Source organism: Nonomuraea turkmeniaca, from assembly GCF_005889735.1.
Taxonomy (GTDB): domain Bacteria; phylum Actinomycetota; class Actinomycetes; order Streptosporangiales; family Streptosporangiaceae; genus Nonomuraea; species Nonomuraea turkmeniaca.
Window position 1 is genome coordinate 1 of the sequence record NZ_VCKY01000044.1, and the last position, 53,528, is coordinate 53,528.

The window sequence follows — 53,528 nt, forward strand, 5'->3', positions numbered from 1 at the left end:
GCAATGAGGTCATCGCTGCCTGCCGTGACAACGACACCCGCTTCTCGGTCACCGCCAAACTCGACCCCAAGGTCAAAGCCGCTATCGCCACCATCAGCGAGGACACCTGGAATTCGATCAAGTACCCCCGTTGACGCCTGGCGCTGGGTGACAGTTGGTGATGCTGGAGTTACTCCAGTGACGGGAGTCTCCTCCGATGTCGTTCGATCCCTGTCTGCTCAACGGCCGTCCCGACCCTGCCCATCCCGGTGTGGTGCGCCTGGGGCATCCGGCGCTGGATGACCATCTAGAGTTGGTGGCGGCCCGGGCCCGGCCCAACACGTTGATCGCGACCGCGTATGACCTGAAGGTGTTCTTCAGCCAGATCCGCAAGGACCCGGCCGAGGTCACCACCGTGGATGTGCTGGCCTTCATCAAGATGCAGCGTTCGCCGCGCATCGATGCCAAAGTGGTCCGCCTGGAGGACGGGGAGGCCGGGCTGTCGGCCCGGACGATCAAACGTCGGCTGGCGAGCATCTCTGGGCTGTTCAACTTCCTGGTGGTGCGCGGCGACGTGCCGGCTAACCCGGTGCCTCAGGGACTGGCCGCCCGCCGCCCGGGCCAACGCGTGATCCGGCAGGTCCCGCTGATTCGTACGCCCCGGACACTTCCCCGGGTACTCGAGCCCGGCGAGGTGTCGGCTTTCGTGGCCGCGCTGCGTACTCGTCGCGACCGAGCGATGGCCGAGGCCATGCTGCTGGGCGGGCTGCGCCGCTGCGAGGTGCTGGGCGTGCCTCTTGGCGATCTACGACCCGGAGAGCATCGCGTATTCATCGCCGAAGGCAAGGGCGGACACCAGCGGATCGTCCCGATCTCGGCCCGGTTTTTCGCCACCGTGGCCGACTATCTGGCCACCGAACGGCCGCAGACCAGCACCACCGATCGGCTGTTCGTCGTCCTCAAGGGACCACGTCGCGGCCGGCCACTGTCGGCATCCGGCCTGGATGAGATTGTCACCGGTGCCCGTGACCGGGCCGGAATCATCCGCTTGACCTGCCATCAACTACGTCACACGTGTCTGACCCGGCTGCGCGAGGCGGGCATGGCGTTGGAAGCGTTGCAGGCCCAAGCCGGTCACCGCTCCATCGAATCCACCCGGATCTACCTCCACCTGGCAGGAAGCTGGCTCGCGGAGGAGTACCGGCGCGCCATGGAGGCGATCGACGCCCAGACCATCCAGGAGCGGTGATGGAGGCGAGGGCATCGCTGGCGGCCGAGCCTGACCTGGTCGAGCACTACTGCCATGACGCTCAACAGGCGGGGGCGAAGATCTGGCCGTCGCACCGACTCGCGGCCGAGACGTTCCTGCACCGCGTCGCTGCCTGCGGAGAATGGGCGGGCATGGACCTGACCGAGCGGCTGGCCGCCACCCGAGAGCAGATGCGGACCGGGCCGTTCGTCAGCTGGCTGATCGTCACCGGCCGGTGCGTCGTGGACGCCGCCTTCCTGGTCACGGCCGGGCTGCGGCTCGGGGAGGCTGCTTCCCGCTATCAGCCCCTGGCCCGGCTCCGGTTCGAGCAGGCCACGGACCGCCTGTCGATCGCTCTGGCCGACACTCGGTTGCAGTGGCACATGCTCGCCTTGCTGGCCGCGGCCACCGCCACCACCGTCGACCGCATCGACACCCAGATCTTCTTCGCCGGCCGTGAGCTGCTGCTGGCCGCCTATCGCCGGCGCGGACACCCTGACTCAGACCGCAACCCCGCCGCCATCCTTCATCGCCTGCAGGCGACGCTGTTCCATGACCAAGTGATCGACACCCTGGAGCGGCCCGGCCGCATCCCGGTCAGCATTGCCGGCTGGAACGGCGTCACCACCTCATACGCCCTGGCCGCCCGCCGCTACGTCGAGCAGGTCGCCCTCAGCCTTCGCCCTTCCACCGTCAAGGCCATCGAGCGCGATCTGCGCCAGTTCGGCCACTACCTGGCCGACCGACACCCCGACGTCACCACCTTGGCCCAGCTCAACCGCAGCCACATCGAGGACTACAAGCGTCACCTCGCCTGCGACCCGCGGCCCTCCGGAGCGCCGCTGGCCAAGCCCAGCATCAAGAACACGCTGATCAACCTGCGCTGCTTCTTCACCCGGATCACCGAATGGGACTACCCCGACGTCCCACCCCGGCCGCTGATCTTCGACGCAGATCTGCCCATCATCGACCGGCCACTACCCCGTTTCCTCGACGACGCCGCAGCCACCAAACTGCTGCGCACCGCCCGCGCCGAACCTGATGCCTTCACCCGACTGGTCGTCGAGCTTCTCGCCCGAACCGGTATGCGCAAAGGCGAACTGCTCGCTCTGACCGTTGACGCCGTCGTCCAGATCGGCTCGGCCTACTGGCTGCGCATCCCGATCGGGAAACTGCACAACGACCGCTACATCCCGCTCCACCCGGAACTGAAGAGCCTGCTGGACGCCTGGCTCCATGACCGGCCCACCGACCTGCGCTCGGACAAGATGTTCCTGCGCCGCGGCGGGCGCCCCATCCTCCCCCGCCACATCGACCAGGCCCTGGCAAAGGTCGCCGACACGGCTGGCATCGGCCACATCACCGCACACCAACTCCGCCATACCCTGGCCACCCAGGCCATCAACCGCGGCATGTCCCTGGAGGCCATTGCCGCCCTGCTCGGCCACAAGACCCTCGCCATGACCATGGTCTACGCACGCATCGCTGACCGCACCGTTGCCGAGGAGTACTTCTCGGTGACCGAGAAGGTCGAGGCGCTCCACACCCAGCCCGCCCAACTCCCCGCCACCGACGAAGGGCACCAGATGCGCCGCCTACGGGCCGAGATGCACCGCCGCATGCTCGGCAACGGCCACTGCGCCCGACCGGTCGAGATGGACTGCCACTTCGAGTCGATCTGTGAATCCTGCCAGTTCTTCGTCACCACGATCGAGTTCCGCCCTCGCCTGCAGGCCCAACGCGACGACGCCAAGGAGAAAGGACAGATCGGACGTCAGAAGATCTTCGACGGCCTGCTCGACAGACTCGACTCAACAGGCACTTGACTCGATCATCTGCATAACTACAACCACCGGCGCCTGCACTCCGCGCTCGGCTACCGGCCACCCCTGGAAGTACTCAACGAATCCCTTTCAACCCAAACAGCCGCATAGGCTACGCCCATAAGACGGCTGTCCGGAATCTCCGTGGCGCCTCACTCGTAATCAGGGCCACATGGTGATGCCTTATTCGAAGATCAAGCTGACCTCAATGGCGACTGGTCCAACCCGCCATTGAGCAGCACATCCCGGACGAACTCAGCCGCGTTACGCGCAGCGATCTCGTGCCAATCGTCGTTCTTGCTCATCCCCCAATCGCAGATGGATTTCACCACGATCCAGTCCACCTTCTCCTTGGCCGCGGCAGCGTAGACGCCGATTCCCTCCATCTCGCCACCGATCGCATCCGGATTCGCGTCGATGAGCTTTTGACGTGCTGTCGGCAAGTTGCGCAACAGGCTCCGGGAAAGCATGACGCCGGAATGAACTTTCGGGCCGTCCCTCGCCAACCTGGCGCTCTGGCACCGGTCGAGCAGCGTCACCGACGGGACAGCACGCTCACCCCTGCAGATCTCGATCTCTGTCCCGACGTGGGCTCGATGATCTTTTGTGATCGATGCCTCGCAGTCGGGTACACACCAGGATGTCTCCGAGCCGTTGCTCGCCTTCGCGCAGGCCATAGCAGATTCCGATGAGCAGGAGATGGTCAGGCCCCAACTGATCGATCAGCGACTTGGCGGTCAGCTGGGCGCCTCCCGGATCCACGGCCGCCGGCCGCGTCTGCGCCAGCAGGACCCGGGAACGGCGGTTATCGGGTCTTCACATTCGGCCGGGACGCTGACGCGGTCCTGCGCCAGAAGCGGCACACCAGGGGTTTCAATGGTGCCGAGCGCCGGGCGGTGGTCCCTCGGCGATCCGGCAGCTGTTCGATCGGGCGCATCGCAGGCGCTGCGAGTCCGGCACGTTTCCGCGGGCCGCGCTCCCGCGGCCGTGGTCACACCGAACCCTTTTCTCTGAAAGATTCAGGAGAGAAGGGCGAAAGTTTCTCTGCGTTTCCTCACTCCCTTCGCTGACCTGGCCGAAAATGTTGGGCGGTCTGTCCGATCCCGGGAATCTCAGGCTGAGCCGGCCTACGTGGTTGGCGGTGATTCTCTCCGTCACTACATTATGTTTCGCGTCAATCGATAGAAAATTTCACTGGCCCCGTCCGATGTTCAGGATCGGGCCGCAGGCCGCGCCTCGGCGATGGGAGAGCAGATGGTCATGTCGGTGCCGCCACGTGCGAGCGGCGAGAACGGCATCACGATATGGCTCCTGCTCGTAAGGTCTCGCCTCAGGCCCCGTGACCAGAGCCTCTGCCGGCCGAATCGGGCCTGAGCGCTGCGTCGGCACCTGCCACGCACATTCCCTCATCCATAGGTTCGTCCAACGTCGTTTTCCAACGGCAGCCGATCGGCGCGGTCGAAAGGGCGACGCGCCCAAGGGAGTGAGAAATGCACAGCTTACGTAAGGCCCGCCAACGGATCGGCGCGATCGCGGGCATCGTCATCGCGTTACTGACAGCGGGAACGATGACGGCCGTGAACGCGCAGGCGGTGGCCGGCTGCGGTGTCGTCTACACCGTCTCCACGCAGTGGCCGGGCGGCTTCACCGCCAACCTCAATGTCACCAACCTCGGTGACCCGATCAACGGCTGGAGGCTCGCCTGGGCCTTCCCCTCGGGTCAGCAGGTCACCCAAGCGTGGAACAGCACGGTCACCTCCTCCGGCGCGCAGGTCACCGCGGCGAACACGAACTGGAACGCGGCCATCGCCACAGACGCGACGGTCTCCTTGGGTTTCAACGGATCGTGGACGGGCGTCAACACCGCGCCCGCGTCCTTCACGCTCAACGGTGTCACGTGCACGGGAAAGGTGGTCGGCCCTTCGCCTTCGCCCAGCCCCTCGCCGTCGCCGACGACCGCGATGGACACCGTGGCCGCCATGCAGCCGGGCTGGAATCTCGGCAACACCTTCGACGCCATCCCCGACGAGACGGCATGGGGCAACCCACTCACCACGCAGGCGCTGCTCCACCAGGTACGGTCCCAGGGGTACAAGAGCATCCGAATTCCGATCACCTGGAGCAACCACCACGGTCCGGCCCCCGACTACGCCATCGACGCCGCGTGGCTGAACCGCGTCCGCCAGGTCGTCGAATGGTCCCTGGCCGAGGACTTCTACGTGCTGATCAACCTTCACCACGACTCCTGGCAGTGGATCAATACCTACCCGTCGGACTCGGCAACGGTGATGAACCGCTATACCGCACTGTGGCGCCAGCTCGCCGGCTCCTTCCGCAACCACTCGCCGAAACTGCTGTTCGAGAGCATCAACGAGCCACAGTTCGCCGGCACCTCCAGCGACGAGCAGGGCGACCAGCTGCTGAACACGCTCAACACCAAGTTCGTCCATGTCGTCCGTCAGTCGGGCGGCGCCAACGCCACTCGCGTCCTGGTTCTGCCTACGCTGCACACCAGCAGCGAACAGGGTCGTGTGGACGCGCTGGCCGCCACCTTCACCGCGTTGCGCGACCCCAACCTCGCCGCGACGGTCCATTTCTACGGCTGGTGGCCGTTCAGCGTGAACATCGCGGGCGGCACCCGATACGACAGCAATGTCGAACAGGACCTCATCGCCGGGTTCGACCGGGTGCGTACCGCCTTCGTCTCCCACGGCATCCCGGTGATCATCGGGGAGTGGGCACTGCTCAGCTGGGACCACACCCGCCCGGGCATCATCGAGCGCGGGGAATTCCTGAAGTTCCTCGAGGCCGTGGGCTATCACGCCCGCATCCGCAACCTCACCACCATGCTCTGGGACGCCGGTCAGTTCCTGAACAGGAACGAACTGCAATGGCGTGACCAGGGCGTGTTCGACATGATGAAAGCGAGCTGGACCACTCGTTCCGGCACCGCCTCCACCGATCAGGTGTACGTTCCCTCCAGCGGCACGATCGCCGGCCAGACGCTCACGCTCAACCTCAACGGCACCACGTTCCAGGGCCTGTGCCAGGGCAGCACCCCATTGAGCCAGGGCAGCGACTACACCGTGTCGGGCACCACGCTGACCCTCACCTCGGCCGCCCTCACCCGCCTGGCCGGCAACCGGGCCTACGGGGTCAATGCCACCATCGAGGCACGGTTCTCCCAGGGCATGCCCTGGCGGATAAGCGTCATCTCCTCCAGCACGCCGACACAGGCCGCCGCGAGCGGAACAACGACATCGTTCGCCATTCCCACCCAGTTCCGCGGTGACCAGCTCGCCACCATGGAGGCCAAATACGCCGACGGCAGCCCGGCCGGACCGGCCAACTGGACCACCTACAAGGAGTTCTGGCAGAACTTCCAACCCGACTACAGCGCCGGCACCATCATCATGAAGCCCGAGTTCTTCGCCGAGGTCAACGATGACCGCATCACGCTCACCTTCCACTTCTGGAGTGGAAAGCAGATCACCTACTACGTCACCAAGTCCGGCACGACGGTGACCGGCGCCACCACCTGACCACCACCGTGACGGGTGCCGCGCTTCTTGGCGCGGCACCCGAACGGCAGACGGAGGCCAACTGGCCTCCAGGTGGCTCGTTCGAACCACGCAAGGATGCCGTCGATCTCACGCGGGTCGGCGTGGCTCCGTGGCACACCATGGAACTCGTCGGAGACGATTCGTCTTCCGCGCGATGGAAACCGCGGCCTTACGCAAGATCTCCTTCTCCTCGCGCAGCGGCTTGACCGCACGGCACGGCCGGGCCGTCTCGTCTTTCTCGCCGCTGGTCCAGACCGTCGGCGCGGCGGCCGTCGTCAAAATCGGCCTGGCGCACCCGGAGACAGATCGACCGCGCGGAGGGCTCGAATGCCTTGGCGAGTTCCTCCGGCGGCCGGCCCCGCGCGCATCGGCTCCACCATCTGCCGGCGAACTCCGGCGGATGGTGGTTCGGCACGGTGAACTCCTTCCTCCGGGAAACAGGGTCCCCAGAGATTCAGGTGTCCACCGAACCGGGTCGACTCGGGGCGGACGGTGTCAGGCTCGGGTCCACTGCTGGTTGGTGCCACCGTGGCAGGTCCAGATGTGCAGTTTGCTGCCGTTGGCGGTACCGTACCCGGACACGTCAAGACACTTGCCGCTTCCGACCGCGGTGATGGTGCCGTCGGCGTTGAGCCGCCACTTCTGGTTGTTCTGCCCGTTGCAGTCCCAGATGATCACGGCGGTGTCATCGGCGGTCCCGCCGCCGTTGACGTCCAGGCATTTGCCGCCGTACACCCGCAGTTCACCGGCGCCGGTGGAGGTCCACCGCTGGTTGGCCTGTCCGTTGCAGTCCCAGATCTGTGCTTGTGCGCCGTTGGCCTGCGAGGCGCCGCTCACGTCCAGGCAGCGTCCCGATCCGACGCCCTTCAGCGCGCTGCTCGTGCCGCCCGAGGGCGACGGAGAGGGTGACGGCGAGGGGGTGCCGCCGCTGTCGAGGCCGAGGAAGGTGATGGCATAGGCGAGTTGGCCGCTCATCGGCAACTGGTGGCCGACCCCGCTGATGCTGATCCCCTCCACCGTGGCCTGGGCCGAGGTGATGCCGTACCTGGTCCGGGTCCAGTTCCACTGCGGACGGTCGGTGAACGCCGGGGTCTGGCTCAGCCCGTGCAGGTTCGTCCACTGCTTGATCTCTTCGCCGAAGTTGTTGTAATGAAGCGTCGTGTCCGTGCTGCCGTGCCACAGTTGCATCCGAGGCTGACGGCCGGTGTATCCGGGATACATCGACCGGGCCAGATCACCCCACTGCTGCGCCGTCTTGATCACCTGCCCGCCCGAGCACTGGCTGTTCCACAGCGACCCGTTCGTAGTCGCGAAACACCCCGCGGGAACCCCGGAGAACGCCGAACCGGCGGCGAACACATCCGGATACTGTGCGGCCAGCACGTTGGTCATCATCGCCCCCGAGGAGAACCCGCTGACCACGATCCGCCCCGGATCCACGTTGTAGCGCTGTCGCACCCAGGCGACCATCGCCATGACACCGGTGGAGTCGCCGCCGCCGTCACGCCGCAGCGCGGCGGGGGTGGACACATCAAAGCATTTCTCGCTGCGGGTGACCTCCGGCACCACGATGACGTACCCGTACCTGTCGGCCGCGGTCACGTAGTCGTGGCCGTTGCCGTTGAAGATCCCGCCGGCCGACCCGCCGCAGTAGTGGGTTAGCACCAGCAGTGCGGGCTGTGCCGCGACCCTGTCCGGTACGTATACGTACATTTTGAGGTTCGTCGGGTTGGTTCCGAAATTCGTCACCTGGGTCAGGGTCGCAGCGGACGCCGACGGTAGCCCGATGAGGGCGCCGGCGGCGGCCAGGCACAGGACGACGGCCGCCAGCACCGCTCTGATCACGTGCTTCACCCATTTGCCTTTCGTTTCCGGTCTACCGCGGCGGGCGCGCACGCCGGTTGGACCCGCCGTTCGCGTCCCGCCTCCGTGGACGGCCGTTTTTCGCTGCCCTATCGCAGGGTCAGGTCCGGGTCCACTTCTGGTTGTTACCTCCGTGGCAGGTCCACAAGATGGCCCTGGTGCCGTTGGCGGTGCCGGCGGCGTTGGCGTCCAGGCACCTACCGGACTGCACGCCGGTGATGCTGCCGTCGGCGTTGAGGGTCCACTTCTGGTTGGCCCCGCCGTTGCAGTCCCAGATGACGACCTGGGTGCCGTTGGCGGTTCCCTGGTTGCTGGCGTCCAGGCACTTGTTGCCGTAGACCCTGAGCTCCTGGGCGGGGGTCAGTGTCCACTGCTGGTTGACCTGACCGGCGATGCAGTCCCACAGCTGCACCTGAGCGCCGTTGGCCTGGGAGACGTTGGCGACGTCCAGGCACTTGCCGGCGTTGACGTTGCGCCATGGGCCGCTCGTGACGGCAGGGGGCTTCATCGGCCCGTTGAAGGTCAGCTTCACGACGTAGGCCAGCGCCGAGTAGGGCTGGCTCGGCAGGCCGATGTGCAGACCGGTGGCGTCCTGCGTGCGAGTGGGCAGGTTGATGTAGGTGCCGGCGGTGTTGCCGATGAGCTCGGCCCTGCTCAGATTGGACAGGTCCATCCGGCCGCCGGCCAGCGAGGCGAGGTTGAGGGTGGAGCCCGGCCAGCCCAGCACGGTGGCGTACAGCACGGTGTTGTCCTTGCTCCGGGTGTAGCGGATGTCCTGTGCCGTACCGGCTCGCGGTTCCACGAAGCTGCCGCCGCCCATTTTGGTCGGCCCCTCGCCGTAGGTGGTCCAGGCCCTCGTGGAGTAGATCGACTCACCGTTGCGCCGCAGGTAAGTGCCGATGGCGTTCAGCAGGTCCTTCTGCGTCTGCGGGATCGACCCCTCGGCCCTGGGCGAGATGTTCAGCAGCATGTTGCCGTTCTTGCTCACCCGGTCGATCAGTGCGTGGACGAGCGCCGCCGAGCTGTAGTACGAAATCCCATTGGTGTAGGACCAGGACGGGTTGCTGACGGCGTCGTCGGTCAGCCAGTAGGGATTGCGGATGTCGGCGGGGCCGCCGCGTTCGTAGTCGAACACCTCGCCGTTGGTGTTGAAGCCGTCCTTGTAGGCGACGACGACCTCCTTGCCCCACGCGTTGGCCTGGTTGTAGTAGTAGGCCAGGAAATTGAGGCGCTTGGACTCCTCGACGAGGTAGAGGCCGCCGTCCTGCCAGATCATGTCCGGCTGGTACTTGTCGATGACCTCCTTCAACTTGTCGTACCAGAGCTGCTGCTCCGCGGCGGAGCCGAGCTGCCCGTACAACTTCTTCAGGGTTGTGGTCGGCTGGGAGGGCACCTGGTCGTAGTAGCCGGTGAAGTTGTACAGGTGGTGCAGCGTGACCAGGAACTTCAGGTTCTTGGCGCGGATCGCGTCGGCGAACAGCCGAACCAGGTCGAGCTTGGGCCCTTTGTCGACCGAGTTCCACTCGTTGACCTGGCTGTCCCACATGGAGAAGCCGTCGTGGTGCTCGGCGACCGGCCCGGCGAACCTGGCCCCGGAATCGGCCACCAGCTGCGCCCACTCGCCGGGATCGAACGCTCCGCCTTGGGACTTGAGCTTCGGCGCGAACTGCACCCAGTTGCCCGCCCTGTCGCGGGCACCGTCGATGAAGTTGTGATACGGCCACGCCGAGGGATCACCGTAGACGCTCTTGTGGTGGTTGTTCTCGTTCGAGCCGTTGAGGTACATGGTGCGCGGATACCACTCGGTGCCGTACTCGGGCGTCGCGAAGGCACCCCAGTGCCAGTAGATGCCGAACTTCGCGTCCTGAAACCATTCGGGAGAGGCCGGATGCTGATCCACCGACGCCCATGTGGGCTCGTAGACGGCGGGGGCGGCTTCGGCCGGCTCTGTCACCGGGGAGACGGTGAGGAGGGCCACAGCGAGCAGAGCGGTTCCGGCCAGAGCGGCCCGATTGCGTAACCGCGACAGTTTGGTGGGGGGCACGCTGGCTCCTGTCGGTGTGCGGTCGTATCGATTCGATCCCGTGAGGACCTCAGGGTAGGAGTCGGTCTTCCGCTGTCAAGGCGGCATGTTTCCGCCTCCGCCATGACTCGTGCCGGTGGCGATGATCACGCATGGTCGACAGCGGCGACAGGCTCGGCGTTTCGACAGGCAGACGGGAAAGCCTTTCCCGGCGCAGGTCTCGCGGGCAGGCACAGGGGCAGGCACAGCCCTCCCATGCGGGAGATGAAAGTTTCACATTTATTGTGCGTCAGCGCGACGAGGCTTGTCTGACTAAAACCTTCCGAACTAGAAGGAGTGAGCCGCCCATGATGCGGTTGTGACTCACGACAGCACGGTGCAGGAAAGGGAGCAAAAGATCAACGCAGTGTCGCGAAGGGCGTGTGCGTGTTCATGGATAAGCCTGCTTAGAAGGGCTCTTAGGTACGCCTATTTCGCCGCCGGAACGGATCCGCCCCTCTCGCTGGAGCCTTCCTGTCGCTCACGCCAGACGCCGTCCAGTAGCGACTTCTGCCAGGTTACGCTCCCCGGAACAAGCGGGTGGTGACGACCCTCGCGAGAGGGTTCTGACCTTGACAACACATCATACGTCATATGTGCTGTGCACACCGTAAGGCCGTGCCGGTCACGGATCTGGAGCACATCCTCCCTCGAGAGGTTCGGTCATGCCCTCGTCGTCATTCGCGATCAGAAGCCACCGGTTGCTCACCACAGTCCGGATCGCTCACGCACCGGCCGCGGCGCTCCGCAGGTTGGTGGGAGGAGCCGCTGCTGCGGCTCTGATCGTCGTGGCCGCGTTTGGCGGCTCGAAACCATGCGTTTACCTCCATTACACACATTATTGACATCACTGATAGCGAGATCTAGTCTGCAGTCGAATCGATTCGATTCGATGCAGGACATTCTGGTTTTCGCGCCACCTCCCCCACGAAGCCGTTCCACTCACATGTGCGCACAGCACCCACGAGTGAGGAGGGTCCACAATGAACGTTGGCGACCTCGTCCGCCGAGTCCGACCGTGGCGTCCCACAGCATCCCTCCCGGTCCATCCGCCGGGCCCCCGCGTGTCTGAGGAGTCAGGTGTGGGCATCGCACCCGGCAGGCGGCGCAGAAGCCGCCGCGCGATCATCGCCTTTCTCGCCGTCGGCGCACTCGTCGCGGGTCCCGTCGTGACGTCGGCCACGCCGGCCCAGGCCGCGGACCAGTCCATTGCCGTCGACTTCTCCGCCGGCGGAGGCACTCCGACCTACCGGGCCTCCGGTTGGATCTACGGCATGACCGAGAACGCGTCAGGCCCGCCGGATCAGTTCTTCACCGACGTGAAGTTCCGGTACATGCGGGCCGGTGGGGCACAGCTCGACAGCCCGGGCGGCTGGGTGTCGGGCAAGTACGACCGCCGGTGGAACGCCACCCGCGCCCAGCTGCTGCGCACCCGGTCACTGGGCGGGGAGTTCATCCTGCTCGTCCATGATCTCTGGGGCGCCGACGGCTACCCGATCTCGCGCTTTCCCGGCGACAACGGCAACTGGACGGACTACGACAACTTCCTCACCCGCCTGATCAACGACGTGCGGGCCACCGGCGCCCCGGTGCAGTGGGACCTGTGGAACGAGCCCAACATCACTTTGTTCTGGAACCGCCCCCAGTCCCAGTACTTCGAGCTGTGGCGACGCACCTACCAGCGCATCCGGGCCGCGTTCCCGGCGCAGCTCATCGTCGGACCGAGCTGCGCGTGCGTGCCGTCCACCGGCCACGCCTTCTGGAACCAGTACCTGGACTACGTCAAGGCCAACAACGTGGTGCCCGACATCATCAGCTGGCACTCCCTGCCCGGTGACCCGGTGGCCAACGTGGCGGCGGCCAACACCACGCTCAACTCACGGAGCATCCCGCATCCGCGTCCATACCAGATCAACGAGTACGGGGCGTCCAACGAGCAGAACCCCGCGGACGGCGCCTGGTACATCGCGCGCCTGGAGAGGGCCGGCGCCGACGGCCTGCGCGCCAACTGGGCGGGCGGAGGAAACCTGCACAACGACCTCGGCAACCTGCTCATCCGCAACTCTTCCGGCCAGTACCAGCCGAAGGGCGAATGGTGGGCCTACCGCTTCTACGGCTCGCAGACCGGCCAGATCGCGTCCGTCATCCCCAGCTCCTCATACGACGCGTTCGCCACCAAGACAGCGGGAACGGCCAAGATCCTGGTCGGCGGCGGCACCACGACCGGCAACATCGCCGTCGACCTGCGGCGCCTGGACACCACGAGCGGCATCGTGCAGAACAACCAGGTGAGAGTCGTCGCCGAGCGCATCCCCTACAACGGCGGCGGCGCCGTCACGGCTCCGGTCACCGTCCAGAACTCCGTGGTGACCCTGTCCGGCAACGGCGCAACGGTCAACCTGCCGCACACCGCCATCGACGACTCCTACACCATCACGCTGCTGCCCCCCTCCTCCGACCCCGGCAACGGGTCGACATCGGTGTTGCGCAACGTCAACGCCGGCCGGTGCCTGGACGTCCCCAACTCGACCACCGCCAACGGCACCCAGCTCCAGCTCTGGGACTGCGGCACCGGCAACAACCAGCATTGGACCCTGACCTCCTCCAAGCAACTGCAGGTGTACGGCAACAAATGCCTGGACGCCAACGGACAAGGCACCGCCAACGGCACCCAGGTGATCATCTGGGACTGCAACGGCCAGACCAACCAGCAGTGGAACGTCAACGCCGACGGCACCATCACCGGTGTGCAGTCCGGCCTGTGCATGGAGGCGAGCAACTTCGGGACCGGCAACGGAACCAAGGTGCAGCTGTGGTCCTGCACCGGCACGAGCAGCCAGAAATGGACCAGGAGCTGACCCGGTGACCGGCGGGGATCACCGGGGTTTGTAAGGAATCCGTTTCTTCGACGAGCCGCGCCTTCGGAAGTCACAAGACGACCCCGCACATCCGAAGGACGCGGTCTGGCAAGGAGGCATCATGCCCCTGGCAAGCTTGAGAAGGACGCTCGCGGCCGGTGCGAGCGCGTTGATCGCCACCGCCTGCCTGACCGGCGGCGGTACCGCCGAGGCCGCAGCGGCGCAGCCGTGTGATATCTACGCCTCGGGCGGTACGCCGTGCGTGGCGGCGCACAGCACCACCCGGGCGCTGTACGGCGCCTACAACGGCCCGCTGTACCAGGTCAGGCGCTCTTCGGACAACACCACCCGCGACATCGGCGTGCTGAGCGCGGGCGGAGTCGCCAACGCGGCCACGCAGGACTCGTTCTGCTCCGGCACGACCTGTCTCATCACCATCATCTATGACCAGTCCGGCCGCAACAACCGCCTCACCCAGGCGCCGCCCGGCTACTGGCCCGGCCCCGGTCCCGGTGGATGGGACAACCTCGCCGACGCGAAGGCGGCCCCGATCACCATCGGCGGCCAGAAGGCCTACGGCGTCTACATCGCTCCCGGCACCGGCTACCGCAACAACAACACCAACGGCGTGGCGACCGGCGACCAGCCGGAAGGCATCTACGCCGTCGTCGACGGTACCCACTACAACCAGTGGTGCTGCTTCGACTACGGCAACGCGCAGACGGATGGCCAGGCCGACGCCCCCGCCATCATGGAGACCGTCTACTTCGGCGCCAACAAACAGTGGGGCTACGGGGCCGGAGCCGGTCCCTGGATCATGGGCGACCTGGAGTGGGGACTCTTCTCCGGGGTGAACGCGGGCTACAACAACCTCCCGTCGATCAACCACCGTTTCGTCACGGCCATCGTCAAGGGCGAGCCGAACCACTGGGCGATCCGGGGTGGGAACGCGCAGTCGGGCGGCCTGACGACGTACTTCGACGGACGGCGCCCCAACGGCTACCACCCGATGAAGAAGGAAGGCGCCATCCTGCTCGGCATCGGCGGCGACAACAGCAACGGCGCCCGCGGCACCTTCTACGAGGGCGTGATGACCTCCGGCTACCCGTCGGAGGCCACCGAGAACGCCGTACAGGCCAACATCGCCGCCGCCGGCTACGCGCCGGCGGCTGGCAACCCACAGCAGAACGTCCAGATCGTCGGCGGCCAGTCCGGCCGCTGCCTCGACGTACCCAACAACAGCACCACCAACGGCACCCAGGCGCAGCTCTGGGACTGCGGCAGCGGCACCAACCAGCGCTTCACCTACACCTCCGGCAAGCAGCTGCAGGTGTACGGCAACAAGTGCCTGGACGCCTACGGACAAGGCACCGCCAACGGCACCCGGGTGATCATCTGGGACTGCAACGGCCAGACCAACCAGCAGTGGAACGTCAACGCCGACGGCACCATCACCGGTGTGCAGTCCGGCCTGTGCATGGAGGCGAGCAACTTCGGGACCGGCAACGGAACCAAGGTGCAGCTGTGGTCCTGCACCGGCACGAGCAGCCAGAAATGGAGCATGCGTAGCTGACCCGCCGCAACAACCGGCCGGTCGTGCCGCCCTTCGCGGTGATGACGGCGGCTGTGAGAGGCCCGGCGGCGACATCCTTCTCGCCGCCGGGTCCGTTGTTTGCGAATCGATTCGGCGAGCCGGAGAACGCGCATCTCCACCGACAGTGCGCCTGCCGATAATGTTATCCGCCCAGGTCATGGCCTTGCAGGGCTTGGCGCTGGGTGACGCGATTTCCGGCCACTGGGAGGGGGACCAAGTGCGGCATGATGATCGGCCGTGCTCCTTCGCCTGGCCTACCTGACCGTCACGAACGCCTTCGCCGCGCTGCGGTTGCTGCCCATGGGCGATCGGGACAAGCCGCCGTACCTGGCGGGCATCGAAGGCGCCGGTGAAGTCACCGCCGTCGGCGAGGGAGTGACCCACCTGGAACCCGGCGCCCACGTCATCGGCGTCAGCGTCAACGGCGGCGCCTTCGCCGAGTACATGGTGCTGCCCGCAAACGCCGCAATCCCGGTGCCGGCGGGCTGGGCCGACGAGCAGGCGCTGGGCCTGGTCGTGAACTGGCCGACCGCGCTTGCGGCGCTCAGGCCACTGGGCGGCCTCACCGCAGGTCAGATCGTGCTGATCCACGCCGCGGCCGGTGGAACCGGCCAGGCCGCGGTGAAGATGGCCAGACACTACGGCGCGACGGTGATCGCCACAGCCCCGCCGGGCAAGCACGAGCTGGTACGAAACTGGTTTACAAGCACCAGATCCACGTCATAGGCCTGAACATCGGCATCCTGATCCAAGCCGCACCGCAGATCTTCGGCGAGGTCATGGGCCAGTTGTCCGGACTCCTCGCGGCCGGGGTGCTCGGCCCTGGACAGCCCACCGTGTACGAGCCGGCCGAGGGGCCGAAAGCACTCGCGGAACTGGAGGCACGGACCACTGTGGGCAAGCTGGCTGTGCTGCCCTGAACAGATCACGACACCCGATGCGGATCGTTCACTCCTGCTCGTCCACCACGACCCGCCGTGAGGCTCGTTGGCCGGCGGTGTCACTGATTCCGAGAGCGGCCGGTGAGCGGGCCGGGGAAAGGATTATGATCACCGAATGCCTGCCTCCCGCTCACCACGAATCGCGCTGATCGCCGGCGTTGCCGTCCTGGCAGTCGCCGTTGTCGCCGCTTTGACCGTGTTGCTGCTGTCGAAGAACGAGGAGCAACGGGCGCCCGACACGAAGGGTGGCGGAGAGAACTCTCCCCAGCACTATGCCGCCATGGCCTCTCGGGAGGGCAACTTCTTCTTGATCCAATGGATGGTGCATCCCGACGGAGGGCAAGTCCAGGGACGGCAGACGCTGGTCTACTTCAGCGACAGCGGCCGCCTGGTCCGCGAGGACGGCTCGGACAAGAACTTCACCGGCACCGCCGGCAGCGACGGCTCGTTCCAGAGCCAGGATCTGGAGGGAAGCCCGAACACGGCTACCGTCAGCGGGGCCACGCTGACCTTTGCTGTGTCGGTCTTCAACGAGAAGGTATGGAAGATGATCCCCTCGGCCGCCGTCTTCGACCAGGCGTGGCGACAGTACGCCTGCGAGCACCAGTACCCGAGCTGCTCGTCCCCGGACTCCAACGGCACCTGAACCCCTGTTGTCGCAGCGGCTGTGGCCACCGCGCCCCATCTGAAGCGACCGCCTAGTTCGCAGGGCCGAACAGGTTACAGAATCGCCGTGCGAGGTCTTCCTCGGTGACCGCGCCCTCCACCCTGAGCCCCCTGCGGGCTCAGCTGCCGGGTCTGCTCGGCGAGCCGGTCGGTGAACAGCGCGTCACGCTGCAGCAGGTTGTGCAGGACCTGCCGCGGGTCACGGTCTTGGCGAGAAACCGCCATGCCGGTTCACCGCGGCCGTCGAACACCGCCTGGCGGAACCGGGAGTCGGCAGCAGCCATACGGCTTGGCCCACTGCGGCGAGCAGGGGACGGACAAGATCGGGCGCCAGCCGCACACCCTCCGCGACCACCGGCCGGTCGGCTGGCAGGGCGAGAAGGTCTTCAATGATCAGGGCGAATCCTTCGCCGCGGGATGGATGGAATTTTCGGCAGACGCACAGCGGCTAACGTCACGTTCGTCCAGGAACGGATGGGCGAGGGGTTGACCCAGAGGGCGATTGAAAATAGGTTGACCAGGAAAAAGTGATCGATCACTCTTTGGCCGTCCGAAGGAGTCACGCATGTCTGCGTCTTCGTCCCCGGTTCGTGTCGCCGTCGTCGGCGCCGGGGGCATCGCGAAAGCCTGTCACGTGCCCGCCCTGGCCGCGGCGGGCGACGCGGTACGGATCGTCGCCGTGTGCGACATCGACTCCGGCCGCGCGAACGAACTGGCCGACGCCTACGACATCCCCGCCCGCCACACCGATCCCGCCGAGATGCTGGCGACCGAGAGCCCCGGCCTGGTGATAGTCGCCACGCCGCCGGTCGCGCATCGCGCGGCGGTGAGCGCCGCTCTGGACGCCGGCGCGTGGGTGTGGTGCGAGAAACCGCCGACGCTGTCGCTGGCCGAGTACGACGAGATCGCCGCCCACGAAAAGGACGGCGGCCCGTACGCGAGCTATGTCTTCCAGCACCGCTTCGGCAGCGCGGCGCGGCGGCTGCGGCAGCACATCGTCGAGGGCGAGCTGGGCGCGCCGCTCGTCGCCGTGTGCAACACGCTGTGGTACCGCGGCCACGACTACTTCGAGGTGCCGTGGCGCGGCAAGTGGGAGACCGAGGGCGGCGGTCCAACCATGGGCCACGGCATCCATCAGATGGACCTCCTGCTCAGCCTGCTCGGCGACTGGAGCGAGGTGCACGCCGTGGCGGCCACGCTCGGCCGGCGGGTCGAGACCGAGGACGTGTCGTTCGCGATCGTCCGCTTCGCCTCGGGCGCCATCGCCTCGGTGGCCAACAGCGTCCTGTCCCCGCGCGAGACGAGCTACCTGCGCTTCGACTTCACCGACGCCACGGTGGAGGTCGAACACCTGTACGGCTACGAGAACTCCAACTGGCGCTGGACGCCCGCGCCGCACGTCACCGACGCCGGCAGGATCGCCGGCTGGGCCCCCGCCGACAACACGCCCAGCTCACACCGCGCCCAGCTCACCGCCCTGCTGGCCGCGATGAGGGCCGGCGAGCGGCCCGCCGCCAGCGGCGCGGACGGCAGGCGCGTCATGGAGCTGATCACGGCCATGTACCAGTCCGCCATCACGGGACGTCCCGTCTCCCGGACCGAGCTCGGCCCCGCCAACCCCTTCTACCACTCCCTCAACGGCGGCGACACGGCGACCGCCGTCGCCCGTCTCCAGCAGAAGGACCCCCACCATGCCTGACACCACGCTCACCGTCCGCGACGAGGACAAGTCCCTGGTCATCGCCGCCGGCGACGTGCGAATCGCCCAATACGTCTACCAGCCGGACGCTCCCGACGCCGAGTCCCCCAAGCCCTACATCCACCCCATCCGCAGCCTGTCGGGCGCGCCCATGTCGGTCTACCGGCCGCACGATCACCGCTGGCACAAGGGCCTGCAGATGACCTGGGCCCACCTGTCGGGGCAGAACTTTTGGGGCGGCCCGACGTTCTCGGTGGAGCGGGACTATCACTGGGAGGACAACCTCGGCCACATCAACCACATCGCCTTCACCGAAGTCTCCTCTGACGGCATGCGGGTCATGGCCGAGGAGAGCCTGCACTGGGTCTCCGCGCCGGGCGAGCACTGGATCACCGAGCAGCGCCGCCAGGTCTTCCACGGCGTGGACACCACGCGGGGCATCTGGGCCCTGGACTTCACCACGAAGCTGCGCAACGTCCGCGGTGCCCCGCTCAGCTTCGGCAGCCCCACCACGCACGGTCGGCCTATGGCCGGGTACGCGGGCTACTTCTGGCGCGGCCCCAGGTCCTGGACCGGCGGCACGATCATCGGCGCCGATGGCCTGGGCGGCGAGGAGATGATGGGCACCGAGGCACGATGGCTGGCCATGGTCGGCCAGCACGACGAGATCGACGGCGGCGGCACCGTGCTGGCCATCGCCGGGCACTCCAGCGCGTCCGTGCCGATCAAGTGGTTCGTCCGCAGGGAGGCGTTCGCCGTGATCAGCCCCTCCCCCTCCTTCGACGAGGAGATCGCGCTGGCCGACGGCGACACCCTCGAACTCGCGCACCGCTACGTCTTCATCGACCACATGTGCGACCGGGCCGAGCTGGACGAACTCGGGGCGGAGTTCGCCCTATGACCCCGCTGTTCCCCGGCGGCACCTCGATCAGTGATCTGGCGGTCTACGACTGGGAGTGCGCCGACGGGCTACGCGGCGGCACCCCGCACCTGCACACGGCCTCGACCGAGGCCTACGTCGTGACTGCGGGCCGCGGGGAGGTGCACACCCTCAGCGCCGCCGGCTTCGCCCGCGACCGGCTCGAAGCGGGCACGGTCCTGTGGTTCTCGCCCGGAACGATTCACCGCCTAGTCAACGAGGACGGGCTCCGGCTGGTGGTAATCATGCAGAACGCGGGCCTGCCCGAGGCCGGGGACGCCGTGCTCACCTTCCCCGCCGACGTCCTGCGCGATCGCGACGCCTACCTCGCCGCGGCGGCGCTGCCGGCGCAGGGCTCCGAGGATGAACGGGCAACGGCCGCGCGGGCCCGCCGGGACCTCGCGATCACCGGGTTCCGGCAGCTTGTGGAGGACGTCGAGGAGCGTGGCGGGCAGGCGCTGGCGGACTTCCATCGGCTGGCGGCGGCGATCGTCCGCCCCCGGGTCGCGTCCTGGAAGGAGTTGTGGAACGAGACCGTCGCCACCGAGACCGAGCGCACCAAGTCACAGCTCGACGCGATCGCGGGCGGCGATCCCGCCCACCTCGGGCAGGCCACCGTGGTGAGGACCACGCCCAGGCCGGGTCTCCGCGCCTTCGGCATGTGCGGCCGGCTGCGGACCTGGGCGCCGCTGCCCTGATGCGACGGCAGCACCGGGCCGGGCCGCGACTCAGCGCAGGACGATCGTTGTCAGGGCACGCGGCGGGAACGTCACCGCCCCGTCCCGGACGGGAACCGGATCGAGCGAGGCGTTCACGTCGGTGCGGTACACCTCGGCCTCCTCGCTCACGCCCGCCCAGGTGCGAGGGGCCACGCCGGTGTTGAGCACCACGATCACGCGCGAGCCGTCGGGGTTGTGGAACGCGCACACCTTCAGCGAAGGCACCGCGCCCGCGGCCCCGATCCTGACCGCGCCCGGCCTGACGAACCTGCTGAACGCGGCCAGCGCCCACAACCGCTTGGAGACCCGGTACGTCCCCGCCTCCTCGTCGATGCGCAGCAGCGCGCGGGTGTTGCCCTTCGAGGCGCCCAGCCAGTACAGGTAGCCGGAGACGCCGGCGAAGGCGAGCGCGTCGTGCACGGCCGAGGCGATCGTGTAGCCGTCGGACCCGCTGCCGTCGTACCAGCTCTCGTTCCAGGTGGTGCCGTTCGGGTTCCACTCCGACATCCAGGTGGGCCGCTTCGTCGGCAGCGGCGAGTCCACCGGGGTGCCGTAGCCGTGGCCGCTGTAGAGCTTCACCCAGCGGCGAGCCCCAGGCTCGGCCGTCGCCGCGATGTACGCCTTGGTCTCCTCCCACCCGAGCGACTCGCAGCACACCAGCCGCACGCCCGAGGCGAGGGGGCCGAGCACCTTGACGAACTCGGCCGCCTCCTTCGGAGTGAAGCGCATGGACGGGTGCGGGGCGGTCCAGTCAGGCTCGTTCGCGAAGGCGAGGTCAGTGATCCGGATGCCTTCCCGCTGGTAGAACCTCGTGTACTGCACCAGGTAGTCGGCGTAGGCGCGCCACCACTCGGGCTTCAGCCTGCCGCCGTTGTCCTCCTCGCCGTTGTCCTTCATGTACCCGGGTGCGCTCCAGGGAACGGCGAAGAACCGCCTCACCCCATATTCCTGCGCGGCCCTGGCCACCCAGACCTGGCTGTTGTCGTCGCCGTCCCAGATGTACTGCGGCGGGGCGTCCGGGCCGCCGGGATCCTGGGGCTGGATCGAGACCATGTCGTCGTACGGGCTGCCGGCCGGCGCCGAGCCGATGCCCAGTCGCAGGATGCTGAACCCGGCCCCCTTGCCGCAGTCGAACCACAGGTCCAGGACCTCGCGCCGCCTGTCCTCCGGAAGCGCCTTGAGCAGCTCACCTCGCCGGAACGCCGTGGAGATCCCGAACCCGTCGATCGTCTGGTGCCGGACCTTCTCGTCGATGGTGATCAGCGGTGGATCGGCGGACCGCAGTTGGCTCATGGCCGTAGCTCCAGGCGGGTAGGGCTCATGGCGTCAAAGTGTTAGCACGTGGATGCCGTCCGGCTCAAGACGTGCGGACCGTCCTCACACGGGTGGTGGGCCGACCGTCTCGCGGATGATGACCCGGTTGATCGACCGTTCGGAGGCCGGCGGCGGGGCCTCGCCGCGCACCGCCGCGATGAGCCTGGCCATCGCCTCCCGTCCCTGAACCTCACGGTCCACCGCCACGGTGGACAGCGCGGGGGTAGCGAAACGTCCCAGCTCCTCGTCGTCCCAGCCGAACACGCTGACATCACCGGGAACCCGCCAGCCCCGCGACAGCGCCGCGCGTACGGCCCCCATCGCCACGTGGTCGTTCACCGCGACGATGGCGGTCACGCCGCATTTGTCGGGCAGGCCGCGGACGGCGTCGTAGCCGGACTGCGGGCTCCAGTCACCGAGCGCGACACCGTACGAGGTGAGCCCGCGGCGCTCGATCGTCCGCTCGAAGACAAGTCTGCGGTTGCGGGCCGAGGCCCAGCTCTGCGCGCCCGCGATGTGGAAGAAAACCTGGTGGCCGAGCGAGGCGAGACAGTCGATGATCTCCTCGACCGGGGAGGCGTTCGCGAGTTCGTTCGCCCCGCGCAGCTCGTCGTCGTAGTCGCCACTGACGACAATGGGCACCGGCGAGGCTGCGGGGTCGATCTCCAGGGGTGTCAACGACAGAACGCCCTCGACCTGCCCCGAGCCGGCCAGCTCCAGCACCCGCTCCGTCCTGGCGCGCGGATCGCCCTCGACGCTGAGGACCTCCAGCTGGAAGCCTTCGGCGTGCGCCGCCGCCGCGGCGGCGCGTAGCAGGCGCGCCGGCCACAGGTAAGTGGATGCGGGCAGGGTGATCGCCAGCCGGTTCGTGTGCCGCGTGCGCATGGAGCGCGCGACGAGGTTCGGCCGATAGTTGAATTCCTGGACGACCAGGTCGATCTTGGCGCGGGTCGCCGGCTTCAAGGTCTCGTTCTTGCGGAAGTACCGGGAAACGGTCTGGTGCGACACGCCCGCGCGCCGGGCCACCTCGTGGATCGTGAGGCGCGGCGTCTCACCTTCGTCCACGGGACCCTCCTCGCTCTGCTCACCACAGCCTAGCCGCCCTCGTTTCACCAGGGCATTGACGTCGAAGTGATCGATCACTAACCTACCACGGGCAAGAGAAGTGATCGATCACTTCTATGGCGCCATCAATCGCCCGCCTTCACGCCGAACAACCGAGACTGCGCCTGCCGATAACTACATCCGCCCAGGTCATGGCTCTGCGAAGGCTTCGCTTGGTGCACGTGAAGATCCCAGCGCGGTCGCCTCGCGCGAATGCATTTGCCGAGCGATGGGTACGGACCGCACGCACGGAATGCACAGACCGACTGCTCATCTTCGGCGAGCGGCATCTTCGCACCGTGCTGGACGAATACGCCCATCATTACAATCGTCACCGGCCACACCGCTCTCTCGGCCTCCGAGTGCCCACCGATCACGACTCCAACGTAATCCCGCTGCCGACGGGTCGGATCGAGCGTCGCGTAGTTCTCGGTGGGCTGATCAACGAGTACCAGCGAACTGGCTGATCAACGAGGCACCGTCACGAATAAGCAGGTCAGCGCCATGGGCCTGGTTTTGACACCCTTCACGCTCCGGATGCTGGAACAACGCACAGCTCCTTCGTAATCGGGCTGAGTGGGAAAGGCCTTGCCGTGCCGGCGATGGGGTTGGTGGGCCGCCCATACATACGGCGGCCCACCAACCCTCATGCTTTGCCGCTATACGCCAGTTCCGTCGTTGTGGTTCCGGCGGTGGCTGGCGCCAGGAGCAATTGGCCGGAGGCGCTCCCGCCCGCAGGACTGAGCGACAGTGACGTTCTCGAACGAGCTCTCCGTGGATGCGTAAAGCCCGACGCCGCCGCTGCGGACAACGGTGTCGCGACCCTTCAGGACCTGAACGCCGTTCAACGTCACGGTGATGCGGTCGCCGTGAATCGCCGCACCCAGTCGCACGGGACCTGTCAACGGGTTGCTGATGGATGCCGTGGCCACTGTGACGGGACCCGACGCGTGAGCCTCGCGGATGATGCTCGCGTACTGGGTTCCGTTGCTCGTCTTGCCGACGTGGATCCGATACCCGTACGCGTCCGTGGTGTCTCGCAGCGAGATTCCCGCGTTACCGACGGATCCGTCGATCGTGACCGTGGTCTCCACGGCATAGTCGCACGCCTCGGAGAAGCGCGACGGCAACGTCGAGTCGGCCAGTACGTGCGCCCGGCCACCGGCAGGCGGCGTGAGGTGCAACTTGCCCGAGGCGACGGACACAGACCCTGTTATTCCTCGCCAACTGGCCCGATCGAGCCCTTCCCTGATCACGATGTTGTCGAAGGTCGCGGCCCGCCGATGCGTAAAGGCGGCGGCACCACCCGTCGGCAGCTGTCCGTCGTCCGCGGAGATCGACGTATCGCCGACTTTGGCGCTCAGATGCCTCCCGATCGCGGATACGACCAGCTTGTGCGGGACGTTGGCACCGATCGGCAGTGTGGTCTCCGCGAGAACCGTGGTCGTCGAGTTGTATATCTTCACGAGCTGCAGCGTCGCTCCCGACGTGGAGTTGAGCACTTCGGCCCGGTAGTAGTTGCGGGAATCGTGGTAGCGGAACGCGAGACCGGTACGGGCCGTCGTCTGGCCGCGTACCCCGGGAACGATGTCCGCGGCCATGACCACGTCATCGGGTACGTCCTGCAGCGCCGCGAACGACACCATGTCCGCAGTCGAGGTCTGTGCCAGCTGCGTGTCCGGCTGTGCGCCGGTGAGCGCCCAGGTCCCCTGGACCGGCGCCCAGCCGCCAAAGGATCCGTTGAAGTCATAGACGTCACGGTCCAGGCCGGCATCGTCGAACTCGTCGTTGAGCACGGGTGCCGGGGCAAAGTGTTCCTCGAGTGACACGGTAATGAGGTCGCCCGTGCGGGTGAACGCGATCGGGGTGTCGTTCACCGTCACCGCGTTCGCGTTCGGCGCGTGGATGGAGAGCGTGCCGGTGAACGGGTCTCCAAGCGAGATCCGGGCGGTCGAGCCGCGCAGTTCCACGCTGATATCGGACACCGGTGCGGATGCGCTGATAACGGTGTTACCTTGGTCGATCAGCGACGACCCTCGGGTCAGCGCGTACCTGGTAAGCCCGCCGCGCGAAGCACGCTCGAGGTACGCGGTCTCGGCGTTGGTCGTGGCGGCTCCGAACGCCCTCGACGAGGGAGTCGCCTCGCGCGAAAGGTAGAAGCGTCCGGTCGCGTCCGGCAGGGCGATCTCCATCGCCGTCGCCACGGAGTGACTCACCCCGGGCATGGCGATGCGCTTCGCCGTCACCGAGGGCGCCGCGCCGGCCTTGCCGGGAACCACGACCGTGTCCAGTCCCGTCGGTCCGGTGGAGGACCAGTCGTACGACAGGTAGTCGACGTTGGTGAGTACCTGCTCGCCGACGCGTACGGCGCCATCCTCGTGGACCCTGGGGGTTACCGCGGCGCCGGCCGTTGCCACCGGGATGAGCTGCACGCCGGCAACGGGTGCGGCTCCGGGCACGGTGTCGAACCCGACCGTGGCGACCTTCGTGGTCGGATTGACGGTCACCGGATCCCCGGGGAAGTGCCAGAGCTGCCGGTAGTTGTGCGCGGCGGTGTCACCGGTGAGGTCGTCGGAGACCACCCAGAAGCCGGGCTTGACGAAGTAGACCGCGCGATCGTGCGCGACCGGCCGGTAGCCCATCGCCGCACCGCGGTAGATGTCGAGGCCCGCGTTCGAGCGCCACAGCGACGTTGTGCGGGGGACGCCGGCGGTCTGCGGGAGTCCGTCGACCTCGATGGTGTTGTGCGCCTCGGTGGTACGGCGCATCCAGTCGTTCGTCGGAGTCGCGCTGTAGTCCCCCACCCCGGAGTCGACGATCAGCGGACGCCCGTACGCCGCCATCACCAGGCTGAGGTCGTCCGGATGCCGATGCGAGGCAGTGTAACTGGAATTCTGGTTGTTGATCAGCATGTACCGGGCATCGGCGTCCCACCCGGAACGCTGAACCGCGAAGCTGATCGGAAACACCGTGGACGACAGCGTCGGGGCGGTCCCCTCCGTTCGGCCGGAGGCGACCCAGGTGAAATCGGGCCAGGAGTTGCGTACACCGCTCCTGCGAATGGCCGACGTACCCGCGTAGTTGTTCGGCGTGTCGCCAATCGCCGCGGGTTCAAGATTCGGCTGACGGGTCGCGAACAGCGAATCCGCGATCCAGTCCGCCCCCTGCACGAGCGAATCAGGAGCGGTTCGCCCGTTGGCATTCGCGACTGCTATGACGGAGTTGAGCATATCCGCCACGTATGCCTGATAGTTGAACGCCGGCTCGCGGTACACACCGTCGCCCTTCAAGTACGCGCGCAGGAACCGCTCGACCGAGCGCACCGCGAACCACTCCCAGCCAGGCGATGACGAGAACTCGGGCAGAAACACGGCTGCCGCGTGGACGGAGCGGGCCATCGACACGTACCAGTTGTTTCCGACATGTATCTGCATCACGCCGGCGAGGAAGTCCGTCGTGGCGTGCACGCCGGACAGGTACGCCACGAGATCGCTCGCGTCGATGCCAGGATCGGTCCGGAACACGGAAAACGCGCTGACCAGCTGGGCGAGCCGCTTGGCTGCCGACAGGTTGCGGCCCTGCGGCCAGCTCTGATTGTCGGCGAAGAAGTCCAGCGAGATGTCCATCCACGCCGCCGCGTACGCCGCACGCTTTGCCGGGTCACTCTCGGACACGTAAGCGAATGCCAGTTTGGGCATGAACGTGAAGTCGCTCATCAAAGTCTGCGCGCTGCCCGGGGTGGTCTGCGTCCCACCCCAAAGGTCCTGCCAGTCGATGTCGATCCGCTGCTCGGCGCTGTTGTAGAAGTTGCGGGTCTCGGCGCCGAACCGGAAGATCCCCGCCGCGAGCTCGTCGGGGCCCGAGTCGCCACCGCCCAAGCCCTCGGCCGGAGCCGGGTACTGGACGTCGGCGCGGCCCGCGTAATACACCTTGAGCTCGCTCGCGGCGCCCGCTTCATCACCGGCGGCCAGCTTGGCCGCCACCGCGCCGAGCCCCGGGCGCGTCAGGTCGAGCAGCCCGCCGAGATCCGACATGTCGGCGACGGCGGCACTGCCCGGCGACAGAACCGCCGCCACCAGAGCCAGCACGACCGCCGCACGGGCCCGACCACGCGTGTACCAACGTAACTTGCTCCGTCTCACCACTGTCTCCTCCCTAACCCCGTGAGAGTGTTGGCTGAGTCCAGCGCGTCAACCACCCGCCTGCTCCTCGTACTCGGCCTTGATCTTGTTGCCCACCCGGTCCATGAACTTCTTGATGGCCGGCTGCCACGCCGAGACGGGCTTGTTCCCCAGCTGGATCTCCAGCAGCACCGAGTCCAGTTCCTGCTGCTCGCTGGCAGCCTTGCTGGCGGCGGTCTCCGAGTACAGCCCGAGGGTCGGGTCCGCGACGGCAAGCGGGACGCCGGCGACCTGGTGGTCGTGCTGGTCCTGTACGGCCTGGCGGTTGCCCTGCTCGTAGATGACGGGCGATGCTTCGGCGAGGTACCGCACCGGCAGGAATACCTGGCTGCGCCCGCTCTCGGTGAGGGTCGGGTCGGAGCCGTTGCGGGTGAACGTCTGGCCCTCGACGCCGTACCGGAGGGCCAGGTACTCGCCGCTGCCGAAGGGTGAGCACAACCAGTCGAGGACCTTGAGGATCTGCTTGATCCGGTCGGCGTTGTCGGTCTTGGCTATAGCGGTGAAACTGGACAGGGTCGGGCCGGGCGTGCGTACCTGCGTCCCTGTGCCGTCGCGGGTGGGCGAGAGCATGCCGGTCAGGCGGAAGCCGGGCACGTCTTTCGCCTGGCCGTAAAACTTGCCCCACCCGGCGTACCCGCCGATGGTGAACGCGGTCGTGCCGGCCAGCATCCACGCGTTGCGCTTCGTGTTGGGCGCGCCCGCGTGGTCGGGATGTATCACCCCCGACTTCACCAGCTCGACGGTGTCCTCGAGGGCCTGCATGAACTGCGGTGTCGTCCCGGAGTGGGTGAAGACGCCACCTTCGGCCTGCCAGGCGCCGGTGCCGCCGGGCCAGTTGCCGGTGATCCCGTTCATCTCAAGGATCGTGTTGAACGGGATCTGTCCGAACGCCCACCGACCGGCCCGCTCGTCGGTCAGCGCGGCCGCCATCTCCTTGAACTCGGCCCACGAATTGGGCTGGAGGCTGAGTCCTGCCCTGGCCAGCAGGTCGGCCCGGGTGTACAGCACGGTGCCGATCCGTGCCCGCGGCACGGGGATGCCCCAGATCCGCTGGTCGTAGACGGTGCTGCGCCAGGCATCGGTGGGCAGGGCGGCGAGGTTCGGGTAGGCGAGGACCGCGTCCCCGGACAGGTACTCGGTGAGGTCGGTGAATGTCGCCTTCAGCATGGCCGGCATCTGCTGGACAACGCCCTGGATAGCCACCATGTCGGGCAGATCGCCACCGGCAATGGTCGTGGCGACCTTGCTCTTGTAGTCAGTCGAGGGGACGTACGTGATCTTCAGTTCGGTGCCGAGTTTGCTGTTGAGGTTCTGCCAGTAGGGGTTCGAGCCGAGCGCGGGGGCGATCGGGTCGTAGGTGTACGTCAGTGCCGTGACGGCTTCGCCCTGCACCGGTTGTGATGCGGCGCTGGAGGCGGTCGGGTAGGTGAAGTATCCCGGCGACACCCCGGCCGGCTCGGCGGCCAGGTCGGGCGTGGCCGCGGTGACGGGCTTGTAGGTGGGCAGCTTGACCGACCCGGTCGAGCTGTTCGGCGAACTCGGGCTGCCGTCGCCGCAGGCCCCGAGCAGCGGGGCCAGCCCCGTTGCCGCGCCGAGTGCCAGGACGTGGCGGCGGCTGAAGGTGGGTGCCATGACGTCTCCTTGCCACATTGCGTGGACGACCGGTCAGCCCTTGACGGCGCCGACCATGAGTCCCTTGGCGAAGTGCTTTTGGATGAAGGGGTAGATGAACAGGATGGGCAGGACGGAGATGACAAGAATCGCCATCTGGACGGAGATTTGTGGTGGCAGGTTCTCCAGGTTCGAGCTGAGCTGGTCGGACCCGATCGGGGTGTTGTTGACGACGTAGGTGCGCAGCACCAGTTGCAGCGGCCACTTTTCCGACGACTGGAGGTACAACATCGCGGAGAAGAAGGCGTTCCAGTACGCCACTGCGTAGAACAGCCCGATCACGGAGACGACCGCCTTCGACAGTGGCAGGACGATCCGCAGCAGGATGCGCATCTCCCCGGCACCGTCCATATAGGCGCTTTCCCGCAGCTCGCGTGGGATTTCCTGGAAGAACGCGCGCATGACGATGACGTTGAACGCGTTCACCAGCACCGGCAGGATCAGTGCCAGGTAGCTGTCCAGCAGGCCAAGCTGTTTGACCGTCAGGTACATCGGGATGATGCCCGGGTTGAACAGCAGGGTGAACACCGTCATCAGCAGGATCGGCTTTTGCAGCAACGAACCTGGCCGCGACAGCGCGTACGCCAGAGCGATCGTGGAGACGAGGCTGAGTGCCGTGCCGACCACGGTGATGCCGGCGCTCACCAGCAGCGCACGGGTGACGATTCCTCCGGACAGGACGGCCCGGTAGGAGTCCAGCGTCGGTTCGTTCGTCCACAGCACGAAGCCGCCCGCCCTGTTGATCTCCTCCGGGGAGGCGATGCTGGTCATGAGCACCGCCCAGAACGGAACCAGAACCGCCAGGCAGCCCAGGCCGAGCACGAGTCCCCGCGCACCGAACCCCAGCTTGCTGGGCTCGCCCATCCAGACCGGACGCCGGCTGCGGCCCGAGCGTGGCCGCCGCAGCCCTGTGCCCGCGGCGGGGCGCGCCACGGACACCGCAGTCGGCACAGGTCGGCTCGTCACTTGGCGTACACCCCCTGCTCGCCCAGGGCGTGGGCCAACCGGTTGGCGCCGAGCACGAGCGCGACACCCACAATGCCTTTGATCAGCCCCACCGCGGCCGCGGTGCCCCAGTCGCCGCCGACGATCCCGTGGTTGTAGACGTATGTGTCGAGTACTTCGCTGGCACCGGCACCGACCTGTGCCTGCTGCAGGATGATCTGCTCGAACCCGACGGACAGCGAGTCACCGAGCCGCAGAATCAGCAGCAGGACGATCACCGGGCGGATGTAGGGCAGGGTCACGTGCCACAGGCGGCGAGCTGCCGAGGCGCCGTCCACCACCGCGGCCTCCATCTGCGCCGGATCCACTCTGGAAAGTGCGGCGAGGAAGATGATTGTCGACCAGCCGGTGTCCTTCCAGATCACCTGTGATGTGATCATGAGTTTGAACAACTCGGGTACGCCGACGATGTGGAACGTGGACAGGTCGGCCGAGCGCAGCCAGGCGTTGAGCATCCCGCCGTTGCCGAACATCTGCTGGAACAGGGCAACCACGATGACCCAGGACAGGAAGTGCGGCATGTAGAGGATCGACTGGGTGAGGCGTTTGAGCCGTTCGCTGATGGTCGCGTTCAGGATCAACGCGAGGCAGATCGGCAGTGGGAACACGAAGACCACCTGGATCAGCGTGATGATCAGTGTGTTGACGAGTGCGTTGAGGAACACCGGGTCGCCGGTGAGCACCGGCTCGAAGTTGTCCAGCCCGACGTACGGGCTGTGCCAGATTCCGAGGAACGGCTGGAAGTCCTGGAACGCGATGATGTTCCCGCCGAGCGGCAGATAGTGGAACAGCAGCAGCGCCGTGACCCCGGGAAGCGCCAGCAGCAGCAGGACCCGGTCGCGCCGCCAGCGGTCGCGCAGGCTATGCATCGCCGGTCTCCACCGGTGCAGGCAGGCCGATGGGCTGGCCCGCGACGCAGGCTTGCACCGCCGCCCGCAGCCGGTCGTCGGCATTGGCCGCGACCCTCCTGCTCCGGGCGACCGCGGGCGCCGGGTCGGTGGCGATGTCGGTGACCGCCGCGACGACCGTCGCCGCGGCACGATGGTCGAGCTCGATCACCAGGTCTGGGGCGCCGAGGTCGGCGAACATCTGAGATTTCGTGGTCTCGGTCGGCTGCCGAAGGTAGACGGTCGGGATCGCATGTCGTGCGGCCAGGATCGGCGAATGACACTCCATGCTGACCACCAGCGACGAGACGGCGTAGACCCCGGTCGCCTCCTCCAGCGGCCAGTACCGGTCCAGGAGCCGGACCTGACCGAGCGTCTGTGGACTGAGCAGGCTGGGAAGCTGCTCGTGAGCGAGCTCGACGGCATAGCTCATCTCGGGCACCACGACGGCCGGCAGGCCGCTGACGCGTACCCAGGTCTCGATCGCCGCCGCCAGCACCGCCAGGTCGTGCGTCACGGTGGCCCGGTTGACCGCGTCGCGCCGCATCTGCTCGCGGGTCGGTTCCGTGCCGTAGATCTTCGCATAGGGGGCGTAGCGCAGCCGCGGAACGAAGCAGGCGAACCGACCGGGCTGCAGGCCGAAATTCTCCAGCAGGCGAGCGGCGGCGACGGCGTCAGTGTGGTCGAACGCGAACGTGCCATCCGGCCCGAAGGCGAGGTCGGGCCCGGTTATCTTCTGGCCGCGCAGGGTGGCCAGGGTCAGCGTTTCGCGGCAGTACACGAAGTCTGCGCTGTCGAAACGGTCCTTGACGTCGTCCTCGAGATAGGACGGTGGGAGGAGATCGACCATCTGTGCCAGCTCCGGCAGCGTCGCCATGGTCGGTGGGCACAGCGGATCCACGGTGACCCCGAAGTACCCATACGGGCGGCCCACGTGCTCGCGCCACCAATCGATCTCGGTGCTCTGGAAGGCGTCGGCGCCCGATCCGTGCATCAGGACGTCCGCGCCGTCGATGGCGGCGGCCAACTCCGGGGTGCTCGGCCCGTCCCCGCCGAGAGTGCCATCGACGACGCGCACGTCGGGAAACGCGTGCCGCAGCATGGATCGTTCGCGCTCCTCCAGCCGCACCGGCCAGAGGATTACCTCGACCTCGGGGGCGAACCGCTGAAACGCCCGCACCACGCCAGGGGAGTGAGCCACGTCGCCGATGTTCACCGTCGCCCAGGAGGACCGCAGGAGGACGGTGCGACGTGTCGATGTCATATATGCTCCTTGTTGACGTAACGTTAATTCAAAATAGGGATGGTGAGACGTTACGTCAAGAACCGAGTAGGCTTGTACCATGGCAACGCAACGTGACGTCGCACGGGCGGCTGGGGTGTCGCTCGCCGTGGTGTCGGCGGTGGTCAACGGCACGAGCCACACCCGGATGAGGGAATCCACCCGCACCCGGGTGCTCCAGGCGATGCAGCAATTGGGCTACCAGCCGAACCAGACGGCGCGCTCGCTACGGCTCAACCAAACCGACATGATCGCGATGATCCTCAACAAGATCGACAACCCGGTCTACGGACCGCTGCGGCATGGGGTCTACGAGGCGGCGGCGGAGCACGGCGCGACGGTCCTGCTGGGCGATGCCGAGACGATGCGCTCCGGCAGCCAGTTCCTGACCCGGCTGCTCAGCCAGGGCACGGTCGACGGTATCTTGATCCGCGGCGAAGGGCTGCTGGACGACGACGTGATGGCCGAACTCCGCTCCCACCCCAAGCCGATCCTCATCCTGGAACACGCACTGGACCATCCCTGGATCGACGTAGACGATCGCCGCGCGGGCGAGATCGCGACGCGGTTCCTGGTCAACCTCAGCCACCGCCACATCGTCTTCGTCGGGGGTTCGGGATACCTTTCCCAGCAGCGCTACCTGGGCTACCAGCAGGCGATGGACGCCGCCGGCCTGACACCGGCTCCGCACCTGGCCACCGGGTTCGGTGAGCAGGCCGGCGCCGACGGGCTCCGGCAGGCCATGCAGGCGGCAACCGCGCCGACCGCCATCGTCGTCAACAACATCATGAGCGCGGTCGGGGTCCTGGCCGCCGCACGCGACCTCGGCATCGCCATCCCCGACCAGCTGTCAGTGGTCGGCATCCACGACGTCGACCTGATGCAACACCTGCGCCCGGCCGTCACCGCAGTCCGGATGCCCATGTACCAACTCGGCCGGGCCGGCGTCGAGGCGCTTTACGACCTGATCGCGGGGCGGCCAAGCGCAGGCGGTGTCATCACCGACCCCGAACCCGAACTGGTGATCCGCGACTCAGCGACCGCTCTGACCCGGATCCGCGATTAGCGTTCGCATGATCGCCCGCGGCTCATATCGATTGTCGTCAGCCTATGTGATGGGGCCCGGGTGGCTATGATCGGTGGCGCTGCAACTGCGGGCATGCTGCTGCAGGGTGAGGTGCCCAGCAGATTCCGGACAGTCGGCTACATAAGCTGACGGAAGTCTGGAAGAGGTAGGTACATGACGAGGCGTCGTAGGCAGTTCTCGCCGGAGTTCAAGGAAGAAGCCGTCCGCCGGGTGGCGCTCGAAAATACCGTTCGTGCTCTGAACTGGGGATTGCTGCACGATCAAGGCAGCGGCTGCGACCATCGTTAGGTGTTGCTGTCGCGTGTCTACCAGTTGGTAAAGGGTTTGTTCGGCCTGCTGACGGTGCTGGCCCACTCCGATCTGTCCAAAGATGTTGAGGTACTGGTGCTCCGTACCACATCGCGGTCTCTACGTGCTGATCTTTATCGAGCACGGCACCCGACGCCTGCACCTGGCCGGAGTAACCGCACACCCGACCGGAGCATGGACGGCCCAGCAAGCCCGTAACCTGGCGATGGACCTGGGCGACCGCATCACCCGGCTACGTTCCTGATCCACGATCGGGATCCGCTCTTCACCTCGGCGTTCAGGGAGGTCTTCACAGCTGAAGGGCTGCAGATCATCACCACGCTGCCGCGGACACCGAGGATGAACGCCATCTGCGAGCGCGTCATCGGCACGCTGCGCCGTGAACTCCTGGACCGGATTCTGATCCTCAATAAACGCCACCTGGCCCGCGTGCTCCAGAAGTATCTGATCCACTACAACCGGCACCGGCCGCACCAGTCCCGGCAGCAACGTCCCCCGGCTATCGCAGCTCAGCCCGCTCACGACGTGACCGACCTCAACGGCCCAGCGGATCGTCCGCCGACAACCCGTCGTTGCCGGCATGATCAACGAATACCACCACGCCGCTTAACCGCAGCTCACGCATCCGATCCCGCAAAGCCGCAGATCAGAGCTTGATCAAAGCGCGCCCTGCAGGATTCGAACCTGCGACCGTCGGATTAGAAGCAAGATCTTTTAGTGTCGCGGAGTGTCATTTGACGGTAGTTCATACCACCTCCGCGCACATTGCGTGTCTAGCGGTGCCGGGCTCTGACGACGCGTGACGGGGCGTACGAGTACGCATCGAGCACGGCGGACACCCTCTTGATCATTGCATCGTGGCTGCGCAAAATGATTCCGCGCTCCAGACCACAGGTAGAGATGACGTCCCTGTGCTCGGCGCGTGCTCGCACGCCCGAACGGTCCTCCGGCGCCCCACGGGCAGGCCGCTGTCCGACCTGCCTTGAGGAGGGAGCGTCATGCCCTCCGTTCAGACCCGGCACGGGCAATCCGAGCCCTTCTGACCGCGGACGCTCCATTCCGTATTTGCGCTACCACGAGCGGAAACGGCAAGGCGGACGATTGAGCGGGCGAGCTGTTCGGCATCGCGTAAAGCCATGCCTCCGTCAACCACAACACAGCAGGTGCTGCGCTGATGCCGATGTTCGCCCTGGCCGCCTTATCCCTGCCGGCTCCTATCAGGCCGGCTCCTCGTACGCCGCCCTGCTGATTGACACTCGAGCAGGCCACCCCTCATCGCTGGCGTGCTCCTGCGCCGCTTCTTGCTGGATGATGATCTCCATCGGGCCAGCACCTTGCCGTAATGAGATGGAGATCATCATCTGCGACGATCGGCGCATGAAACGCATGAGCGTCGCGCTGGTAGTGGCCAGCCTGCTGAGCGTGACAATTCCCGGCGGCGCCCGCACGCAGCTCCCGCATCGGAGTCTCTCGACTCCGTCGTCGAAGCGATCAAGAAGCAGTATGCGAGGAAGAGCAGCGTACGCTTCTCCGTCAGGCGACGCGGCGGCCCTCCCCCCTCGGAGAATCTCAAGATCTCCGGCGCGTACCGCTTCAACTCTTCAGGCATGTACGCCGCCGACCTCACGGAGATCTCCTACGAGAAGGCGGCGACGGGGCGATCCCGAGAGATCACCATAGGCCGAGAGTTTTACTCACAGAGCTATGTGCGTTCCGACGAGGGCAAGTACATCTGGAAGTCGCCACCGACGCTGGGGGAATGGGCCCACGGGCGGAACTTCGCCGGGGTCGTCTGGGGCAAGGATCTGGTCAACGGGATCAATCCGGGCTTTCTCGAGCTGGTCGCCTCTTACGGTGCGACCAGCGCAGACGGCGGAACCTTCGAGGGAGTGAAGACGACCCTCCACAGCGGCACCATGACTGTTACCAAGCTGAGTGAGAGACAGGCCGGCATCTCCTTCGATACCGAGGAGGAGGAGGGGGTTCATGGCGGGCGGATCACCTGGAAACTCTGGGCGGGCCCGGACAACCTGCCGAGACGCTTCCAGGCCATCATGAAATTCACCTGGCCGGAGGGCGGCGAGGCCGAAACCATGACGATGAACATCATCTATCGAGGATGGGGAACCCCCGTCAAGATCACGGCACCGGCCAAGCACCTCATCTCCGACGGTTGGTGATGGACGACCTGCGCAACAACGCGGTACTTCGGAGCTCTCACAGCAAGCCGCTCCACCAAGCTGCGGTCAGGTCGACCGCCATGGAGACCGTCACCGGCGAATGCCGTTGCTCGAAGCACCACGACCTGGACAGGTCGACCGCTTTGATCCTCCAGAGTGCGCCAGCAGAAGTCGCCGTAGTCGCCGTCGCCGAACGCGGCGGCCAGCGACGTGCGCAGGCCCAGCCGGCTCGCCGCGGTGGCCGCCCGTCTGCGCAGCCGCCAGTGTTTGAGCACCAGCACCTATCCTTGCTTGCATGGGTGACGTACTGAAGGGGCGAGGTTGCGCGTGGGAGTTCGAGGACGGAGGGTTGCGCATTACGCCTGAGCCGGGTAAGGCGTCGAAACTGAGCATGGAGCTCGGTGAGCGGTTCGTGCCGTACGACGCGCTGGCCGATGTCATGCTGGAGACTGGTGCACGCGGCAGGGTGGTGTTGCGGGTGGTTCCCCGGGAGGGAGCCGACCCGGTCATGTCCGCGGCAACGGGGCAGCTCCAGGAGTCGCTCGATCCGTACCGGCTGGTGCTGCCCGCCGCCACGAAGACGCTGGCCGACCAGTATGCCGACGAGATGCGCGCGGCCTTGTCCGAGCGCGGTCCGGCTGAGCGGTTCCTGATCGCCGGTCCTTCGGTGCCACGTAGTTTCAAGGCATGGGACGGTGAGGCCGCCTTCGACGGGCAGGCTGTCACCTTCACCTGGTTCTCGTCCGGAGCTTCCCCGGCCAAGTACACGGCAGGTGACCAGCGTTACCCGATCACCGAGATCGAGGGCGTCGATTGGCATGCACTGGAGGACGCTCGCGGGTCGTTGCGGCTGCGCATCCGTGGGCACCAGGCCCTCTCCAATCCCAACAACGATCCCGCCTCCGTGGTGTTCGGCATTGGCTGGGGAGCCACGCATCACTCCCTGCCCTTCGCCGCCGCCGTGCTCGCTGCCGTACAAGGTCCCATGATCGAACAGGCCGCGGCGGAAGGCTGAGCTGTTGTCCCGTATGTAACTTATGTGCGCCTTAGCGCCTTGGAACTCAAGGCTGTACCGCGTCAAAACGCATCCACGATGGCAATGGCCTGCGGCTTGACGGGCTCTGTCCCCGCAGACAAGATCGCGTCTCGTGCTTGTCCGCCTGCTCTATCTCATCACGCTGCGGGTATTCGGCTGGCTGATGTTGCTGGGCCGTAGCCAGGCGTCGAAGAACGTGGAAATCATGGCGCTGCGTCACGAAGTGGCAGTGCTACGGCGCCAGGTCGGACGCCCCAAGCCGGACTAGGCCGATCGAGCCGTCCTGGCAGCGTTGGCCCGGTGGCTGCCGGCGGTGCTGCGCACTCATCGGCTGGTTACCCCGGCGACGCTGCTGTCGTGGCATCGGCGTCTGCTACGACGGGCCTGGACCTACCCGCATCGGCCCGGACGTCCAACAACAAGTCGAGAGATCCGGGACTTGATCCTCCGCCTGGCGCGGGAGAACCACACGTGGGGCCATCAACGGGTGCACGGGGAACTGGTGCGGCTCGGCTATCAGGTCAGCGAGGCGACCGTACGGCGCATTCTGCGCTCCCGCCGCTTCGCTCCGGCGCCCCGTCATCTCGACACCCTCCTGGCGTACATTTCTACGTTTGCAAGCCAAAGGGCTTCTGGCCTGCGACTTCTTCCACGTTGACACGATCTTCCTGAAGCGCCTGTACGTGTTGTTCGTGATAGAGGTCAACACGCGACACGTGCACATCTTGGGCGTGACCTCTCATCCGACCGGAGCATGGACCGCCCAGCAGGCCCGTAATCTCCTGATCGACATCGGCGAGCGAGCAGGCTCATTCCGCTTCCTCATCCGCGATCGAGATGCCAAGTTCACCACCGTATTCGATGAGGTCTTCGCCGCCGTGGGCGTCACGGTGCTGAAGACACCGCCGCGAACACCGAGGGCCAACTGCTATGCCGAGCGCTGAATCAGGACGGTGCGCACCGAGTGCACCGACCACATGCTGATCTACGGTGAACGTCACCTGCACTCGGTTCTGAACGAGTACATCGATCACTACAACGGCCACCGACCCCACCAGGCGCGCGGCCAACGACCACTCGACCAAGACGAACAGGCGGTGGTGTCCATGGAAGGCCCGATCAAACGCCACGAAGTACTCGCAGGAGCGATCAACGAGTACCGCCGAGCCGCCTAGTTCGCGCGGCGAAACCCCAGATCAGACCATACGCGCGCGTTTTGACGCGGTACAGGTAGAGGCGGGCTCACGCCGGCCGGACACGCCCTGGCTCGGCAAGGTCGGCCTCACCGTGTCAGCCGTCCTGTTCCTGCTGGGCGGCGCGGTGCCCATCGCCCTGGCAGATCCGGCCATCTACCCGCTGTCGGCCGCGCAGATCATCTGGACGCTGATCACGGCCGTCGCCCTGATCATCGCCGCGTTCCTGTCCGTTCGATTCCGCCGCCCCCTCCTCCCGCCACGCCGGCCGGCCCGTGGACCGTCTTCGCGATCACCATCGCGGCCGGGCTGGCGTTCTGGCTCCCCAGTTTGCTCGCCCTGGTGGGGATCAAGCTGGAGTCCATCGTGCCCGCGTGGATCACGGTCGGCTTCTACCTCGCGCTCTACGCCACGATGACGATGCTCATCCTGCGCTGGTCCCGGCGCATGGGCTGGGGACCCTGGCACAGGTTCGCCCTGGGCGCTGCCTGCCTGGTCACCTACGCCTGGCACGGATTCCCTCAGCCGCCGAGTTTCCCAGCGCCCGCGCATGTAGACCTCATCGGCAACGCGGTCTTCGCGCTGGCCGCCCTCGGGCTGCTCGCCATTGTGGTGGCACGGCTCCGCCACACCGTTCCGGCAACTTAACCATTGACCTTGGCGCTTGGGAGATCCCTCCAGATTCTTGAGAACCAGCTCAGCTTGGCCTTGGCGCCGTAGGAGGTGACCGGGGCAGCACCGTGCTCCTCCTAGGCCGAGACCGGCTTGCATGGAGACATATCCCCCGACCCGGCAGGTCGCCGGCGGCCTCGCCGATTTGGAGTATCCGCCGGAGTTTCATTGATGGCCCCGCGCCGATCGCACGAACGCGGGACTCGCTACTGCCGGTGGAGACATCGCCCCCGGGGTCCCATCAATGAGGGGGCTAGAGTTCGGACTCGTCACTTCCCGGCCGTGCCGGGCTCCCCGCTGATGGACTCCTGATAGAGCTCCGCGTAGGTGCGCGAGTCCTTGATCAGGTCGTCGGCGAAGGCGGCGACGTCGTCGCCGATGAGCTCCAGAACGCCCTTGCCTGCCGCGGCACCCTCCTCGAAGAATTCGAGGAGCCCGGTGAGCAGGGACCCGTCGGTCAGTCCGACCGGCCCCACCTTGAAGAAGTACCTCTGCATCTCCTTGTAGACGATCTCGTAGTCCGGCGGGAGCGCCTTGACCCGCGCCAGGTGGGCCCGCCACTGCTTCTTGCCCTCGATGATGTCCCGGATGCTCACGTCAGCCTCCCAGCCGGCTCAATTTCCTTGCGACGTTCCTGTTCAGCTGCTCGCGCCACCGGTCGTGGAAAGTCCGGCCCCCTTCTTCACCGGCCAGCGCCGCGCAGAAGCCCGCGATGTCGTCACCCAGCACCTCGTCAATGCTCTGCCCATCGGCCGCCGTCTCTTCGAGCAGCCCCAGAGCACCGTCGAGAATCGGCATCAGGTTGCGCCCCGTGAAGTCCCCGTAGATAAAAAGATGACCCTGGACCTGTTCCCACGCCGCCCGGTAATCGGCCGGCAAGGCCGCCGCCCGAGCCTGGAACGCCTTGTATTCCCTGGTGAGATCGCTGCCTGTGATGGTCTCCCAGAAGCTCATCTTCCGCCCTCCTTGAGCTTGTCGATCCGCGATGAGACGTACTCCCATTTCGCCCAGAACGTCGCGAGTTCTTCGCGCCCCGCGTCGTTGAGCGCGTAGAACTTGCGCGGCGGGCCCTGCTCGGACGGTCGTTTTGTCACCTGGACGAGGTTCTTCTTCTCCAGCCGCAGCAAGATGGTGTAGACCGTCCCCTCGACAACGTCGGCGAAGCCGAGCTCGTTCAACCGGCGCGTGATGGCGTACCCGTAGGTCTCCTCGCTGCCGATGATTTCCAGCACGCAGCCCTCAAGCGTGCCCTTCAGCATCTCCGTCAGGTCGTCCATCGTGGGTCCTTCGCGGTTCACTCGGTACCCTGTAGCCCTGAGTACTACTATAAAGTATCACAAAGTAGTGGACCGCATGTCCACGGACAGCGACTCGCCCCATCGGCACCTGGAGCCCGAGCGTCAGGCGGCCCCCACACGGCGATGTCATGCGAAGTAGCCACTGACGGCAGGCATGGCCAACAAGCCGATGACCAGGAGCGAGCCGGCCGTCGCCAGAACAAGGCGGGCGGCGATCACGCCGCGGAACCAGGAAGGGTACGCCTTCACGGCGGCTTCGACGAACGCTTCGACGTCGAGGCCACGCAGGCTCGGGTCATCCGACTTACGAGCGGCCGCCTGGAGGTATCGCGTGGTGAACACCTCGCCGGGCATGATCACGCATCCGAGTACGAAGACAACCGCCTGGAAGATCCAGGACAGGATCCGGCCGGTGCCGCTTCCGCTCAGGTTGAGCAGGGCGAGCGCCACGAGGCACACACCGATGGACATCGCGAGGACGACGCTGGCCTGGCTCGCTCCGAAGTCGATTCGATGCCGGGCCAAGACGGCACCTGGGATCCCCTGTCTGGCCACTTCGGCCTCGGCCGCTCGTTGGGCGGCAGGGCCGAGGCGACGGCCGACGACGGGGATGACGAAGAAGGTGCCTGCGAGCAGGAGCTGCAGGAGGGACGCGGACAGGACTGCAATCGGTATCACGGTAGTCTCCTCCGACGACTTGCACAGTGTTCAAGTGGGAGCGTACGGCTGCACTTGAACACTGTGCAAGTCTCGGCTCGAACGCTGTGCAAGAGCGCTCTATCCTGAGCAGGTGCCACGCGAGACGCTGACCAAGGACCAGATCATCCGGACGGCCGTCGAGCTGCTGGACAGCGAGGGCATCGAGGGCCTGAGCATGCGGCAGCTCGGCACCCGCCTGAACTCCGCGGCGACGGCCGTCTACTGGCACGTCAAGAGCAAGGACGACCTCCTCGTGCTCGCCGCCGACGCGGTCTGGGAGGAGATCGAGCTACCCGACCTGAAGGAGGTCACCTGGCAGGCCGCGGCCACGGCCATGGCCAAAGGGCTGTTCGCGATGATTCTCCGGCACCCGTGGCTCGTCCCCGCCATGAGCACCCACCTCCTGTACGGCCTCGGCAAGGCACGCCACGACGACCACCTGCTCGCGGTCTACCAGGCGGCCGGCTTCACCGGACGTGACGTGGAACAGGCCATGAAGACCGTCTTCACCTTCGTCCTGGGTACCGCCCTCGGCGTGGCCTCCGAAGCGGCCTGGAGAGCGCGCCTGCGCCACACGGGCGGCGACGAGCAGGCGCAGATCCGCGACCTGGTGGCGCAGGCGACCGAGATCGCGATGCGGTTCCCGCGGCTACGCGCCCACAGCGCCGCTCAGGAGGACGACGGCCCCTCACCGAGTCCCGACAAGGAGCTCGAGTTCGGTCTGCGCACGATCCTGAACGGCCTTCAATCCGAACTCGGCACTCGGCCGTCGTGAACCGGGCGAACGGTCCCCGCCGCGTCACCCGACGATGACCCTCTCCTCGGGTAGCTGGTAGCGGCGGGTGCGGTCCTTCAACGCTAGGGCCGAGCCCAGGGTGAGCGGTCCCGTCCTGCCGATGAACATGAGCAGCACCAGCAGTATCTGGCCGACCGGTGTGGTGCCGGCGGTGATGCCGGTCGACAGGCCGACCGTGCTGAACGCCGAAACGACCTCGAACAGCACCCGGTCCAGGCTGTGCGGGGTCAGGACCATCAGCAGGTAGGTGGACAGCGCGACCAGGGTCACGCTGATCAGGGTGACCGCGACGGCCTGGCGCTGTGCCGTTTCCGGCAGGCGGCGATGGTCGATGTTGACCTCGTGCTCGCCCCGCATCTCGGACCAGATGATGAAGGCCAGCATGCCGAGCGTGGTGACCTTGATGCCGCCCGCCGTTCCGGCGCTGCCGCCGCCGATGAACATCAGCAGGTCGGTGGCCAGCCAGCTGGTGGGGTACATGCCGGCGATGTCGATGCTGTTGAAGCCCGCCGTCCGCGGCATGACGGCGGTGAAGAACGCAGCCAGTAACTTGCCGGGGTAGTCGAGCGGGCCGAGCGTCTTCGGGTTGTGCCATTCAGTGCTCAGGAAGACCAGGGTGCCGACGATGAGCAGGACCGCGGTGACTGCGACGGTGATTCTGGTCAGCACCGACCAACGGCTGGGCCGGCGCCAGGTGCGCAGCAGCTCGAACACCACCGGGAAGCCGAGCCCGCCCGCGATCACCGCGGCGGCGATGGTCAGGCAGATCCACGGGTCGGTGACGAAGCGCATCAGGTTGTCGGACCACAGCGCGAAGCCCGCGTTGTTGAAGGCGGAGATCGCGTGGAAGACGCCCAGGTAGACGGCGCGGCCGTCTGGCTGGCCTACCTGGCCGGCCTGCCGCCCATCCGGCTCCACGATCTGCGTCATGGCGCGGCCTCGCTGATGCTGGCGGCCGGGGTGGAGATGAAGGTGGTCCAGGAAACCCTGGGCCATACGTCCAGCGCGTTCACCGCCGACACCTACACCTCTGTCTACCCGCAGGTGGCTACGGCGGCGGCCGAGAAGACGGCAGCCCTGCTGTTCGGCAAGGAAGACCAGACCGCGCCCGGGAAACTCATCTCGCTGAGGGGCTGACAGTCGGATTAAGCATCCGGCCCCGCATTCGCCGCCTGCTCGCGGCGAGGCGGGGCCGCTGCTCTTGGCCGAGTGGGAGGACAGCAAATGGATCATGGTGTGTGCGGGGTCGGTGCGCACGAGCACGCGTGGAGCACTCAACCGCTAGACGAAAATTCTAGAACGCATCCGATCCCACAAAGTCACAGGTCAGAACATGATCAAAGCGCGCCCTGCAGGATTCGAACCTGCGACCGTCGGATTAGAAGCAACATCTTTAAGTGCCGCGCTGTGCCGTTGGGTGATGGTTCGTGCCACCTCAGCGCGTTTTGCGTGTCCGGCAGTGCCGGGTCCTGACGGCGTGTGACGGGGCGTACGAGCACGCACCGAGCACGGCCGCCCTATTCGATCATTCATCATCGCCCCCGGAATGGATCCCGCGCTCCAGCCACGCCGGCACCGTCTAATGACGGTCGCAGTGCTCGGCACGTGCTCTAACCCGTACACAACTCAATGATCTCCGTAGCGCAAGCTGCCCGCTCAGATTCAAGTCGTCACTGGTTTCACCTGTCACCCCCGCCGCCGTCCAAATGGGGCAAACCACGCGGACGACGCCGGGAGAGACACCGCTTTCAGGACGCCGCGGCGGTTTGATGTGATCGGCCGGAGCAGCGCCGGATCTGGGAGGAGCGCGCCGACCGCCTTGAACAAGCCGTCACCGACCCGAAGGAGCACAAGCAGCGAATCCCGAGGCCAGGCCGATAATGGGCCGATGAAGGTACGCATCGGGATAGCGCCGCCACCTGGAGACACCCCCGACCACCTCGCCGGGCTCGCGGAGCGGACCGAGGCTCTCGGGATCGACTCCCTGTGGCTGTCGGAGATCGTCCATGGGCCGTCCGTCGAGCCCATCGTCGGCATGGCCTACACGCTGGCCGCCACCCGCAGGCTGAAGGTCGGCACGGGGGTGGCGATCCTGCCGGGCCGCCACCCGATGCGGGTGGCCAAGCAACTCGCCTCGCTGGCCGCGCTCGCCCCCAAGCGCGTGCTGCCGGCCTTCGGGCTGACGCCGGCCAGGCCCGCCGAACGGGAGGCGTTTCCCGTTCCCGGGCCACGCGGGGCGGTGTTCGACGAGTCGCTCGAACTGCTCAGGCTGCTCCTGCGGCAGGAGAAGGTGACCTTCCACGGCAAGTTCTTCACGGTGGAGAACGCCGGGGTCGGCCCGCTGCCGGCCAAGCCGCTCGACATCTGGGTCGGCGGCAGCGGGGAGCTCGCTCTGCGCCGCGCCGGCCGGCTCGCCGACGGCTGGCTGGCCAGCTTCCTCACCCCGGACCAGGCCGCCGCCGGCCGTACGGCGATCGCGGCGCACGCGGCCGAGGCCGGCCGCGAGATCGAAGCCGACCACTACGGCACCAGCCTCGCGGTGGCCGCGACCGAGATCCCCGCCACCGCAATCGACGCCATCGCCAGGCGCAACCCCGGCGCCGACCCCACCGAGATCGTCCCGGTCGGCTGGGCCGCCGCCCGTGACCTGATCGGACGCTTCGTCGAGGCCGGGATCACCAAGTTCGTCGTACGGCCCGCCACACCCATATCCTCGGCCGAGCGCTGGCTCGACGAGTTCGCCGACCACCTCATGCCGCTGCAGAACTGAGCACAACCCTGACGAGCCCCCCGAACGAGGGGGACACCCCCCTGTGAGAATCACCGACGCCAAGGTGATCGTGACCAGTCCGGGCCGCAACCACGTGACCCTCAAGACCGTGACCGACTAGGGGTGACCGGGGCAGACGACGCCACCCTCAACGGGCGTGAGCCGGTGGTTCGACGCCTCGGCGAGCAGCGCGCTCACCCTGGGCGCGATGTCAGCCTCGATACTCGCGCGGATCAGGTCGTCGTGGAACCCAACCGCGGCGTGGTGGTGTCCCGCTCGGAAACACGGTTTCGTGGTGTGAGCTGGAATTTGCTGCGCGATCAGAGCGGCCGCTACGACCATCATGAAGTAGTGCTATCGCTTGTCTACCGATTGATGAGGTGCTTGTTCGCCCTGCTGGCAGTGCTGGTCCGCGCTGATCTGTCCAATAACGTTGAGCCGCGATGTCTGGCTGGCTCACGGTGTCAGATTCTCCTAGCGGGAGGACGCCCCAGGAGGCGTTTGCGAGGGCGGCGGAAAGGCCTAAGCCCCGGGGGTACTGCGCCGACGGGGGTGTTGTGGAGGTTCGGCGTCAGCGCCGGTAACCAGATGGGGTCTTCTTCGCACTCCTTCGAGCAGGGGCGGAGGGCGAGCGGCGCGCGTCAGGCGCGACGCAGCCAGAAACCACTGGAGTGCTCGTCGGCGTGCGGCCGGTCGTAGACCCAGCCGTCGACGAAGGCCAGCTCGTCGAGCGTCCACCGGTAGGAACGCGACGCCCACCCGTCCTCCCGCTTGGTTGAAGATCGGGAAGTCGCGGCAGTCGCCGTCATCGCGGACGCACGGGCCGAACCCGCCCCAGGCGGGCGGCGCGGGGGTGTTGTGGGACTCGAACACCTTGCTGCCGGTGAGAGGGTGCAGGGCGCACTGGGCGTCATAGATCGGCCCGGCGTTGAGCGACAGGCAAGATCCAGAAACGGCTTCACAGGGAGGTTTCAGGAAAGATCCGGCGTGTCCAGCGAGCGTTGATCAGTCTGACCGGCCCGCGCCCACCATCGCCACGGGGAGGCTCTCACTGGGCGATCACTTCTTTCCGGCGGCCTGGCGAAACGCTAGAGAGCTCAGATCAAATGTCGACCGGCAGTCAAGGAATCGACAGGCCTTCCACGCTCCGCCACAATTTACGACGATCTTGGCTTCCCTCCCTGGACAGGACATGAAAACCCTCATAGCAACTCTGGCTCTCGCCACCGCGGTCCCCGCGACCGCCCATGCCACTCCCGACCCGGTGGCCGCCGTACGGGCCCTTCTGGCCCGCAATGCCGGGGTCACGCTGGAGTTTCTCGGCAACACCGGCACCGATCTGTTCTGGCAGAACGACGCCACTCGCGAGCAGATATCCGGCGGTGTCGGCCTGAAGGGCACCGGCAAGCTCCAACTGGGCCCCACCGGCGTGACGGCCTCCGAAATCACCCGCGTGGTGCAGTTGAGCGGACAGGTCTTGATGAAGCAGGAGGCGGCCAAGGGAGACGCCTATTTCGCGGGTTTGCTCAAATCCGCTGGAACGACCCGCATGATCAGCACGAAGGGCTGGCTCTACCACCTGCCGCCGAAAGCCCGCACGTGGCTCCGCACCGGCCGCGCCGGCGGGGGCGCCGCAGCGTACGGCGACCAGATCATCAACGTGCTGGAGCCGGCCACCCTGGCCAAGCTGCTGTCCACCACGGACCGCTCATCGGTCACGCCCTGGCACAAGAACCGCACCACCGGCCGCAACCAGCGCATCTACACCCGTAGCGGCATGATCACCCTCAAGGAGCTCTACCGGGTCTCCCCCACCTTCCGCGAGGCGGCGGGCACCTCGGCCGTTGGCACGGACGAGATCTGGTGGCAATACCTGTACGACGACCGTGGCCTGCCGGACCGGCTCGTCTGGCACTTCCGGACGACCACGAAGGCCGATTCCATCGGGCTGGGGGACAACCGGATCCGCTCGGTGCGCCTGGCCACGCGGTTCTGGGACTGGCAGGCCAAGGTCTCCATCACCGCGCCCAAGGCAGCACCGGGGCGAGGTCCTGCGGTGGACGAGATCATCGACATCCTGCGGGCGGACGATCGCCCGCGCTGACAAAGCCCGATGAGGTCGCCGTGGCCGGCCACGTAGTCCACCCACCAGCTTCGCCACAGCGCACCGCAGCATCTCGCCCAGGCTGGGCGTGCCGCCCCGGAGTGCAGACCAAGCGCCCTCGTGTTTCGCAGTTGTGGGTAATCATGTTTCGGCGGCGGCCCAGGCTGCGAGGACGGCCTGGGTTTCTTCGGGTGTGGCCTGGTAGGGGGCTTGGGGCCGAAAACGTTCGGCGATGATGACCCGTCGGAGCTTGATCACCATGTCTTCGAAGGACGGTTCGGTCTTGGTGGTGTACCACCGTGAGCGTGCCCGTCGTTCGGCGGTGTCGGCGGGACTGTGTCCGTGGGTGGCGTACCAGAGGATGGTCAGGCTGAGGCAGATCATGCCGAACGGGACGGTGCGCTCCACCGCGAGCCGGGTGCGGTTGCGGGCTTGGCCGACGCCGAGGCTCTGGCGGGCGTCGAAGAAGGCGACCTCGATGCACCAGCGGGCGGCGTAGCGGGCGATGAGGTCTTCGGCGGGTGAGTACAGGTCGGTGGTGATCAGGGGCAGGCCGTAGCCGCGGTCGTCGCCGTCGCGGGTACGGGGTTGAGTGTCGCGGACCAGGATGACGCGGATGCTCTGGCTGCGGAACGGCCTGTACCACAGGCATGTCGTTTCGCTGATCTGCACGGTGTCGGTGCGTCCGTAACGGCGGACCCGGGTGGTGCGCCAGGTGCCGGCCAGGTCGGCCGGCGTTCCCAGGCGGACGCCTTTGGTGCGGGGCCGTCCGGACCTGCCGGTTCTGGGTGGCGGCAGGGCATTGTGGGCGCCGGAAAATGCGTCACCCGCTCTGACGTGGTGCTAACCCGAGAACGCTCGTTCTCGTTTGAGCGGACGCTCAATATCCCTTGAGCAATTGCTCAAACGTTTTTAAGTGCTCGCTTAAGGTCCGCGTAGGAACCATCGCATCACCGCAACTCAAGACACGGTGGCGAGATTTGAAGCGGCACAGGCTCCGCTCCGACCACTTCCCGATCCCAACGCTCAACCAGCCCAGATCACAGCGCTCGACATCCATCGACGTGATCGACTTGGGGGCATCCCGAGAGAGTATCGACATGCGGCTTGACCTGGCCGGATGATTAATCGGCACCCGCAAGGCTAAACCGAGCACCGCAGGACCACCGAGGCCATCATCGGCGACTTCACCGGCACCTTGCACCAGCCCACCGAACCGCTGCTGGGCGGCTACGACAGCACCGGCCGACTCCAGGCCGCTCCACCCGTCCCAGCACCGAGGCGTCCACGAGGATGGTCCCCTTGCTAACCCAGCCGGCGGCCAGGGCCACCATGGCCGCCGCACCTACCGCCGAACCGCCCAGCGGGACGCACGGCAGTGGCGATCCGGTCTCCTACCAGCTTGTCGAACCGACGTGGCCGTGGTGACCCTGGCGGACCTCGCCATGGAGCATGGCCGCTACCGGCACCTGCTACGCCTGCGTGTCCCCACACTGACATGGCCACGACCCAGGTGGCGGAGTTCACCGGCATTGAGCCGTTGTTCCTCCTGCGCCGTACCACCAGCCTTCCGCCTTGTCCACCCTCGACTTCTCTTGATCGAATGCTTCACCCGCGTCCAAGCGGGAAGCTGATCCCGCATGCCGGACCGGTGGTATCGCAACGCAGTCATCTACTCCCTCGACGTCGGGTCACCGGCGCTCCTCGTGGCGCCGACGAGCGATAAGCCGTCTCTTCTGTACCCGCAAGCAGGGACCCCCGCTATGACATACCTGTCGATTACCGTCGAACATTGCGGCGACTACGCTGGGTGAGCGGCGCCGGGTTCTCGGTGCTGTGAACCGGAACCTGCAGGCGCGGCAAGGTGCGCGCCTCGGCGCACCAGCGCTGCGTCGTGGCGGGAACGCGGCGTCCTCGACCGGGCCCACACGCCGTCGGGCCGCGAGGTCACCCTTCTGCGGGCGTGAGGCCCGGCAGGCCGCCTGCCTGCTGACCGTTGCCCGGGTGCCAGGTGGCGAGGATCTTGAGGTTGTCGTCGGCGGGGGAGCCCGGTTCGGCCGTGTAAACGTTGAGGAGCTGGTCCGGCGCGTCGGGCAGGTGCAGCGTCTCGTAGGCGAGAACGAACTCCCCGACGAGCGGGTGCCTGAACTGCTTGACTCCATGGGTCTTGCTCTTCACTGTGTGCATCGCCCAGTGCCGCCGGAACTCCTCGCTGTGCATCGACAGCTCGCCGATGAGGGACGTGAGCTCGGGGTCGTCGGGATAGCGGCCGGCGTCGATGCGCAGGTGGCCGACGGTGTCGCTCACGACTTGCTCGCGGTTGGGGTAGAGGCGCCTGACGTTCTCGTCGAGCAGGATCAGCCGGGCGAGGTTGCGCCTGCGCACGGGCAGTGCCGCGAAGTCCGTGATGAGCGCGCAGGCCAGCGGGTTCCACGCCAAGATGTCCATCCGGCGGCCGAAGACGAACGCGGGGCTGGCCGGCAGGGCGTTCAGCAGCTGGTGCAGACCGGCGCGGACCGTCTGCGCGCGTGGGGCGCGGACCCGCGTGCGGGTGGGTTTGGCCAGTTGGTGGAGGTAGGCGCGTTCGTCGTCGGTCAGCCGCAGGGCGCTCGCCACGGCGTCCAGCACGCCTTCGGAGACGGTGCCGCACCGGCCCTGCTCCAGCCGGATGTAATAGTCGACGCTGATGCCCGCCAGGAGTGCCAGCTCCTCCCGTCGCAGACCGGGAACGCGCCGTTGCCCTGGCCCCGGAGGCAGCCCCACGTCCCTGGGTGCCAGACGGGCGCGACAGGTGCGGAGGAAGTCGTTGAGATCAGCGCGTCGTGTCATCGCGATCCAGACTAATCGGCCAAACAGGCCGTTGGGTGGTCCTGCCGGACCATAGGTTCGCCGCACCCGGGGCAGGGTTGAGCTCTGGCTGGCCGAGTGCCGTCCGCTGATCATCGGTGACATGTCGTCGAAAGGACAGATCTTCGTGCGCGTCCCCACCGTCTCCGCCGCTCTCACCCTCCTGCTCGTGGCCACCCCCGCCGCGGCCTCCACGCACACCGGAAATCCGGCTCCCACCCCGTCGGCCCAGGCCGCGGAACTTCGGAACGACGCCGGCATCGGCCTGCCGTCCCGGTACGTCGTCCCGGGCCGGTGGGGATATCCCGGCGGGCTGGCGTACGACCAGGCCACCGACCAGTTCTTCACCGGCAGCACGCAGGAGGGCACCCTGTACGTGGGCACGCCCGGCCAGGAGTGGATGCAGGTGTGGCTCCGGGGTGGCGTGGACGGCCGTACGACCACGTCGGGGATCATCTCCGACGACCATGGCAGGCTCTACGTGGGCGGAGGCGCGACCAACCGGGTGTGGATCTACGACATCCGATCCCGCCGGCTCCTGGCCACGGTCGCCGGCGTGCCCGGTGGCTTCGTCAACGACATCACCATCGCTGAGGACGGCACCGCCTACGCCACCGACTCGCTCGGTCACCTCATCTACCGGATCAGCGAGCGGGACGGGCGCTGGAGCATGGCCCCCTGGCTCGACCTGGACGGCACTCCGGTGGAGCTCGTCGACGGGCACAACCTCAACGGCATCACCGCGGTCGACGGCGACAACCTGATCGCCGTGCACAGCCAGTCGGGCAAGCTGTACCGATTCAACCGGACCTCCAAGGAGATCCACCAGGTGGACCTCGGCGGCGCCTTCCTGTACGGCGGCGACGGCCTCGTCCAGCATGACGGGCGGCTCTACGTGGTCCGCGGCGGGCTCTCCCCGCAGAACCCGCAGCCGCAGGTCTCGGTGCTGCGGCCGGCCGAGGACTGGTCGGCCGCCGAGGTGGAGTCCGTGATCAACTCGGACTTCCTGCATCCCAGCACCGCGCGAGTGGTAAGTGGCCGACTGCTGGTGGTCAACAGCCAGTACAACACCGGGCAGACCGGTGGTAAGCCGGAGCTCCCGTTCTCGATCTCGGCCATCCCGCTCGGCTGACGCCGCACGCCGAGGGCCGCCCGTCGGGTCAGCGGGCGGCCAACACGGGCACGTCCGCCACCTTGCCGAAGTCCTGCACCTGGTCCTTCACCTCGAACGTCACCGACTTGATGTCGTCGGCGACGCGCCTTGCGGCTCTCATCGACCACCGTGAACATGCCGTACGCCGAGTTTGTCACCCACTCGTGCTTGAACACCCCGCTGAACGGCTGCGGCGCCGGCACCGCGGACACGTTCTCGTTCAGGTTGTGCACCTCGAAGCTGCCCACCAGGTAGGCGCCGTCGCGGTAGAAGGCCCCCCACTCGGGTCCGTGTCACCAGCCGCAGTGCGCCACGAGGCGCTGATTTGTCCGGATGGAGGTGGAAGGCCACCATCTCCTCGCCGTCCCCTCCGTAGCGGTGAGGTGAAGCTGGAGGCAGCTCGAACCGGGGATTGCCGGTGAGGGCGGGAGCAGCCTCGACAAAGTCGGGTCGGCCCAGGACTGCTGGAAGGGCCGGGCCCGGTGAGCGAGACGGGAAGGTATACGCGAGGAACCGGCGTTGTTACAGGGCATCCAGGCCGTCGGGGCGTCCATCACCTGGATGGTGGGGACCTCGCGGCGGCCGAGACCGCGCTCGTCGGTGCGGTGGGCGATCTCCACCTGTGTCCAGGCCAGCGCGTCGAACAACCGCGCCTGGTTCTCCTTGACGATCATCACGAAGTGGGCGTGCTTGTCCTGGAGCAGGAAGCGGGCGTGGGCGCGCTGGGTGTGCAGACTGTCCATGGTCACCACCACCCCGGCCAGGTCCAGGGGCGACAGCAGCGGCGCGAAGCTCGGAATCTCGTTACTCTTCGGGCCGATCTGCCGCTGCGCGAGCACGCTGGTCGCGGTGTGGGTGACCGCCGCGAGCAGGAACGCGGCACGGCCGTCGGCGTCCAGGGCACCCGCCATCGCCTTACCGTCGACCGCGACGGCGACCGGTTGCCCGTCGATCAGCAGTACCGGCGGATGCGCCATCTCCGGCTCGCTCTCCGATCTGCTGCGACCTCCAAGACGGTTCCGAGCCCGGCGCGGCCGGCGAACCACGGGCCCAGCACATCATCGGCCACCTGCCCGTCGAGCTGGTTGAGCAGCCGCTCGACGGTGTCGGCGTGCGGCGCCCGCAACCGCCCGCCCCGCGCCTTGATCCCGACCGCGACCAGCAACCAGCCCGGCGCCGCCGCCGCCCAGGTCACGATGTCCAGCCGGGCCTTTTCCCCGCTCAAGACCGCCGCCAGGCACAGGGCCACGATCGCCGCCAGCGCGTAGCGCACCCCGCGCCGATCCCGTGGATCGGGAATCGTCGCCAGGCAGTCCAGCAGCCCACCGGTCTGGATACCGCCGGTATGCGCCAACTGGGGAGCGTGCTCACGGATGACCGCCAGAATCGGCGCGGACTCGACGGCAGGGGCAGGGGGCAGCAGGTTGCAGACAACGAAGACCTCTGGGGACGTTTTGCATCGAAACATCCGCTCCTAGCGGTCCTCGTTGCGTTTCGTCCGGAGGCACGCCGGACGGTGACCTACACGTGATCAGCGCCCTCGGTTGCGGCTCCCGCACTGTGACTCGCCGTGATCAGCCCTATCGTCGCGAGTCTGCGTATCCATCGCCTTCGCCATCACGCATGGTGATCGCGGATCTTGGGCCAGGCGAGAGCTGCCGCCGATGACGGAGCCCCCCACCTCCACGCCGGCCCACTTCTGACCCACCGCAATCAAGCCCATCTACCTGCGGAAACGACTTTTTCGAGTCACCCTGCGATGCCGACCCGGCTTGTCATGGGGCGCTCCCGAACGGTCGCGGCGGGTGGTTCAGTGCGGTGGTTCAGTGCTGCGGGCGGTTCAGTAGCGATCGCCGGAGACCTGGTCGACCAGGGGATCGAGCGCCTTGAGATCGGCGTCGGTGAGCCGCAGATCGGCGGCGCCCAGGTTCTCCTCCAGGTAGCTCAGCCGCTTGGTGCCTGGGATCGGGACGATGTCGTCGCCGAGCGCCAGCACCCAGGCCAGCGCGACCTGCGCGGGCGTCGCCCCGCGGTCGCGCGCCACCGTGTCGATGGCCGCGACGAGCCGCTGGTTGCGGGCGATCGTCTCGGCCTGGAACCGCGGGTTGCCGCGCCGCCAGTCATCGGCCTCGAGCTGGTCGACCGTGGTCAGCGCGCCGGTGAGAAAACCGCGGCCGAGCGGCGAGTAGGCAATGAACGCGGCGTCGTGCTCGCGGCACCAGGGCACGACCTTGTCGAGCTGGTCCCGGCTCCACAGCGAGAGCTCGCTCTGTACGGTCGCCACCGGGTGGACGGCGTGCGCGGTGGCCAGCTCGTGGAGCGTCGCCTCGGACATGCCGATGAAGCGCACCTTGCCTTCGGTGACCAGCTCGGCCATCGCGCCCCAGCTCTCCTCCACCGGGATCGCCGGGTCCACCCGGTGCAGCTGGTAGAGGTCGATCACCTCGACGCCGAGCCGGCGCAACGAGCCCTCGGCCGCCGCCCGGATGTGGTCGGGGTGACCGCTCGGCACGATGTCGCCGTCCCGCACCACCAGCCCGCACTTGCTGGCCAGCACGACCTCGTCGCGGTGGTCTCGCAGCGCGGCGCCCACCAGCTCCTCGTTGGTGAACGGGCCATAGACGTCGGCGGTGTCGATCAGGGTCACGCCCTTGTCGACGGCGGTGTGGATGACACGGGCCGACACCTCGTCGTCGCGGTCGGCGGGGCTGTAGGCGAAGCTCATCCCCATACAGCCCAGGCCGATGGCCCCGACCGCCAGTCCGGACGACCCCAAGATCCTCTGTTGCACGGTTGTCTCTCCCGTCCTTGTTTCCGTGGTCGGTGTTCCTGGTCAGCCCGTCTTCTTCAGCGTCGATCCGCTGAGCGAGATCGAGTCGCCGTTGATGGTGCCGTCGGCGGTGACGCCGGTCTTGTCGTTCAGCGTCAGCGTCGTGCCCTTGACGGTGTACTTGCCGGCGTAGGCGGCCTTGCGGTCACCGAGGTCCTCGCTGAACGTGCCGTCGGCGCGCAGCTCCAGCTTCAGGCTGCCGTCGTCGTTCGCCCACGTTCCGACCAGGTTCCCGGCCGACGAGGACGCGGCCGGCGGGGACGCGGCCGGCGGGGACGCGGCCGGCGGGGACGCGGCCGATGAGGCCCCGGCAGCCGGGGGTGCTGCGTTGGGGTCGTCCCCGTCGTCTGAGCAGGCCGATGTGATGATCAGTGCCGTGGCGAGCACGGTGCCGAGACCAAGAGAGGTCATCCTGGACATGTCATGTCTCCTTGTGTGCGGTCGGTGTCCGGATCAGTCGCCGGTCATCTCCAGGACGCCCCCCATGCCGTCGCTCCGGTGCCCGCCGATCGAGCAGAAGAAGGTGTAACGGCCGGGAGTGAGCCCGGTGACCAGGGCGCGGGTCTCCCCGCGGGTGATCACCGGGGTCCGCCCCACGATCCGGCCGTCGCGTTCCAGCACCATGTCGTGCGGGATCCCGGAGTCGTTCTGGAAGCGCAGGAGGATCTTGTCGCCGGAGGCGGTGTGCCGGTTGTGGTCGAAGGCGTGCGAGCCGTCGGGCTGGGCGGCGAGCCGGAACACCGGCGCGTCGGCGGCGGCCGCGTCGTCGCCCTGGCCGCCTACGGGACTGGTCGGGCCGCCGCCGGAGCCGCTCGCCCCATGGCCCGGGTGCGGGCCGACGCCGTCCGGCGATCCGGCGCACCCGTTCGCCACCAGGGCGACCGCGGCGCAGAGCGCGGCGCTGGTGATCACTTTGCCGCACACGGTGGAGGTCGTCATCGGTGGTGGCTTCCTGTCGGTGTCGCCGACCGCGGCTCGATCGTCTGACGATCTCCATCATGTGGTGCCGCGCCGTGGGTGCCCAGGTTCTGTTTCGCCTGGGGTCTCGGCTACCTAGGACTGGCGGAACCACCCTCCGCGGGCCGCACGGTCCTTGCCGCCGGCTGTGCGGGATGCCGGGGAGAGGCCGACGGCACCGTCCAGCCACCTGGACCACCACCCTGACCATCACCCCC

Annotated in this window: 52 protein-coding genes; 27 read left to right on the forward strand and 25 right to left on the reverse strand. The window is 67.0% G+C overall.

The window, feature by feature from the left end:
* The first annotated feature begins 196 nt into the window (after window positions 1-196).
* Both ETD86_RS15510 and ETD86_RS15515 read left to right on the forward strand, forming a co-directional pair.
* Complete coding sequence (locus ETD86_RS15510; protein ID WP_138666860.1) at window positions 197-1,228, forward strand: tyrosine-type recombinase/integrase; 1,032 nt, start codon at window positions 197-199, stop codon at window positions 1,226-1,228.
* Window positions 1,228-3,054 (forward strand): tyrosine-type recombinase/integrase, encoded by a 1,827-nt coding sequence (locus ETD86_RS15515; RefSeq protein WP_138666861.1) that lies wholly within the window; start codon window positions 1,228-1,230, stop codon window positions 3,052-3,054. Before ETD86_RS15510 ends, ETD86_RS15515 begins: the two co-directional genes overlap by 1 nt.
* 191 nt (window positions 3,055-3,245) lie before the next feature.
* Here ETD86_RS15515 and ETD86_RS15520 read toward each other — a convergent pair whose 3' ends face one another.
* Window positions 3,246-3,590, reverse strand: coding sequence for a phosphorylase family protein (locus ETD86_RS15520; protein WP_138666862.1), 345 nt, complete (start codon window positions 3,588-3,590; stop codon window positions 3,246-3,248).
* A 951-nt stretch (window positions 3,591-4,541) separates the two neighbouring features.
* On the opposite strand from ETD86_RS15520, the gene ETD86_RS15525 reads away from it, so the two are divergent.
* Window positions 4,542-6,593 (forward strand): cellulase family glycosylhydrolase, encoded by a 2,052-nt coding sequence (locus ETD86_RS15525; RefSeq protein WP_138666863.1) that lies wholly within the window; start codon window positions 4,542-4,544, stop codon window positions 6,591-6,593.
* Window positions 6,594-7,109: 516 nt separating this feature from the next.
* On the opposite strand, the gene ETD86_RS15530 is transcribed toward ETD86_RS15525, so the two are convergent.
* A complete protein-coding gene (locus ETD86_RS15530; RefSeq protein WP_138666864.1) occupies window positions 7,110-8,468 on the reverse strand; it encodes an extracellular catalytic domain type 1 short-chain-length polyhydroxyalkanoate depolymerase in 1,359 nt (452 codons plus the stop codon).
* A gap of 109 nt (window positions 8,469-8,577) precedes the next feature.
* Complete coding sequence (locus ETD86_RS58130; RefSeq protein WP_246147924.1) at window positions 8,578-10,521, reverse strand: alpha-L-fucosidase; 1,944 nt, start codon at window positions 10,519-10,521, stop codon at window positions 8,578-8,580.
* A gap of 1,100 nt (window positions 10,522-11,621) precedes the next feature.
* Between ETD86_RS58130 and ETD86_RS58135 the strand changes: the two genes are divergently transcribed.
* From ETD86_RS58135 to ETD86_RS15555, 5 genes are all read left to right on the forward strand, one after another.
* The gene (locus ETD86_RS58135) at window positions 11,622-13,397 is read left to right on the forward strand and encodes an RICIN domain-containing protein (RefSeq protein ID WP_246147925.1); all 1,776 of its coding nucleotides are present in this window, start codon (window positions 11,622-11,624) and stop codon (window positions 13,395-13,397) included.
* 121 nt (window positions 13,398-13,518) lie between these two features.
* The gene (locus ETD86_RS58140; protein WP_138666866.1) at window positions 13,519-14,970 is read left to right on the forward strand and encodes an arabinofuranosidase catalytic domain-containing protein; all 1,452 of its coding nucleotides are present in this window, start codon (window positions 13,519-13,521) and stop codon (window positions 14,968-14,970) included.
* 258 nt (window positions 14,971-15,228) lie between these two features.
* Window positions 15,229-15,717: an alcohol dehydrogenase catalytic domain-containing protein gene (locus ETD86_RS15550; RefSeq protein WP_211370056.1), complete on the forward strand. Its 489-nt coding sequence runs from the start codon at window positions 15,229-15,231 to the stop codon at window positions 15,715-15,717.
* A 53-nt stretch (window positions 15,718-15,770) separates the two neighbouring features.
* On the forward strand, window positions 15,771-15,911 hold the full coding sequence (locus ETD86_RS56930) for a hypothetical protein (protein ID WP_211370057.1): 141 nt from the start codon (window positions 15,771-15,773) through the stop codon (window positions 15,909-15,911).
* Window positions 15,912-16,047: 136 nt separating this feature from the next.
* Complete coding sequence (locus tag ETD86_RS15555) at window positions 16,048-16,578, forward strand: hypothetical protein (protein WP_138666867.1); 531 nt, start codon at window positions 16,048-16,050, stop codon at window positions 16,576-16,578.
* A 74-nt stretch (window positions 16,579-16,652) separates the two neighbouring features.
* On the opposite strand, the gene ETD86_RS55120 is transcribed toward ETD86_RS15555, so the two are convergent.
* On the reverse strand, window positions 16,653-16,823 hold the full coding sequence (locus ETD86_RS55120) for a hypothetical protein (protein WP_170223096.1): 171 nt from the start codon (window positions 16,821-16,823) through the stop codon (window positions 16,653-16,655).
* A gap of 340 nt (window positions 16,824-17,163) precedes the next feature.
* Here ETD86_RS55120 and ETD86_RS15560 point away from each other — a divergent pair, with 340 nt between their 5' ends.
* From ETD86_RS15560 to ETD86_RS15570, 3 genes are read left to right on the forward strand one after another with little or no spacing between them, the layout of a single operon-like run.
* A complete protein-coding gene (locus tag ETD86_RS15560) occupies window positions 17,164-18,297 on the forward strand; it encodes a Gfo/Idh/MocA family protein (protein WP_138666868.1) in 1,134 nt (377 codons plus the stop codon).
* On the forward strand, window positions 18,290-19,198 hold the full coding sequence (locus ETD86_RS15565; protein WP_138666869.1) for a DUF6807 domain-containing protein: 909 nt from the start codon (window positions 18,290-18,292) through the stop codon (window positions 19,196-19,198). Before ETD86_RS15560 ends, ETD86_RS15565 begins: the two co-directional genes overlap by 8 nt.
* Window positions 19,195-19,914 carry a cupin domain-containing protein gene (locus tag ETD86_RS15570; protein ID WP_138666870.1) on the forward strand — a complete coding sequence of 240 codons (720 nt, stop codon included), beginning with the start codon at window positions 19,195-19,197 and terminating at the stop codon, window positions 19,912-19,914. The genes ETD86_RS15565 and ETD86_RS15570 overlap by 4 nt, the downstream gene beginning before the upstream one ends.
* A gap of 30 nt (window positions 19,915-19,944) precedes the next feature.
* Here ETD86_RS15570 and ETD86_RS15575 read toward each other — a convergent pair whose 3' ends face one another.
* Together ETD86_RS15575 and ETD86_RS15580 are read right to left on the reverse strand one after the other, a co-directional pair.
* Entirely contained in the window at window positions 19,945-21,228 is a 1,284-nt protein-coding gene (locus ETD86_RS15575; RefSeq protein WP_138666871.1) for a glycoside hydrolase family 30 protein, read from the reverse strand.
* A gap of 84 nt (window positions 21,229-21,312) precedes the next feature.
* Window positions 21,313-22,314 carry a LacI family DNA-binding transcriptional regulator gene (locus ETD86_RS15580; protein WP_138666872.1) on the reverse strand — a complete coding sequence of 334 codons (1,002 nt, stop codon included), beginning with the start codon at window positions 22,312-22,314 and terminating at the stop codon, window positions 21,313-21,315.
* A gap of 191 nt (window positions 22,315-22,505) precedes the next feature.
* Between ETD86_RS15580 and ETD86_RS60070 the strand changes: the two genes are divergently transcribed.
* On the forward strand, window positions 22,506-22,820 hold the full coding sequence (locus ETD86_RS60070) for an integrase core domain-containing protein (protein WP_425465638.1): 315 nt from the start codon (window positions 22,506-22,508) through the stop codon (window positions 22,818-22,820).
* A 192-nt stretch (window positions 22,821-23,012) separates the two neighbouring features.
* Here the strand turns inward: ETD86_RS60070 and ETD86_RS15590 are convergent, their stop codons facing one another.
* From ETD86_RS15590 to ETD86_RS15610, 5 genes are read right to left on the reverse strand one after another with little or no spacing between them, the layout of a single operon-like run.
* Window positions 23,013-26,495 carry an alginate lyase family protein gene (locus ETD86_RS15590; protein WP_138666873.1) on the reverse strand — a complete coding sequence of 1,161 codons (3,483 nt, stop codon included), beginning with the start codon at window positions 26,493-26,495 and terminating at the stop codon, window positions 23,013-23,015.
* A gap of 48 nt (window positions 26,496-26,543) precedes the next feature.
* Complete coding sequence (locus tag ETD86_RS15595) at window positions 26,544-28,166, reverse strand: extracellular solute-binding protein (protein WP_170223097.1); 1,623 nt, start codon at window positions 28,164-28,166, stop codon at window positions 26,544-26,546.
* A gap of 33 nt (window positions 28,167-28,199) precedes the next feature.
* Window positions 28,200-29,156, reverse strand: coding sequence for a carbohydrate ABC transporter permease (locus ETD86_RS15600; RefSeq protein ID WP_246147926.1), 957 nt, complete (start codon window positions 29,154-29,156; stop codon window positions 28,200-28,202).
* An 11-nt stretch (window positions 29,157-29,167) separates the two neighbouring features.
* Window positions 29,168-30,079, reverse strand: a complete 912-nt coding sequence (locus ETD86_RS15605; RefSeq protein WP_138666875.1) for an ABC transporter permease — start codon at window positions 30,077-30,079, stop codon at window positions 29,168-29,170.
* A complete protein-coding gene (locus ETD86_RS15610) occupies window positions 30,072-31,361 on the reverse strand; it encodes a polysaccharide pyruvyl transferase family protein (RefSeq protein ID WP_170223098.1) in 1,290 nt (429 codons plus the stop codon). The genes ETD86_RS15605 and ETD86_RS15610 overlap by 8 nt, the downstream gene beginning before the upstream one ends.
* 79 nt (window positions 31,362-31,440) lie before the next feature.
* On the opposite strand from ETD86_RS15610, the gene ETD86_RS15615 reads away from it, so the two are divergent.
* The 9 genes from ETD86_RS15615 to ETD86_RS15645 all read left to right on the forward strand — a co-directional run bounded on the left by ETD86_RS15615 (window position 31,441) and on the right by ETD86_RS15645 (window position 37,832).
* A complete protein-coding gene (locus tag ETD86_RS15615; protein WP_138666877.1) occupies window positions 31,441-32,445 on the forward strand; it encodes a LacI family DNA-binding transcriptional regulator in 1,005 nt (334 codons plus the stop codon).
* A 433-nt stretch (window positions 32,446-32,878) separates the two neighbouring features.
* A complete protein-coding gene (locus ETD86_RS56935) occupies window positions 32,879-33,019 on the forward strand; it encodes a hypothetical protein (protein ID WP_211370059.1) in 141 nt (46 codons plus the stop codon).
* A 68-nt stretch (window positions 33,020-33,087) separates the two neighbouring features.
* Window positions 33,088-33,432 (forward strand): integrase core domain-containing protein, encoded by a 345-nt coding sequence (locus ETD86_RS56940; RefSeq protein ID WP_281286917.1) that lies wholly within the window; start codon window positions 33,088-33,090, stop codon window positions 33,430-33,432.
* 950 nt (window positions 33,433-34,382) lie between these two features.
* A complete protein-coding gene (locus ETD86_RS15625; protein ID WP_138666878.1) occupies window positions 34,383-34,955 on the forward strand; it encodes a hypothetical protein in 573 nt (190 codons plus the stop codon).
* 295 nt (window positions 34,956-35,250) lie between these two features.
* Window positions 35,251-35,970: a DUF4429 domain-containing protein gene (locus ETD86_RS15635; RefSeq protein WP_138666879.1), complete on the forward strand. Its 720-nt coding sequence runs from the start codon at window positions 35,251-35,253 to the stop codon at window positions 35,968-35,970.
* A gap of 133 nt (window positions 35,971-36,103) precedes the next feature.
* Window positions 36,104-36,259, forward strand: coding sequence for a hypothetical protein (locus tag ETD86_RS56945; RefSeq protein ID WP_211370061.1), 156 nt, complete (start codon window positions 36,104-36,106; stop codon window positions 36,257-36,259).
* A gap of 346 nt (window positions 36,260-36,605) precedes the next feature.
* Complete coding sequence (locus ETD86_RS56955) at window positions 36,606-36,935, forward strand: hypothetical protein (protein ID WP_211370063.1); 330 nt, start codon at window positions 36,606-36,608, stop codon at window positions 36,933-36,935.
* A 9-nt stretch (window positions 36,936-36,944) separates the two neighbouring features.
* Window positions 36,945-37,166: an integrase core domain-containing protein gene (locus ETD86_RS56960; protein WP_211370064.1), complete on the forward strand. Its 222-nt coding sequence runs from the start codon at window positions 36,945-36,947 to the stop codon at window positions 37,164-37,166.
* A 360-nt stretch (window positions 37,167-37,526) separates the two neighbouring features.
* Window positions 37,527-37,832 (forward strand): hypothetical protein, encoded by a 306-nt coding sequence (locus ETD86_RS15645; RefSeq protein ID WP_138666880.1) that lies wholly within the window; start codon window positions 37,527-37,529, stop codon window positions 37,830-37,832.
* 293 nt (window positions 37,833-38,125) lie between these two features.
* On the opposite strand, the gene ETD86_RS15650 is transcribed toward ETD86_RS15645, so the two are convergent.
* The 4 genes from ETD86_RS15650 to ETD86_RS15665 all read right to left on the reverse strand — a co-directional run bounded on the left by ETD86_RS15650 (window position 38,126) and on the right by ETD86_RS15665 (window position 39,832).
* Window positions 38,126-38,452: a DUF1048 domain-containing protein gene (locus tag ETD86_RS15650; protein WP_138666881.1), complete on the reverse strand. Its 327-nt coding sequence runs from the start codon at window positions 38,450-38,452 to the stop codon at window positions 38,126-38,128.
* 1 nt (window position 38,453) lies between these two features.
* Entirely contained in the window at window positions 38,454-38,810 is a 357-nt protein-coding gene (locus ETD86_RS15655; protein WP_138666882.1) for a DUF1048 domain-containing protein, read from the reverse strand.
* Window positions 38,807-39,133, reverse strand: coding sequence for a PadR family transcriptional regulator (locus tag ETD86_RS15660; protein WP_138666883.1), 327 nt, complete (start codon window positions 39,131-39,133; stop codon window positions 38,807-38,809). Before ETD86_RS15660 ends, ETD86_RS15655 begins: the two co-directional genes overlap by 4 nt.
* A gap of 147 nt (window positions 39,134-39,280) precedes the next feature.
* Window positions 39,281-39,832, reverse strand: coding sequence for a hypothetical protein (locus ETD86_RS15665; protein WP_138666884.1), 552 nt, complete (start codon window positions 39,830-39,832; stop codon window positions 39,281-39,283).
* Between the two features lie 112 nt (window positions 39,833-39,944).
* On the opposite strand from ETD86_RS15665, the gene ETD86_RS15670 reads away from it, so the two are divergent.
* Window positions 39,945-40,628 (forward strand): TetR/AcrR family transcriptional regulator, encoded by a 684-nt coding sequence (locus ETD86_RS15670; RefSeq protein WP_138666885.1) that lies wholly within the window; start codon window positions 39,945-39,947, stop codon window positions 40,626-40,628.
* Between the two features lie 24 nt (window positions 40,629-40,652).
* Here ETD86_RS15670 and ETD86_RS58145 read toward each other — a convergent pair whose 3' ends face one another.
* Entirely contained in the window at window positions 40,653-41,579 is a 927-nt protein-coding gene (locus ETD86_RS58145) for a TrkH family potassium uptake protein (RefSeq protein ID WP_342779270.1), read from the reverse strand.
* Between ETD86_RS58145 and ETD86_RS58150 the strand changes: the two genes are divergently transcribed.
* Both ETD86_RS58150 and ETD86_RS15685 read left to right on the forward strand, forming a co-directional pair.
* Window positions 41,493-41,786, forward strand: a complete 294-nt coding sequence (locus ETD86_RS58150) for a tyrosine-type recombinase/integrase (protein ID WP_138666886.1) — start codon at window positions 41,493-41,495, stop codon at window positions 41,784-41,786. The genes ETD86_RS58145 and ETD86_RS58150 overlap by 87 nt on opposite strands.
* Window positions 41,787-42,537: 751 nt before the next feature.
* Complete coding sequence (locus ETD86_RS15685) at window positions 42,538-43,419, forward strand: TIGR03854 family LLM class F420-dependent oxidoreductase (RefSeq protein WP_138666887.1); 882 nt, start codon at window positions 42,538-42,540, stop codon at window positions 43,417-43,419.
* Between the two features lie 117 nt (window positions 43,420-43,536).
* Here ETD86_RS15685 and ETD86_RS55130 read toward each other — a convergent pair whose 3' ends face one another.
* Entirely contained in the window at window positions 43,537-43,764 is a 228-nt protein-coding gene (locus ETD86_RS55130) for a hypothetical protein (RefSeq protein WP_170223094.1), read from the reverse strand.
* 296 nt (window positions 43,765-44,060) lie between these two features.
* Window positions 44,061-44,228 carry a hypothetical protein gene (locus ETD86_RS55135; RefSeq protein ID WP_170223095.1) on the reverse strand — a complete coding sequence of 56 codons (168 nt, stop codon included), beginning with the start codon at window positions 44,226-44,228 and terminating at the stop codon, window positions 44,061-44,063.
* Between the two features lie 383 nt (window positions 44,229-44,611).
* On the opposite strand from ETD86_RS55135, the gene ETD86_RS15690 reads away from it, so the two are divergent.
* Window positions 44,612-45,523 carry a hypothetical protein gene (locus ETD86_RS15690; RefSeq protein ID WP_138666888.1) on the forward strand — a complete coding sequence of 304 codons (912 nt, stop codon included), beginning with the start codon at window positions 44,612-44,614 and terminating at the stop codon, window positions 45,521-45,523.
* A gap of 141 nt (window positions 45,524-45,664) precedes the next feature.
* On the opposite strand, the gene ETD86_RS15695 is transcribed toward ETD86_RS15690, so the two are convergent.
* Window positions 45,665-46,195 (reverse strand): hypothetical protein, encoded by a 531-nt coding sequence (locus ETD86_RS15695; RefSeq protein WP_138666889.1) that lies wholly within the window; start codon window positions 46,193-46,195, stop codon window positions 45,665-45,667.
* A 1,275-nt stretch (window positions 46,196-47,470) separates the two neighbouring features.
* Window positions 47,471-48,352, reverse strand: a complete 882-nt coding sequence (locus tag ETD86_RS15705) for a helix-turn-helix transcriptional regulator (protein ID WP_138666890.1) — start codon at window positions 48,350-48,352, stop codon at window positions 47,471-47,473.
* A gap of 121 nt (window positions 48,353-48,473) precedes the next feature.
* Between ETD86_RS15705 and ETD86_RS15710 the strand changes: the two genes are divergently transcribed.
* Window positions 48,474-49,502 carry a hypothetical protein gene (locus ETD86_RS15710; RefSeq protein ID WP_138666891.1) on the forward strand — a complete coding sequence of 343 codons (1,029 nt, stop codon included), beginning with the start codon at window positions 48,474-48,476 and terminating at the stop codon, window positions 49,500-49,502.
* 150 nt (window positions 49,503-49,652) lie between these two features.
* Window positions 49,653-49,778 carry a hypothetical protein gene (locus ETD86_RS59110; RefSeq protein WP_281286916.1) on the forward strand — a complete coding sequence of 42 codons (126 nt, stop codon included), beginning with the start codon at window positions 49,653-49,655 and terminating at the stop codon, window positions 49,776-49,778.
* Between the two features lie 38 nt (window positions 49,779-49,816).
* Here ETD86_RS59110 and ETD86_RS15715 read toward each other — a convergent pair whose 3' ends face one another.
* The 5 genes from ETD86_RS15715 to ETD86_RS15735 all read right to left on the reverse strand — a co-directional run bounded on the left by ETD86_RS15715 (window position 49,817) and on the right by ETD86_RS15735 (window position 53,292).
* Window positions 49,817-50,500, reverse strand: coding sequence for a transposase (locus ETD86_RS15715; RefSeq protein ID WP_138666892.1), 684 nt, complete (start codon window positions 50,498-50,500; stop codon window positions 49,817-49,819).
* Complete coding sequence (locus tag ETD86_RS15720) at window positions 50,476-50,991, reverse strand: transposase family protein (protein ID WP_138666893.1); 516 nt, start codon at window positions 50,989-50,991, stop codon at window positions 50,476-50,478. The genes ETD86_RS15715 and ETD86_RS15720 overlap by 25 nt, the downstream gene beginning before the upstream one ends.
* Window positions 50,992-51,363: 372 nt before the next feature.
* Complete coding sequence (locus ETD86_RS15725) at window positions 51,364-52,314, reverse strand: aldo/keto reductase (RefSeq protein WP_138666894.1); 951 nt, start codon at window positions 52,312-52,314, stop codon at window positions 51,364-51,366.
* Window positions 52,315-52,356: 42 nt separating this feature from the next.
* The gene (locus ETD86_RS15730) at window positions 52,357-52,773 is read right to left on the reverse strand and encodes an Atu4866 domain-containing protein (RefSeq protein ID WP_138666895.1); all 417 of its coding nucleotides are present in this window, start codon (window positions 52,771-52,773) and stop codon (window positions 52,357-52,359) included.
* Between the two features lie 33 nt (window positions 52,774-52,806).
* On the reverse strand, window positions 52,807-53,292 hold the full coding sequence (locus tag ETD86_RS15735) for a cupredoxin domain-containing protein (protein ID WP_138666896.1): 486 nt from the start codon (window positions 53,290-53,292) through the stop codon (window positions 52,807-52,809).
* Window positions 53,293-53,528 lie beyond the last annotated feature (236 nt).

Excerpts from the sequence above, each read along its gene's own strand:
- ETD86_RS15720 (WP_138666893.1), bottom strand. The coding sequence starts at position 50,991 with ATGTTTCGATGCAAAACGTCCCCAGAGGTCTTCGTTGTCTGCAACCTG.
- ETD86_RS15655 (WP_138666882.1), bottom strand. The coding sequence starts at position 38,810 with ATGAGCTTCTGGGAGACCATCACAGGCAGCGATCTCACCAGGGAATAC.
- ETD86_RS15685 (WP_138666887.1), top strand. The coding sequence starts at position 42,538 with ATGAAGGTACGCATCGGGATAGCGCCGCCACCTGGAGACACCCCCGAC.
- ETD86_RS15735 (WP_138666896.1), bottom strand. The coding sequence starts at position 53,292 with ATGACGACCTCCACCGTGTGCGGCAAAGTGATCACCAGCGCCGCGCTC.
- ETD86_RS15560 (WP_138666868.1), top strand. The coding sequence starts at position 17,164 with ATGTCTGCGTCTTCGTCCCCGGTTCGTGTCGCCGTCGTCGGCGCCGGG.
- ETD86_RS15595 (WP_170223097.1), bottom strand. The coding sequence starts at position 28,166 with ATGGCACCCACCTTCAGCCGCCGCCACGTCCTGGCACTCGGCGCGGCA.
- ETD86_RS15710 (WP_138666891.1), top strand. The coding sequence starts at position 48,474 with ATGTCGTCGAAAGGACAGATCTTCGTGCGCGTCCCCACCGTCTCCGCC.
- ETD86_RS15610 (WP_170223098.1), bottom strand. The coding sequence starts at position 31,361 with ATGACATCGACACGTCGCACCGTCCTCCTGCGGTCCTCCTGGGCGACG.
- ETD86_RS15525 (WP_138666863.1), top strand. The coding sequence starts at position 4,542 with ATGCACAGCTTACGTAAGGCCCGCCAACGGATCGGCGCGATCGCGGGC.
- ETD86_RS55120 (WP_170223096.1), bottom strand. The coding sequence starts at position 16,823 with ATGGCGGTTTCTCGCCAAGACCGTGACCCGCGGCAGGTCCTGCACAAC.
- ETD86_RS15715 (WP_138666892.1), bottom strand. The coding sequence starts at position 50,500 with ATGGCGCATCCGCCGGTACTGCTGATCGACGGGCAACCGGTCGCCGTC.
- ETD86_RS15730 (WP_138666895.1), bottom strand. The coding sequence starts at position 52,773 with ATGTCCAGGATGACCTCTCTTGGTCTCGGCACCGTGCTCGCCACGGCA.
- ETD86_RS15515 (WP_138666861.1), top strand. The coding sequence starts at position 1,228 with ATGGAGGCGAGGGCATCGCTGGCGGCCGAGCCTGACCTGGTCGAGCAC.
- ETD86_RS15615 (WP_138666877.1), top strand. The coding sequence starts at position 31,441 with ATGGCAACGCAACGTGACGTCGCACGGGCGGCTGGGGTGTCGCTCGCC.
- ETD86_RS15555 (WP_138666867.1), top strand. The coding sequence starts at position 16,048 with ATGCCTGCCTCCCGCTCACCACGAATCGCGCTGATCGCCGGCGTTGCC.
- ETD86_RS15565 (WP_138666869.1), top strand. The coding sequence starts at position 18,290 with ATGCCTGACACCACGCTCACCGTCCGCGACGAGGACAAGTCCCTGGTC.
- ETD86_RS55135 (WP_170223095.1), bottom strand. The coding sequence starts at position 44,228 with ATGACGGCGACTGCCGCGACTTCCCGATCTTCAACCAAGCGGGAGGAC.
- ETD86_RS15690 (WP_138666888.1), top strand. The coding sequence starts at position 44,612 with ATGAAAACCCTCATAGCAACTCTGGCTCTCGCCACCGCGGTCCCCGCG.
- ETD86_RS15625 (WP_138666878.1), top strand. The coding sequence starts at position 34,383 with ATGTACGCCGCCGACCTCACGGAGATCTCCTACGAGAAGGCGGCGACG.
- ETD86_RS15705 (WP_138666890.1), bottom strand. The coding sequence starts at position 48,352 with ATGACACGACGCGCTGATCTCAACGACTTCCTCCGCACCTGTCGCGCC.
- ETD86_RS58140 (WP_138666866.1), top strand. The coding sequence starts at position 13,519 with ATGCCCCTGGCAAGCTTGAGAAGGACGCTCGCGGCCGGTGCGAGCGCG.
- ETD86_RS15510 (WP_138666860.1), top strand. The coding sequence starts at position 197 with ATGTCGTTCGATCCCTGTCTGCTCAACGGCCGTCCCGACCCTGCCCAT.
- ETD86_RS15570 (WP_138666870.1), top strand. The coding sequence starts at position 19,195 with ATGACCCCGCTGTTCCCCGGCGGCACCTCGATCAGTGATCTGGCGGTC.
- ETD86_RS15635 (WP_138666879.1), top strand. The coding sequence starts at position 35,251 with ATGGGTGACGTACTGAAGGGGCGAGGTTGCGCGTGGGAGTTCGAGGAC.
- ETD86_RS56930 (WP_211370057.1), top strand. The coding sequence starts at position 15,771 with ATGGGCCAGTTGTCCGGACTCCTCGCGGCCGGGGTGCTCGGCCCTGGA.
- ETD86_RS58145 (WP_342779270.1), bottom strand. The coding sequence starts at position 41,579 with ATGACGCAGATCGTGGAGCCGGATGGGCGGCAGGCCGGCCAGGTAGGC.
- ETD86_RS15575 (WP_138666871.1), bottom strand. The coding sequence starts at position 21,228 with ATGAGCCAACTGCGGTCCGCCGATCCACCGCTGATCACCATCGACGAG.
- ETD86_RS15605 (WP_138666875.1), bottom strand. The coding sequence starts at position 30,079 with ATGCATAGCCTGCGCGACCGCTGGCGGCGCGACCGGGTCCTGCTGCTG.
- ETD86_RS55130 (WP_170223094.1), bottom strand. The coding sequence starts at position 43,764 with ATGATGGTCGTAGCGGCCGCTCTGATCGCGCAGCAAATTCCAGCTCAC.
- ETD86_RS15660 (WP_138666883.1), bottom strand. The coding sequence starts at position 39,133 with ATGGACGACCTGACGGAGATGCTGAAGGGCACGCTTGAGGGCTGCGTG.
- ETD86_RS60070 (WP_425465638.1), top strand. The coding sequence starts at position 22,506 with ATGGCTCTGCGAAGGCTTCGCTTGGTGCACGTGAAGATCCCAGCGCGG.